Below are 50113 nucleotides of genomic sequence, written 5' to 3'. Positions count from 1 at the left end.
GGTCTCGATGCGGCCGACGGCGGGGGAGGCGTCGGCCTGCACCTGCTTCCACGCCTGGTCGTCGAGGCCGAGCGCGTCGCGCAGGAAGGCCCAGGCCGCGCGGCGGGCCAGCGCGACCCGCTCCGGGCTCTCGTCGGTCGTGTCGGTGGCGTTGTAGCCGTGGATCCCGCCGAGCGAGTGCTCGCCGCCGGCCAGCGTGAGCAGGCCGCGCGCGCCGGGCGCGTGGTGGTAGACGTCGGTGAACCAGTCGGGGCCGCGGGTGCTGAGCATCGACTGGTCCGCGTCACCCGCGACGGCGAGGAACGGCGTGTTCAGCTGCGCGAAGTCCGGCGACATGAACGCGCCGAAGTTCTCCTTGGCGAACGGGGTCAGGTCGTCGCCGCCGAACCCGGTCGTCGCGAACAGCACACCGGCCTTCACCCGCGGGTCGGTCAGGTCGGGGCCGGGCTCGCCGTCCGCGTCGAGCACGCGGGCGCCGAGCAGCAGGCTTGCGGTCTGCCCGCCCCACGAGTGCCCGGCGACGGCGAGGCGGTCGCGGTCGACGCGGTCGGAGAGCCCCGGGACCGCCGCGAGCACGACGTCGAGGTCATCGATGACGCGCTGGACGTCCTCCACGCGGAACCGGGCGATCTCCGGGTGGCGCGGGTCGTCGGGCGTGAGGCCCAGGGTCACCGAGTCGAGGAACGTGGGCTGGACGACGACGAAGCCGTTGCCCGCCCAGAAGTCCACCAGCGGGTCGTACGACGACATCGACTGGCTGAAGCCGTGCGCGAACACGATGATCGGCAGCCCGGTGCCGGAGGCGGGTGCCGACACGCGCACCTGGAGGTCGTCACCGCGGTCCGGTGCGGGCAGCACGACCGGCTTGACGCTGAGGATCGACGAGGGGAACGCGGGCACGGCAGTGCTGGTCACAGGCATGAGAGGGTCCTTCTCCACGAGCGGTGGAACGTTGTAGACTCCGAACCGGAGCGTGGTTCCGAATATACGGAGCACTGTTCCGTTTGGCAAGCGCGGGCGTGGGAGAGGTGTGCCGGTGGCCGGGTCGGGAAAGCGCGCGGACGCGCGCCGCAACGAGAAAGCGCTGCTCGACGCGGCGGCGGCGGTGTTCGTGGCCGACGGCGTGGACGCGCCGGTGCGCAAGATCGCCGCCGAGGCGGGCGTCGGCATGGGGACGATCTACCGCCACTTCCCGACGCGCGCGGACCTCGTGGTCGCCGTCTACCGGCACCAGATCGAGGCGCTCGGCGAGGCGGGCCCCGCGCTGCTCGCGTCGGCGGGCTCGCCGTTCGCGGCGCTGCGGGACTGGGTGGAGGGGTTCGTGAACTTCCTCGTCACCAAGCACGGCCTGGCCGCCGCGATGCGCGACGACCCGGAGGGCTTCGCCGCCCTGCACGCACTGCTCGGTGGACTCGTGCCGGTGCTCGCCGACATCCTCACCGCGGCGCGCGCGGCGGGCGAGATCACCCGCGACATCGCGCCGTACCAGCTGCTCCGCGCGATCGGCGACGTCTGCGCGGGCGCCGGGCGGGCCGACCCGGACTACGACGCGCGCGTGACGATCGGGCTACTGCTCGACGGGTGCCGCAGCCAGCCGCAGGAAGGCTGACCACGCCTGAGCGCTGACCGGAACGTGAGCGGTCGGCGCCTTGCTGTCCCGGATGCCGACGCCGCGGCCGACCTCGACGCAGTTGTCGCCGTCGCCGCTGTAACTGCTCTTGCGCCATGCGGTCATCAGAAGCCCTCCAGGATGCTGTTGATCACCGCCCTCGATTGTTCCTCATCGAGGGCGGAGCGAGCGAGGTCCTTCAGGATGTTCTCGTAGACCTTGACCGTGTCCTTGTCGTCGAAGAACAGGCAGCACTGGACGCTCTCGACGTAGACGACCGGCGGGTACTTCGGAAACCTCATCAGCCGGAAATCGCCGGACACGCCTGCGTGCATGCCGATCGACCTCGGGACGATCCGGATGCTGATGTAGTTCCGCACCGACAGCCGCAACAGGTGGGCGAGCTGTTCCCGCCAGACCTCCTCACCGCCGACCGGAAGCAGCAGTGCCTGCTCGTGCACGTAGAAGACGAATGTGCGCGTGTACTCGAGGATCGCCGCGCGGGCTGCCCTCGCCGCTACCGCGGCGGCACGTTTCTCCGGCTTGATCGTCTGGGCTTTGGCGGTGACCGCCTCGATGTACTCGGGGATCTGGAGCAAGCCCGGCACCAAGATCATGGACCAGCAGACGATCTCGTCGGCGTCCTTCTCCTGGTTGATCAGCGTGCGGACCTGGTCGGGCACGCCGTCGTCCGGCACCTGGAGGTAGACGTTGCCCGACTCGCGGAACAGGTCGAGGAGCTCCTCGCGTTCCCGCAGCGGCGTGCGGCAGTAGGCCAGGAGCTCGCGGACCTCGGCCTCGTTCACCCCGCCCTTGCCGGCGAGCATGTCGCAGACCTTGGCCTCCTGCCAGCCGAGCACCTCGGCGAGCCTGCGCTGGGTGAGGCCGGTGCGTTCCACGGCGGTGCGGACGCCGTTGCCGAACTCCCGGCCCACCACGCTGGACGATCTCTTGGGCATGCGGGAACGCTAGGAGGCCGACCCCGCCGACTCCATCGTTCGCGGCCGAATGTGCCCGAAGGTGGGAGCCTTGGAACGGCTCTAAGCAGGCCTAAGGCGCCGAAAGCGTGCCGTAGGGTGGAGGCCGTGCTTTCCGAAGAAGACATCGAGCTGCGGGCCCGCCTGCTGTCCGCGGCCGACCGGCACGGTCACACCAACATCGTCGTGAACCCGGACGGCGAGGGCGCGGGGTACGTGTTCTCGGTGGGGGCGTGGCGGCGGTTCGGCGTCGCCGAGGCGGTCGTGATCGGGCTGCCCCAGGGCATGGGCGAGAACCTGGTCAACGCCTACGTGAAGCGGGCCAGCGGCGGTGAGCGGTTCCAGCCGGGCAAGCTCTACCACGACTTCTTCGAGGGCGTGCCGGTCACGTTCGAACGCGTCTACAAGGGGTTCTACCCGGAGTTCTTCGGCAGCGCCTACCTGCTCTACGACGGCTCGGACTTCGCGGCCGTGCAGATCATCGTGCCGACGCCGCAGGGGCAGTGGCCGTGGCAGCCCGACGCGCCGGAGGGGTTCCACGACCACCAGCTGATCCTCACCGAGAGCGGCATCCCGGAGAGCTGGACGCCGGGGGTCACCGGTCCGTGAACGTCCACATCGGACCGATCACCCCGGAGCACGCGGGCGAGGTCCTGACGATCCAGCGCGCCGCGTACCTCCAGGAAGCCCGCCGCTACGGCGCGTGGGACCTGCCGCCGCTCGTCGAGACGCTGAAGCAGGTCCGCGCCCACCTCGGTGACGGCACGCCCTCGCTCGGCGCGTTCGACGGCACCCGGCTCGTCGGGTCGGTGCGCAGCCGCGTCGACGGCGAGCGGATGGAGGTCGCGCGCCTGTGCGTCGCGCCGGACGTGCAGGGCGGCGGCGTCGGCCGCAAGCTGCTGCACATGATCAGCGCGAAGGCCCCGGCGGGCGTGCGCGTGGTCTGGCTGTTCACCGGGGCCGAGAGCGAGGACAACCTGCGGTTCTACGAGAGCGCCGGGTTCGTCCGCGTCTCCGAGCACCTCGACGCCGTCGGCATCCGGTGCGTCACCCTGGAGCAGGAGGTCGTCTGACGGAGACCGGATCGTTGTCCGCTGGACGTTGTCCGGTGACACCGCTCCGACACCGGACAACGATCTTCCGGTACACAGGGGGAGCGGTCGTCGGTCCGGGGGGATCCGGGGGCCGCGATGGGGGAGGAGCGCCCCGCCCCGCAGGAGGCGAGGGGGATGCGGAGCGGGGCGCTTTCCGAGCTTCGGGAGGCTACGGCTTGCGTCCCAACAGCCCTATCAGCCGCGTCTGGTCGTCCGCGTCCTCCGCCACTGGAACCGGTGAGTCGAACATCGACGACCCGCTCCAGTCGTCGACGTTGCGCTCCACGTACCGCAGGACCATCGACGCGAGGTCCGGGTCCAACCGCTCGTCGGCGCCGATCGAGCGCGCCAGGTCCCACGCGTGGACGGCGAGGTCCGCGGTCATCTGCCAGCAGTACTCCTCCGCGGACATCTCGCCGGAGGACACGCTCACCGTCTTCGTCAGCGCGGACGGCTCGAGCCACGCCTCACGCGCCGCCGCGGCCGCCACGACCCAGGACACGAGCGGGTCGTCGCCGAGGTTGTCGTGGTCGAACCGGTCACCCACCTGCCGGGTGGTGCAGCCGGCCAGCAGTTCCGGTGCCCAGAGCTGCTCGTACACGAGGTGGCCGACGAGGTCTCTGACCGACCACTCCCGGCAGGGGGTGCCGAGCGACCACTGGTCGGGCGCGATCTCCCGCACCCGCCGGTCGAACTCCGTCATCGCCACTCCGTGCGCCTGGATCAACTCCATCCCAGCAGTGCATCAAATCCCGCCCAGATGCGCACCCTGACATGAGAGTTGGGCCACTGGGGCGCAACCTCGATTTGCTAGCAGTACGAACGTTCGGCGTAATCTGCACCGATCCGCCGTGACATCGTTGACACGAGAGGACGATGAGCGTGAGCGCCCCTAGCGCCAGCATCTCCGGTCAGGACAAGGGTTTCTTCGGCCACCCCCGAGGCCTGTCCACGCTGTTCTTCACCGAACTCTGGGAACGTTTCTCGTTCTACGGGATGAAGGCCATCCTCGGCCTCTACCTGTGGACAGCCGTGTCCGAGGGCGGCCTCGGCGTCGACAAGGCGCTCGCCCTGTCGGTCGTCGCCATCTACGGCACAGCGGTCTACATGTCCGGCGTCGCGGGCGGCTGGCTCGCCGACCGCGTGTGGGGCGGCCAGCGCTCGACGTTCTACGGCGGCGTGCTGATCATGTGCGGCCACATCGCGCTGGCCATCCCGATCGGCATCACCGGCGTGTACCTGGGCCTGATCTTCATCGTCATCGGCACCGGCCTGCTCAAGCCGAACATCTCGACGGTCGTCGGCGGCCTGTACGACAAGGACGACACCCGCCGCGACGCCGGCTTCACGGTGTTCTACATGGCCATCAACATCGGCGGCTTCGTCTCCCCGCTGATCACCGGCGCCCTGGCCGACGGCATCGGCTTCCACGCGGGCTTCGCCGTCGCCGCGGTGGGCATGGCCGCCGGCCTCGTCCAGTACCGGATGGGCCGCAAGTACCTGCGCGGATCGGCCGCCGTGCCGCCCAACCCGTTGCCGCACAGCGAGAAGGGCCGCATCTACGGCCTGATCTTCGGAGTCGCCGTGGCGATCGCCGCGCTGGGCGTCGTGGCGTACCTGCTCGGTGACGTCGAGGGCGTCATCCTGATGATCAGCATCATGTCGATCGTGCTGCCCATCGGCTACTTCACCGTGATGCTGCGCAGCAAGAAGACGCTGCCGGAGGAGAAGCCGCGCGTCATCGCCTACATCCCGCTGTTCATCGCGGCGGCGATGTTCTGGCTGATCTTCGAGCAGAGCGCGTCGGTCATCGCGGAGTTCGCCGACTCGAACGTCGACAACCACGTGTTCGGCTGGGAGTTCCCCGTCGCCTGGTTCCAGTCGATCAACCCGATCATGATCATCGCCCTGGCCCCGGTCTTCGCCTGGCTGTGGCTGAAGCTCGGCAACCGGGCCCCGTCGACCCCGCGCAAGTTCGCCGGTGCCCTGGTCCTGGTGGGCCTGTCGTTCGTGCTCATGTACTTCGCGAGCAACTCGGCGGCCGACGGCAAGGTGACGCCGCTGTGGCTCGTGCTGATGTTCCTGATCATGACCTGCGGCGAGCTCATGCTGTCGCCGGTCGGCCTGTCGGCCACCACGAAGCTGGCGCCGCGCGCGTTCGCCTCGCAGACGATGAGCCTGTGGTTTCTCGCGGTGTCGGCCGGTACCGGTGTGGCGGCGCAGCTCGTGAAGTTCTACACGACCAGCCCTTCGGCCTACTTCTTCACGCTGGGTGGTGCGGCTGTGGTGCTCGGTGGGGCGCTGGCAGTGGCGGCTCCGGCCATTCGGAAGTTGATGGCCGGGGTGGAATAGGGCTGGGCTGGGCTGGGGTCTGGCCGGGCTGGGCTGGGCTGGGCTGGGGTCTGGCCGGGCTGGGGCCGGGCTGGGGTCGGGCAGGGCTGGACTCGGCTTGAGGTTGGCTGCGGCGCGGCTCGGGTGCGGCGCAGCGAGGGGGAACCTCTGAGCGAGGGAAACCTCGGTACGAGGGGTCCCTCGGCTCGTGGGGGTCCCTCGGCTCGTGGGGGAACATCGGCGTGAAGGGTCGCCACGCCGCGAGGGGGACCTCGGAACGAGGGGATCCTCCGTGTGAGGGCCCCCTCGGCGTGAGCAGACCCAGCGCAAGCCGGTGTCCAGCTCGATCAGGCCTTGGTGCGAGCCGGGCCCACACGAGCAGGGCTCCGCGCTACCTGTCCCGGCGCCACCGCCCCGGTACGCCTGCCCCCAAAGCACGCCCGCCCCCAGGATGCCCGCTCCCGGCGCCACCATCCCCCAGGACGCCCGCTCCCGGCGCCACCATCCCCCAGGATGCCCGCTCCCGGCGCCACCATCCCCCAGGACGCCCGCTCCCGGCGCCACCATCCCCCAGGACGCCCGCTCCCGGCGCCACCATCCCCCAGGACGCCCGCTCCCGGCGCCACCATCCCCCAGGATGCCCGTCCCCGGCGCCACCGCACCCGGCACGCCCGCCTCCAAGCACGCCCGCCCCCAAGCGCCACCGCCTCCAGCACGCCTGTCCCCGGCGCACCCCAGCCCAGCACACCCCACCCCCGGCGCCCCCACCCCGGACAAGGCGAGAGGGAGGCCCGTCGCGGCGGCGGTGCGGCGGGTCTCCCTCTCGCCTCTAAGAATGCACTACGCAGATGTGTCATTGGGGCACGAACATTGCTCCACGCGGGTGAAGTCGCGCACGTGCCGCAACAAATTTCGCTTCAGGTCAGCTCGGCTTCACAGCGAGTGACCGTTCGGTGTCGTTCGCGCGCACCGGAAGTCGCAAGGCGCCGCGGATCAGTTTCGACTTCCGGCGCGCCACCGGGCCGTCGGGCACGAGGTCCGGGAAGCGCTTGAACAGTTCGTGCAGTGCGATCGCCCCCTCGATGCGGCTCAGGCCCGCGCCGATGCAGTAGTGGATTCCGGCGCTGAACGCGAGGTGCTCACGGGCGTTGGACCTCGTCGGGTCGAACTTCGCCGGGTCCTTGAAGACGCGCGGGTCCCGGTTCGCCGCCGCCAGCATCAGCATGACCGGCATTCCCTTGGCGAGCGTGACGCCCGCCAGGTCCAGGCGTTCCCTCGGCCAGCGGATCGTGTACTGCACGGGCGGGTCGAGTCGCAGCACCTCCTCGACGAAACCCTCGGCGTACTCGGGGCTTTGCGCCAGGGGTGCGACGGTGTGCCTGTTCTCGAACGCCTTCAGGACGCCGTTGCTGATGAGGTTGACCGTCGTCTCGAATCCGGCGAAGAGCAGCAAACCGGTCGTGGCGACCAGGTCTTCGCGGCTGAGGTCGGCGTGGTGCGTGACGAGGTGGCTGACGATGTCGTCCTGCGGGTTGCGGCGCCGTTCGTCCATCAGCGTGTCGATGAAGTCGTTGTACTCGACGATCGTGGCGTGCAGGTTGGTCAGCTGCTTCTGCGACCACACGCCGTCGAGCGTCTCGGCCAGGGCGCTGCCCCAGCGCGCGAACGTGTCCTGGTGGCCGTCCGGCACGCCCAGCAGGTCCGCGATGACCTGGATGGGCACCTGCGAGGCGAAGTCCGTGACGACGTCGAACCTCGGGCCGAGGCGGTCGAGGTGGTCGGTGACGATCTTCTGGATCGACCGCGTGCGGTCCTTGAGCGCCCGTGGCGTGAAGAACGGCTGTACGAGCTTGCGCAGGCGCGTGTGGTCCGGCGGGTTCTTCATCAGGAACGAGTCCTGCACCGGGTTGACGACCTTCTCGCCGTCCCGGACCAGCGTGATCGGCACCATCGACGCCTCGTCGAACGTGGCGGTGACGAACCTGGCGTCCCGCAGCACCGAGTCGCAGATCGCGCGGGACGGCGTGACGTAGGCGCCCATGCGGCTGCGGACCATGTCGCCCTTGGCGCGCACCTTCTCGTACATCGCGTACGGGTCGCGGCCGGGCGGGGAGGCCATGACACCCGCGTACGGGTCGCCGAGCAGCGCGTAGCCGCGGACGAGCGTGCGCAGCGCGAAGAACTGGACCGCGGTCTTCATGGCCTCACCTTGCGGGGTGCGCCGCCGCGGTTCAAGAGCTCCTGCGGTGCCGGCGCACGGTTTCCTCGACCAGGTCGAGCACCGGTTCCATGTCGTCGGCCGGCAGGCCCATCGCGAGGTGCGACACCAGGCCTTCGAGCACCAGTTCGAGGAAGCTCGTCAGGACCGTCACGTCGACGTCGTCACGGAGGTTGCCGGCCTCGCGCTGCCGGATGAGCCGCTGCCGCGTGGCCGCCGTCAGCTGTTCGCTGCGCTCGGCCCAGCGCGCCCGGAAGTCGGGGTCTGTGCGCAGCCGGCGGGAGACCTCGAGGCGGGTGCCCAGCCAGTCCGCCGCGTGCTCCTCGGTGCGCTTCCCCGGCTCGTCGAGCAGGTCGCGCATGACCTGGACGAGACCCTGCTCCGCCACCACGTCCGCCATCCGCAGCGCGTCGTCCTCGGCCAGCGCGAGGAAGAGCGACTCCTTGTCGCGGAAGTGGTGGAAGATCGCACCGCGGGACAGTCCCGTCGCCTCTTCGAGACGGCGTACTGTGGCGCCTTCGTAGCCGTGTCGCGCGAAACAGGCACGCGCGCCGTCGAGGATCTGACGGCGGCGGGCGTCGAGGTGGTCCTGGCTCACCCTGGGCACCGGTAGATGGTGGCAGGGCAGGGGCGGGAAATCCAATCCGTACGTACGGATTGGACACCGCCGTTGGTGTGATCTTCCCGGGTCGCCCCGGCCCGGCGTGCCCGTTCGAGTGGATCATCGCGCCTGCCTGCGTGAAGCGGCCCGAATCCGGCAATACCCTCTCCGCCATGGAGTCGCAGGAGATCATCACACCGTCGGCGCGCGCGGAGCGCCTGGGGTGGCGGCTGCCTGCGTCCGCCGGCGCGCACCTGATCGACCTGCTCGTGACCCGGACCGTTGTCGACCTCATCGCCGTCCTCGCCGAGAACCGGGACACCGCCCGGTTCCGATAAGTCCGAAAACTGCGCGAACGTTCACGGAACGGCCGGGAACCGGTGCCTGTGCGCACGTGTGCGCTCCAGCGCAACACCACTTTCGTAAGGATTTGAAGGCTGCGGGCGAAGGAACCCGCGTGTAGCGTCGACTGGGCCAGACGATCACGGGAGTGTGGCCAGGTGACTGCGTTGCGTGACCAACCGGCGCCGGTGAGATTCGCCGACCGCGCCGAGGCCGAGGCGTACGTCGCCTCGGTCTGCTTCAAGCACGGACCTCCGCGGCTCTTCGGCGTGGAGGTCGAGTGGACCGTCCACCACGCCGAAGACCCGGCAGCGGTCCTCGACCGACATCGGCTCGCCGCCGCGCTCGGCGACCACGCTCCACCGACCCTCGTTCCAGACAGCCCCCAGAGGCCGCTCCCGAGCGGCACCCCGCTGACCGTCGAACCGGGCGGGCAGGTCGAGATCTCCACTCCTCCCTGCACGAACCTCCCGGACCTCTTCCGCACGGTCGCCCAGGACGTCTCCCACCTCACCGCCCTGCTCGCGGACCACGGTCTCGTGCTCGGCGACAAGGGCGCCGACCAGCACCGCAACCCCACGCGCATGCTGCGGGTGCCGCGCTACGCCGCGATGGAGCACGCTTTCGGCGAGTTCGGCGCCGACGGCATCTCGATGATGTGCAACACCGCCGGGCTGCAGGTCTGCCTCGACTTCGGCGAGCGGAAGCACCTCCAGGACCGCTGGGCCGCCGTGCACCGGCTCGGGCCCGTGCTCACCGCGTTGTTCGCGAACTCGCCGAGCACCGGTGGCATGCACTCCGGCTGGGCGTCGGCGCGCATGCGCTCCCTCTACGGCACCGATCCCGTGCGCACCAGGCCGAGTGCCGTGTGCGCCGATCCCGCGGCCGCCTACGCGCGCCGGGTCGTGGACACACCGGTCATCGTCGTCCGCGGACCGGGGCCGAACTGGATCCCGCCGCGCCGGCTCACGTTCGCCGAGTGGATCGACGGGGCGCTCGACCGCAGCCCCACGAGCGACGACCTCGACTACCACCTGACGCTCATGTTCCCGCCGGTGCGCCCGCGCGGGTACATGGAGATCCGCTACCTGGACACCCCCGCCGCCGGCGGGTGGATCGCGCCGAGTGCGCTGCTCGTCGCGCTGTTCAGCGACCCGTCCGTCGTGGACGGCGTGCTGGCGGCGACGGAACGGGCCGCCGGGCGGTGGCTCGTCGCCGCCCGGTACGGGATGGCGGACGAACGCATCGCCAGAGCGGCGAAGGACGTCGTCGCTCTCGGCATCGAGGCGTTGCACCGCACCGGTCTCTCCGAGGACCAGATCAGCACCATCAGCCGGGAGCTTGAGGGGAAGCTGTGACCGAAGAACTCCGCGAGCAGGTGGCGGGGGAGCTGTTGCGCTCGCGCGCGCGTTCCACCGCCCTGACCGACGCCGTCGACGAGCACGACCTCGTCCGGCAGCATTCGAAGCTGATGTCGCCCCTGGTCTGGGACCTGGCGCACATCGGCAACCAGGAAGAGCTGTGGCTCGTCCGCGACGTCGGCGGTCGCGAACCGGTCCGCAGCGACATCGACGAGTACTACGACGCGTTCAAGTTCAGCCGGTCCGTCCGGCCGGAGCTGCCGCTGCTCAACCCCCGCGAGGCCCGCCAGTACGTGAGCGACGTGCGCGGCAAGGTCTTCGACGTGCTGGAGAAGGTGCCGCTGGAGGGCCGCCGGCTCGTCGAGAACGGCTTCGCGTTCGGCATGATCGTGCAGCACGAGCAGCAGCACGACGAGACGATGCTCGCCACGCACCAGCTGCGCCAGGGCGACCCGGTGCTGCACGCGCCGGCGCCGCCGCCGGGGAACCTCGTGCCCACCACGGAGGTCTTCGTCCCCGGCGGGCCGTTCGAGATGGGCACCTCGGACGAACCGTGGGCGCTCGACAACGAACGACCCGCGCACGCCGTGCACGTCGACTCGTTCTTCATCGACACCACCCCGGTGACGAACGGCGAGTATGCGCAGTTCATCCTCGCCGGCGGGTACGACGACCGTCGCCTGTGGACGGACGAAGGCTGGGAACACCGCACCACCGCGAAGCTCGTCGCGCCCAGGTTCTGGCAGCGCGAGGAGAACTCGTTCGTGCGCACGGCCTTCGGCGTCACCGAACCGGTCGTGGCCGACGAACCCGTGGTGCACGTGTGCTTCCACGAGGCCCAGGCCTACGCGACGTGGGCGGGCAAGCGCCTGCCCACCGAGGCCGAGTGGGAGAAGGCCGCCCGGTTCGACACGGCGACCGGCCGGACCCGCCGCTACCCGTGGGGCGACGCGGAACCGGTGGAGCGGCACGCGAACCTGGGGCAGCGCCACCTGCGCCCGGCCCCGGTCGGCGCGTACCCGGACGGGGCGACGCCGAGCGGCGTGCACCAGCTGATCGGCGACGTGTGGGAGTGGACCTCCAGCGACTTCGGTCCCTACCCGGGCTTCGAGGTGTTCCCGTACAGGGAGTACTCCGAGGTCTTCTTCGGGCCGGACTACAAGGTGCTGCGCGGCGGCTCGTTCGGCACCGACTCCTCGGCGGTCCGCGCGACGTTCCGCAACTGGGACTACCCGATCAGAAGGCAGATCTTCGCCGGCTTCCGCTGCGCCAGGGACGCCTGAGCGGTGTGCCGCCACCTGGCGTACGCCGGCCCCGCCGTGCCCTTGGACGACCTGCTCTTCGACGCGCCGCACTCGTTGGAGCGGCAGGCTTACGCACCCGGGCAGATGCACGGCGGGGGCACGGTCAACGTCGACGGGTACGGCGTGGGCTGGTTCCCCGGCCCGGTGAGGTACCGCCGCGCGGGACCGATCTGGTCGGACGCCAACCTGCGCCAGCTGGCGCGGACCACGGAGTCCACGGCCTTCCTGGCCGCGGTGCGGTCGGCGACGACCGGCATGCCGGTCGTCGACCCGGCGTGCGCGCCGTTCACCGACGGCACGTGGTTGTTCAGCCACAACGGCCTGGTCTCCGGCTGGCCGGAGTCGGTGGCGGGCCTCGCGGGCACCGTGCCGGTGACCGACCTGCTCACCATGGACGCGCCGACCGACTCCGCGCTGCTGTGGACGTTCGTGCGGCGCAGGCTCGAAGCCGGCGGCGCCCCGGCCGACGTCCTCGCGGGCCTGGTCCGCGAGGTCGCGGACGCCGCCCCGGCGTCGCGGCTCAACTTCCTGCTGACCGACGGTGCGGTCATCGCCGGCACGACCTGGACGCACTCGCTGTGGGTCCTGCACGACGGGGAGAGCGTCACGCTCGCCTCCGAACCGCTCGACGGCGACGACGCGTGGCGGGAGATCCCCGACCGGCACGTCGTGCTCGCTGATCCATCCACTGTGGAGGTTCGACCGATATGACCGAGCCGGTGCTGGACGTTCACCTGACACCCGAGGACGCCGCGCACGCGTTGCGCGCCGACGTGCGGGCCGGGCTGACCGCGAGCCCGAAGTGGGTCTCGCCCAAGTGGTTCTACGACGCGGTGGGCAGCGCGTTGTTCGAGGACATCACCCGCCTGCCGGAGTACTACCCGACGCGCGCCGAACGCGAGGTGCTCGCCGACCGGGCGGCGGAGATCGCCGCGACGACCGGCGCGCATTCGCTGGTGGAGCTGGGTTCCGGCTCGTCGGAGAAGACGCGGCTGCTGCTGAGCGCGTTGCGCGAGCACGGCACGTTGCAGGAGTTCGTGCCGCAGGACGTCTCGGTGTCGGCGCTGACCGAGGCCGCGCACGCGATCATGGCGGACTACCCGGGACTGCGGGTGCACGGCGTGGTCGGCGACTTCACCCAGCACCTGTCGCTGCTGCCGGGGGAGTCGCCGCGGGTGGTGGCGTTCCTGGGCGGCACGATCGGCAACCTCATCCCGCAGGAGCGGGAGAAGTTCTTCCGCACGGTCCGCGACGTGCTGGAGCCGGGGGAGTGGCTGCTGCTGGGCACCGACCTGGTGAAGGACGAGGCCACGCTGGTGCGCGCGTACGACGACGCGCAGGGCGTGACGGCGCAGTTCAACCGCAACGTGCTGAACGTGCTCAACCGCGAGGTCGGCGGTGACTTCGACGTCGAGGCGTTCGAGCACGTGGCGCTGTGGAACGCCGAGCAGGAGTGGATCGAGATGCGCCTGCGCGCGAAGCGGGCCGTGCGGGTGCGGATCGCCGGGCTCGGGCTGACCGTCGACTTCCGCGAGGGCGAGGAGCTGCGCACCGAGGTGTCGGCCAAGTTCCGGGAGGAGGGCGTGCGCCGCGAGCTCGAGGAGGGCGGTTTCGCGTTGCACCGCTGGTGGACCGACACCGAGGGCCGGTTCGCCGTCTCGTTGGCCCGAGCGGTGTAACCGGGCGAACACCCTCCGATAGGCGGGTACTGGCAGCCCGCCGTCAGTGGTGGGCTGCTGCGATGACTCCTGCAACCTCGCGTGCCGTGCGCGTGGCGCTCGTCAGTGCGCTCGCGCTCGGCACGATCGCCTCCGGGCTGGGCACCGCCTCCGCCCAGCCCGAAGCCTCCGCTGCCGTCAGACCCGCCGCCTGGGGCGCGTGCGCGGAGGACGTGCTCGCCGAGATCCCCGCCGCCGAGCGCACCCGCGTGAGCTGCGCCGTGCAGGCCGTGCCCGTCGACCACTCGCGCCCGCGCGGGGACAAGACCGGCATCGTCATGATGAAGCGCCCGGCCACCGACCCGGCCAAGAAGATCGGCTCGCTGTTCATCAACCCCGGCGGTCCCGGCGGCGCCGGACTGATCTACGGCGCCTACGGTTCCAGCTTCTTCACCCCGGAGGTCCTGGAGAAGTTCGACCTCATCGGCTTCGACCCGCGCGGCGTCGGCCGCAGCGCACCGCTGCGCTGCTTCCGCACCGAGGAGGAGGCCGCGGCGGTCAACGACGGCTGGTTCGCGCTGCCGATCACCAAGGAGGAAATCGCGAGCTCCCTGCGGCAGTCCAAGGCCTACACGGACTACTGCGGCATCAACGCGGGCCCGCTGCTGAACCACATGTCGACCGAGGCCGTCGCGCGCGACCTCGACGTCATGCGCGAGGCCGTCGGTGACCGCCAGCTCACCTACGTCGGCTTCTCCTACGGCACGCTGCTCGGCGCGACCTACGCGAACATCTTCCCGGCGAAGTCGCGTGCCCTGGTGCTGGACGGCAACGTCGACCCGCAGCTGCGCCTGACCAACGGCGCGCAGTACGACCGCGAGCGCGCCCGCGGCTTCGAGATCGCGCTCGACGCGATGCTCAAGCGCTGCGACAGCGCCGGTGCGGAGAAGTGCGCGTTCGCCGGTGGCGCGCGCAAGAAGTTCGACACCATCCGGGAAAACCTGCGCAAGGCACCGACGACGTTGCCCGACGGCAGCCAGGTGACGCTGACCGACGTCGTCGGCCGCACGTCGAGCAACCTCTACAGCCCGTCGACGTTCAAGGCCCTGACGGCGTGGCTGCAGCAGATCCACGTCGCGCAGAACCCGTCGGCCGCGTCGCTCGGCGTTCAGTCCGTTGTGGACGTTCCGGTGATCGGCAACCTCGGCGGCCGCGCGGATGTGCGCGCGCTGCCCGAGACGCCTTACACGGCTGATGACTCCTACTACGCCGTGAACTGCACCGACAAGCCGTTCGCGCGCACGAACAAGAACTGGGCGGCGACTGCGGCGAAGTGGGAGAAGGAGTCGCCGACGTTCGGCCGCTACCAGGCCGCCTCGGACCTGCTGACCTGCCCGACGTGGCCGGCGCGCAACCCGGACCGCTGGATCGGCCCGTGGAACCGCAAGACCAAGAACCCGGTCGTCGTGGTGGGCAACTACTACGACCCGGCGACGCAGTACCTGTTCGCGCAGCGCATGGCGAAGCAGCTCGGCAACGCGCGGCTGATCAGCGTGGACGCGTTCGGGCACTGCATCCTCGGTGACTCGGCGGGTGCGGACGCGGCGGTGACGAGGTACCTCGTCGACCTCACCGCTCCCGTGAACGGCTCGGTCTACCAGCCGAACGCGCAACCGTTCTAGTCCGGTGATCCCGGGGGTGGCGTGCTGCCACCCCCGGGAAACCTCCGAAAGACGGGTACAAACGATGCACCGGCGGTGATGAGGTGCACGCGTGACGTCATCACCTGCAACTGTGCGTGTCGTGCTCGCGGGGGTTCTCGCGCTCGGCACCGTCGTCTCCGGCCAGGGCACCGCGTCCGCCCAGGCCCCCGCCGCCGGACCCGCTGCCTGGGGGCAGTGCGCGGAGGACGTTCTCGCCTCGCTTCCCGCCACCGTGACGCCCGAGGAACGCGCCCGGCTCGGCTGCGCGGTCCAGGAGGTGCCCGTCGACCACTCCCGCCCGCGCGGCGAGAAGACCGGCATCGCCATGATGAGGCGGCCGGCGAACGACCCGTCCCGCAAGATCGGCACGATCTTCCTCAACCCCGGCGGCCCCGGCGGTTCCGGCCTGATCCGCGGCGCCATCGCGAAGAACTACTTCCCCGCCTCGGTCCTCGACCGGTTCGACGTCGTCGGCTTCGACCCGCGCGGTGTGGCGCGCAGCGCGCCGTTGCGCTGCTTCCGCACGCAGGAGGAGGCCGACGCGGTCAACGAGGGCTGGTCCGCGCTGCCGATCACGCGGGAGGAGATCGGCACCACCATCCGGACCGCCAAGGCCTACACCGACTACTGCCGGATCAACGCCGGACCGCTGCTGAACACCATGTCGACCGAGGCCGTCGCCCGCGACCTCGACGTGATGCGCGAAGCCGTGGGGGACGAGCAGCTCAACTTCGTCGGCTTCTCCTACGGCACGCTGATCGGCTCCACCTACGCGAACATCTTCCCGGCCAAGTCGCGCGCGATCGTGATCGACGGCAACGTCGACCCGCAGCTGCGCCTGACCAACGGCGCCGAGTACGACCGGCAACGCGCGCAGGGCTTCGAGATCGCCCTCGACGCGATGCTCAAGCGCTGTGACAGCGCGGGCGTCGAGAAGTGCGCGTTCGCCGGTGGCGCTCGCCAGAAGTTCGAGGACATGAAGAAGGCGTTGGCAAGCGGACCCGTCACGCTGCCCGGCGGCGCCCCGGTGACGCTGGCCGACGTGGTCAGCCGGGTGGCCGGGGACCTGTACTCCGTGCCGCGCTTCGCCGCGCTGGTGGCGTGGCTGCAGTCGATCCACAACGCGCTGAACCCGGCGCCGATGACGTCCGCCGTGCAGACCGTCGACCTCCCGGCACTGCTCGGCAACGGCGGTGGCCGCGTCGACGTCGACCCGTTGCCGGACACCCCGTACACGGCCGACGACTCGTACTACGCGGTCAACTGCACCGACAAGCCGTTCGCCCGCACGAACAAGAACTGGGCGACGACCGCGGCGAAGTGGGAGGAGCAGTCGCCCACGTTCGGCCGCTACCAGGCCGCGTCCGACCTGCTGGCGTGCTCGACCTGGCCGACGCGCAACCCCGACCGGTGGATCGGCCCGTGGAACCGCAGGACGCCGAACCCCGTCCTGGTCGTGGGCAACTACTACGACCCGGCGACGCGGTACGTGTTCGCGCAGCGCATGGCCAAGCAGCTCGGCAACGCGCGGCTGGTCAGCGTCGACTCGTTCGGCCACTGCATCCTGGGCCGCTCGGCCGCGGCCGACGCCGTCGTGGCGAAGTACCTGGTCGACCTCGTGGCACCCGCCGACGGCCAGGTGTTCCAGCCGAACGTGCAGCCGTTCGCGTGACTAGAGGAGCGCGCTCCGCACGATGAGCACCACTGCGCTGGCGCCCGCGACGACCAGCATGGGCGTCCTGATGCCCTTGGCGTCGAAGCGCCGGCGCAGTGGCGTGGAGAGCAGGAACCCGGCCACCAGGAACGGGATCAGCAGCACCCCGCTCCACAGCTTCGCCGCGGTGACGGTGCCCGCGATCGTGAGCCCGATGATCGACGTGACGGACCCGAGCGTGAAGAACGCCGCCAGGGTCGCGCGGACCTGCGGGCCCTCCTCGTTCTGGTAGACCAGCGCGATCATCGGCCCGCCGATCGACGTGGCCGTGCCGAACGAGCCGCTCGCGACGCCGGCCGTCACCAGCGACCCCGGTGTGGGCCGCGGCTGCCACGACACCAGCGACAGCAGCACGCAGGCGAGGACCGCGACGCCGACGACGACGCTGAAGCTCTTCTGGTCGAGCGAGTCGACGATCCAGATCCCGACGGCGGTGCCCGGCAGGCGGCCGAGCATCGCCCAGCCGACCCCGCGCCAGTCGACGTGCCCGAACTCCCTCGCGAGCGACATCACCGCGTGCGCGCTCGCGACCACCAGCACGGGCACCGGGACGAGCGCCGGGTCGAGCAGCGCGAGCAGCGGCACGGCGACCAGGGCCAGGCCGAAGCCGATCAGGCCCTGCAGCAGGCCCCCGCACGCGACGACGATCCCCGCGACCGCCAGCAACCCCCAGGACATGCTTAGCAAGGCTACAGATCTGTGGCACTAGTGCGGTGGCCACGAACCCTTGCCGGGTTGTGCACGGTCCAGGGCGATGCATCGTGGTGCCTCCCCCCGCATCCTCGTACTGGTGGTACGGGGGGCGGGGGAGGTGCCGCGAGGCGTCCACCCGGGCCGCGCAGAACCCGGTGAGGATTGTGGTCACCGCACCAGGGTGCGGTGTCGTGCGGCACACGCGGCTCGACCTCACCCGGATCCGGTCGGCCCGCGGGCTGATCGACCCGGTCTTCCTCGACACCCCGCTGTACCGGTGCGAGGCGCTCGACCCCGTCCTCGGGTGCGCGGTGAGCATCAAGCTCGAGACGGCGAACCCGGTGCGCAGCTTCAAGGGCCGGGGCGCCGAGCTGGTCGCGAGCGGCCTCGCCGCGGCGGGGGAGCGGGCGCTGGTGTGCGCGAGCGCCGGCAACCTCGGGCAGGCCGCCGCCTGGTCCGGGCGGCGCCGCGGGCTCGACGTCACCGTCGTCGCCTCCCGGCGGGCGACGCCCGCGAAGCTCGACCGCGTCCGCGCCCTGGGCGCCCGGCTGGAGCTGGTCGACGGCGACCACGAGCGGGCACGCGACCGCGCGGCCGCCATCGCGGCGCGGGACGGCATCCGGTTGCTGGAGGACAGCCTGGACATCGAGACCTGCGAGGGCGCGGCAACCATCGGCCTGGAACCGGCGGAGGCCGGGCCGTTCGACGCCGTCCTCGTCGCGCTCGGCGGCGGGGCGATGGCCACCGGTGTCGGGCACGTGCTGAAGGCCCTCGCCGCCGGCGTCGAGGTGATCTGCGTCCAGCCGTCGGGCGCCCCGGCGATGACGCTGTCCTGGCGCGCACGGCGGGTCGTCACCACCGGCACCGCCGTCACGATCGCCGACGGCGTCGCGGGGCGGCGGCCGATCCCGGAGGTGCTGGCCGACCTGCTGCTCGTCGCCGACGACGCCGTGCTCGTCGAGGAGGCGTCGATCGTCGCCGGGATGAGGGCGCTGCTCGACCACGCGGGTCTCGTCGCCGAACCGTCGGCGGCGCTCGGGATCGCCGCCGTGCTCGAGGATCCGGACCGGTTCGCCGGACGGCACGTCGTCACCGTCCTGTGCGGCAGCAACGTCGACGTGGACGCCTACCGCGGCTGGGCCGGGTCAGGCCGTTGAGGGCAGCCCGAACTTCTCGAACAGCGTGAGGTCGAAGAACGACGAGACGCGCGTGATCCGGTCCTTCCCGATCTCCAGCACCTGGAGGTTGAACGGCCGGAACACGCCGTCCTCCTCCCGCAGGTACAGGCCGTAGGCGGGCCGGCCACCGGCCTCGACGGCGATCATGCGGGCGCCGTGCGGCACCGCGGGGCACTGGTTCGCGAGGTGCCACGCGACCATGTCCGGGCCCCGGTACCACTGCGGGAACGGCGGCATCTCCCAGACGACGTCCTCGGCGAACATGCCGATGATCGCCGGGATGTCCTTGGCCTCGAACGCCTTCACCCACCGGTCGAGCAGCGGCTTGGCGTCCGCCGGTTCGACGACCTCGTCCTCGGACAGGTCCGCCAGCTGCGCGTGCGCCCGTTGCAGCGCGCTGTTGACGGCCGCGACCGTCATCTCCAGCTCGTCCGCGGTCTCGGCGGCGCTGAGCCGCAGCACGTCGCGCAGGAGCAGCACCGCGCGCTGCCGCGGCGGGAGGTGCTGCAGCGCCGCGACGAACGCGAGCCGGGTCGACTCGCGTTCGGTGACGATGGCCGCCGGGTCGGTCGGGAACGGCTCCAGCCACGGGATCTCGTGGTCCTGGGTGAGGACGTCGTGCTCCGTCGCGCCCGGCGAGAGGTCGAACGGCAGCGGCCGCCTGGCGCGGCTGTCGAGCGCGGTGAGGCAGGCGTTCGTCGCGATCCTGTAGAGCCAGGTGCGCACGGAAGAACGGCCCTCGAACGCGCCGTAGGACTTCCAGGCGCGCAGGTACGTCTCCTGCACCAGGTCCTCGGCGTCGTGCAGCGAGCCGAGCATCCGGTAGCAGTGCGCGAGCAGCTCCCGGCGGAACGGGTGCGCCGCGGTCTCGAAGTCCACCGTCACCCTTGCGCTCCAATCGAGTTCCGGAGCCGGTCCACGAGCGTCGCCACGCGCGTGCGGAGCTCCGGCGGTTCGTGCACCTCGAAGTCGAGGTCCAGGTACAGCAGGTAGAACACGATCCGGTCGAGCGCCTCGGCACCCGTGCGCACGAGGCACGAGTGGTCGTCGACCGGTTCCAGCGACACCGACATCGGCGACGTGCGCTCCGCGACGGTCCGCAGCGGCGCCCGGACCGTGAGCACGGCCTGGTAGGTGTAGACGCTCGACGCCACCTGCCGCGACACGAACTCGCCGAGGCTCTCCGCCGGCGGTTCGCGGGGCGGGAAGCGCGCGGCGGGCACCGGTTCGGTGGTGACGCGGTCGACGCGGAACGTGCGCCAGTCCTCTTTGGACACGTCCCAGGCGACGAGGTACCACCGCCTGCCGGTGTGCACGAGCCCCTGGGGTTCGACGAGGCGCTTCGCCGGCTCGCCGCGCGTCGAGGCGTAGGTGAACCGCAGCTGCTGGTGGTCGCGGCAGGCGGCGGCGATGACCGTGAGCGTCTCGGGGTCGACCGTCGGACCGGCCGCGGTCAGGGCGGTGGTGTGCGTCTGGAGCGCCTGCACCCGCCTGCGCAACCGGGCGGGCAGCACCTGTTCCAGCTTGGTGAGCGCGCGGACCGACGTCTCCTCGATGCCCGCGACCGTCCCGTTCGCCGCCGTCCTGAGCCCGACCGCGACGGCCACCGCCTCGTCGTCGTCGAGCAGCAGCGGCGGGAGCTCCGCGCCGGCGCCGAGCTGGTAGCCGCCGGTCGCACCGGGCAGCGACGTGACGGGGTAGCCGAGGCTGCGCAGCTTGTCGACGTCGCGGCGGATCGTGCGCACGTCGACGCTGAGCCGGCCCGCGAGCTCCGGGCCCGTCCAGTCGCGCCGCACCTGCAACAGGGACAGCAGCTTCAGCAGCCGTGCGGACGTCTCCAGCATGGGGGAAGTCTAGATTCCATTGCGGACGACGGCCGGTGGTGGCTAAGGTTCACGGCATGACTGCCGGGTCGGCCTCGTGCCGTGAGCGGAACGGTTGCCCGGCCCTGACTTGATCAGGGCCCCTCCAGCCCGCGCGCTGTGCCTCTCAGGGACAACGCGCACGGGAGAGGAGGTGATGCGCAATGCTTCCCAACGTTGGTGATGTCTTCTCGGGAAAGGTCGTCTCGACCGTTCCCTTCGGTTCCTTCGTCGAGCACCCCGCCGGTGCACACGGGCTCCTGCACGGCCGGCAGGCCGAGGTGGGTTCCTCGGTGCAGGTCAAGGTGCTCGCGGTGGACGCTGAGCAGCAGCGGTTCAGCCTCGAGCTGGCGTAGGTGAGTGCTCGGGCAGAGGCGCCCTGCCCGAGTTCGCTCACGCCCTGCGGTGCTCCGCGCACTCGGCCGCGAGACGGTCGTGCAGGGTCTTGCGGTGCCCCTCCTCGAGGGGTGCCGGGCCCAACGCGTCCGCGGGGCTGTTCACGTTGTGCAGCAAGCGGTACAGCACCACGTCCGTCGCCGTGTAGAGCCAGTCGTCCGCCCTGCCGGGCGGTGCGGCCGGCCCGAGCGCGTTCTCGAACCACGCCGGGAACAGGAGGTCCCGGGCGACCGCGTCCTCGATGCGGGTGCGGATGTGCTGCCGCACTTCGGCTATCGCCGTGTTGCCCGCCGACTTGGCAGCGGTGTCCCTGGCGTGCGTGTCGTCGTCCGGGAGCTCCGGTCTCGTCTGCGTGGTCAGGCGGTGCCACTGCTTGTAGTTCTTGCGCCACAACGCTTCCGCGTTCGCCGGCAGGTGCGTGAGCGCCTCGGCCGCGTCGATGGCCTCGCGTGCGTTCTCGTCGTACTCGGCGACGGCCTTGCGGGCCTGCTTGGCTTCCTGCGGCGTGAAGGTCTTGCGCGCGTAGGCTTCCTGGCCCGCGCTGATCCGGGACAGCTGCTGGTCGCCGATCTCCGGCCAGGTCTCGAAGTCGGCCCTCTCCGTGCTGCCGGCCCTGACCTTGCGGTTGACGGCCACCAGCAGCCGTTCGAGGCGGTGGACGCTCTCGGCCAGCTCGCTGACCCGGTCGTCGGTCCTGGACAGCTTCCTGGTGGTGTCCCTGATCTGGTTCGCCGCGCTCAGTTGTCGTTGCGCCGCTTCGGTTTGACTGTCGTCGACGCGCGCGGCGAGCGACTGCACGTCCTTCTTGAGACGGTCGAGCCGGTCTTCCAGCGCCTTGAGCGGGTCGATGTTCACGTGCGCGTCCTCCAAGCCCACCAGGCGATCCCGGCGGCGGTGACCACCGACGCCCAGCCGTGCGCGATCGGGGTGAGCAGGGTGGCCGCGAGTGCCGCCGTGATCGCCGCGGTCCGCGCTCGTGGCTCCCACGGTTTCGCGCCCACCGGGTCGACGAGGACCGCCGCGGCCGTGGCCACCGCCAGGAGCAGCGAGAGCAGGGACCAGCCGTCGAACCAGCCCACCGCGACGATCAGCGCCGCCGCGGTGGTCGCCGCCGCCGTCACGCGGTTCGGGGTGGCCAGCCTGGCCGCCTCGGCGTCCCTCCTGGCCTGGACGACGGCGTGGACCTCCTGGTCCGTCGCGGCCAGCAGGGAGGGGAAGTCCGGGCTGCCCGGGCCCGCGGCGTGGAGGGCTCGCAGGGCTGTTCGCAGAGACTGCTGGCGGTCGGCCAGGCGGGCGAACGGATCGGCTGCCATGCCCAGAAATCGTGATCAACGGGGGTGGAGCGAGCTAGACCGGTGGGCGGAGTTGGTCCGGTTGCCGACGAACTTCGCTCGCTCGGCCTAGTTGCCCGGGTTCCTGCCGCGTGCTCCACGGGTGGTGCGGTTCGGGTGGGGTCCTCGTGACGGGGACCCCACCCGAACCTTCGTTTCACGCTCGGGGCTCGCCGGTGCTCGCCCTCGTCACGACTTCCGCTTCGCCTCCGGGGGCCAGACGACCTCGATCGGCACGCCGCTCGCCCTCGCCTGCTCCACCACGTCCGCCGTGCCGCCCTTGCCCTGTGCCGGTACGCCGTCCCACACCGCCACCAGCAGCTCCACCGAGGCGAGCATGCGTTCGTTCGCCGCCACGTACGCCAGGCGCCCGCTCGACATGTGCGGGAGGACGCTGACCACCGTGGCGGCGGCGCGGAGTTCGTCGTAGTCCGCCAGCTGGTGCGGCTTCAGGCGTTCCCGGTAGTCCAGGGCCGGGAGGACCACCTCCACCTCGCCGCCCAGGGACAGGACCGCCCGTGCGAAGACCTGGTCGGCGCCCGGTGCCAGGCACGTCACGCCCACCAGGGGGCGGTCCAGGTGGTCCAGGAGCTCCGTGAGGGCTGCCTGGACCGCCGGGACGCATTCGGGGACCAGGTTGCTGTGCCCGGTGATGCCCACTCGCATCAGGCCGTCCTGATTGCTCTGATCGCGTCGCGGGTGTCCTGCACGGCGGGGATGTGGCGGTGTCGCGCCGCCTCCTTCGCGAAGTCCTCCAGCTTGCGCAGGACCCGGCCCGAGGAGAGCTTCGCCGCCGTCGGCAGGACCTCGTTGATCAAGCCGCACGCCGCCTCCGGGTCTCCCGCGACCATCTTGGTGCGCGCCAGTCCGATCACGTCGAAGGCGCGGTTGCGCAGCTTCGACGGGTCTCGCAGTTGCAGTGCCCGCCGGATGTGTTGTTCGGCGTGCACGGCCTGGGTGGGGTCGTGCATGGCGAGGTCGCGGCAGCGGGCGCCGATCACGCCCTCCAGCTCGGCCTCGTCGAAGCTGTGCAGGTAGCGGGGCTCGTTGCCGGCCTCGCGCTGGGCGAAGCTGTCCTGGGCCATGCCCACCGCCTGGTGGAACTCGCGGGTCTTGCCCATCTGGGCGTAGGCCCAGGCCTCGCGGGTCAGCAGGAGCGCCTTCAGCGTCGGCGTGCCCGTGCGGCGGGTGCCGTACTGGCCCAGCTGGACCAGTTCCAGGCCGTCCTCCGGGCGGCCCAGGTCGAACATCTGCCTCGCCATGGCCGCGAGGCACAGGGCCGCGAAGCCGTCGTTGTGGCCGGCCTTGGCCATGCGGATGGCCAGCACGTAGTAGCGCTGGGCCGCGTTGTGCAGGCCCGCGTCGAACGACATGCTCGCCGCGACCTTCGACAGTTCGGCGCCGATGAAGAACGCCTTCTCCGTCGTGGGGCCCGCGGGCGCGCGCTGGAGCCGCTCGGCCAGCTCGTCCAGCTGGCCCAGCACCGCCTTGCGCGCGAGTCCGTACCCTCCCCGGCCGCCCCAGCCCCGCAGGCCGTCGGCCACGTGTTGCAGCGCCTCGAGCTCCTCCGCGCTGATCGCCGAGTGCGACGACCACCTGGACAGGTTCTGCAGGGGGTGCAACCACCGCTGCAAGGGCTCGACCAGTGCGGATCCCACCGTCACCGCGGCGGCTCCTGTGAGCGCCGCTCGTCTGCTGATCGCCAAGTCGCTCCTCGCCGTCTCCTCGACCGAACGGGCAATGCTCGTCGCCTCCCAGGGGGCGGCGAGCACGTCTGGCGGGCCCGTGTCGGGGGAGCCCACCTGAGCTGGGATGACGACCCGGTCGAACCACAGTCGCTCGCCCGGCACGCCCAGCACTTGCGCGAAGTGGCGCAGCCGGTCGAGGCGGTCGATCTGGTTCTCGCCCGACTCGTAACGCGAGAGCTGCGCCTGGCTGATGCCGAGCCACGCCGCCATGCGGTCCTGGGTGACGCGGCTCAGGTGCTGGGGGTGGTGCCGGTACGCGGAGATCAGGGCGCCCATGTCGCGGTCGGTGCACGCGGCCGCGATCGCGGGGTGGTCCCAGAAGTCGTTCGGGACCTCGGGAGGGCCGTGCACGCCGGAGCGGGCGTTGCGGCGGCAGCGGTGGCACAGCCGATCGGTGTTGTCGGCGGCGATGAACGCTCCACACGGGCAAGCGCGTCTGGATCTGGGTCTCGCGGTATCCATCGGCCTCGCCCCCGTCACTGAGCGTCTTCCAAGTGTACGGAGCCGTGATCGACAGTCCATCCATCTCATGCATAAGACGTAATGGATTCGCGTGTCGCAGTGCCTGGTGCACCGTGCGGCGGATGGGCTTCATACGCCGGTTGCATGACGCTCATGCAGCACCCGAGTGGTGTTGGCGTGATCTGCGACGCACCCTGCACATCGTCAGGGGCGGGACGACCCCCGTGGCCTGACCAGTGCCTGACCCACCAACGGGGAGGACCACCGCCGATGAGCCTCACGACCGCGGAAACCGGCACGGGGAGTGCCGGGATCCCACAGAACAGGGGACACGGACGGGCGATCGGGGAGGCCGTCGCCGGCTACCGGTTGCTCGGCTGGCAGGTGTCGGTGACCGAGCAGGGGGTGTTCCTGCCGCTCGGGCCCGCGACCACGGCGCTGGCCATGCCGGCGCGCATCGGGTCGCGCGTCCTGGCCGACCTCAAGTCGCGCATGCTCGCCGGACCCGTCACCGTGATCCCCGGACCCCGCGAACACTGGATCTTCCTGGCGGAGCTGGTGGCGTTGCTGCCGACGCACCTGAAGGCGCCACCGGAGGTCCAGTTCGTGCGCTCACCCCACCGGATCGCCCTTCCGCCCACGATGACCAGGTACGGATCGCTGCGGTGGGCGAACCCGCCGTCGCACTCGCGGCACTGGTTCCCGCCGTTCACGGCGGTGCTCGCGCTGGCCCGGACGGCCGCCGCGGAGGACCAGCGCCGATAATCGGTGCTCGTGAACCGACGTTCGGTGTTGATGTGCGGACTCGTCGCTGCTGCCTTGAGCGCCTGCGGCGAGCCCGCGCCCCGCAAGACGGGCGGTGCCGGCACCGCCCGCGCCGGGGACCGCGTGACCTCCGCCGCCTCCGTGCCGGTGGGCAGCGGCGTGCTGGTGGACATGCCCGGCAACGCCCAGCTGCTCGTCGTGCAGCCCCGGTCGGGTGAATTCCGGGCGTTCAACCCCGCGTGTCCGCACGTTGGCTCGTTCGTGAACCCGCCAGCCGGTGGGGTGATCACCTGCCCGCTGCACGGCAGCACGTTCGACCCCGCCTCGGGAGCCGTCCGCAAAGGACCTGCGACTTCCGGACTGACCGAGGTCGCGATCTCACTTTCGGGTGAGGATCTGGTCCTCTCCTGAGACCTGTGCGTTTGCTGTGCATCCTGTTCCGCGCTGAACTTTCGCCGTTCTCGTCGCGTAATGCTGTGGTGTGACCCCGAACACCCACCACCACGGAGGAACGGTCGTGAACACCGAAAGCCCGGTCGGCAGGCGGACGGCGCTGTGCGGAATCGTGGTCGCCCTCGCGGTGCCCAGCGGCCTCGTGACGGCGTGCAGCTCCGGTTCGTCGACGGGCACCAGCCCCACCACGCCGGCCCAGGGCGGCTCCACGCCCACGTCGGGATCCTCCGGCTCCGCCGGCGGCGCGCTCGTCGCGCTGGCCGACGTCCCCGAGGGCGGCGGTGCCGTGGTCGACGGCCCCGGTGGCAAGAAGATCGTCGTGGCCCGCGTGTCCGCCACCGAGGTCAAGGCCTACGACGCGACGTGCCCGCACCAGGGCTCGATCGTCGCGGAACCGACCGGCGGCACCATCACCTGCCCCTCGCACGGCAGCCAGTTCTCCCCGGCCGACGGCTCGGTCAAGAAGGGCCCCGCGACGACCGGCCTGAAGTCGGTCGCGGTGAAGGTCGACGGCGACCAGGTGGTCCTGACCTGACCCTTTCCGGTTTTGTCAGACCCCGTCGATAGTCTTGACGGCGTGGCTGATCCCTCGACGTACCGCCCCGCGGTGGGCACGATCCCCGAGGCCCCCGGCGTCTACAAGTTCCGCGACGCCGGCGGCCGGGTCGTCTACGTCGGCAAGGCGAAGAGCCTGCGCAGCAGGCTGAACTCCTACTTCGCCGACATCTCCGGGTTGCACCCGCGCACGCGCCAGATGGTGACGACGGCGGCCTCCGTCGAGTGGACCGTCGTGACCACCGAGGTCGAGGCGCTGCAGCTCGAGTACAACTGGATCAAGGAGTTCGACCCGCGCTTCAACGTCCGGTACCGCGACGACAAGTCGTACCCGGTGCTGGCGGTGACGCTGCACGAGGAGTACCCGCGGCTGCACGTGTACCGCGGCCCGCGCAAGAAGGGCGTGCGGTACTTCGGCCCGTTCGCGCACGCGTGGGCGATCCGCGAGACGCTCGACCTGCTGCTGCGGGTGTTCCCGTCGCGCACGTGCACGGCGGGGGTCTTCAAGCGCCACAACCAGATCGGGCGCCCGTGCCTGCTCGGCTACATCGACAAGTGCTCGGCGCCGTGCGTCGGCAAGGTCTCCGCCGACGAGCACCGCGACATCGTGCTCGACTTCTGCGACTTCCTGGCCGGCAAGACCGACCACATGGTCCGCCGGCTGGAACGCGAGATGTCCGCCGCCTCGGAGGCCCTCGAGTTCGAACGGGCCGCCCGGCTGCGCGACGACCTGGGCGCGCTGCGCCGCGCGATGGAGAAGCAGGCCGTCGTGCTCGGCGACGGCACGGACGCGGACGTGATGGCGTTCGCGCAGGACGAGCTGGAGGTCTCGGTCCAGGTCTTCCACGTGCGCGGCGGCCGGGTGCGCGGCCAGCGCGGCTGGGTGCTCGACAAGGTGGAGGCCGTCGACGACGCGGCGATCGTCGACCAGTTCATCATGCAGTTCTACGGCGACGAGACCGAGAGCACCCCGCGCGAGGTGCTGGTGCCCGTCCTGCCCGACGACGCGCCGGCGTTGGAGGACCTGCTCTCCGAGCAACGCGGCTCCCGCGTCGTCCTGCGCGTCCCCCAGCGCGGCGACAAGCGCGCGCTGATGGACACGGTGGCGCGCAACGCCTCCGAGGCCTTCGCCCAGCACAAGATGCGCCGCGCGGGCGACCTGACGGCCCGCTCCGCCGCCCTGCAGGAGCTGCAGGACGCGCTGGCGCTGGACACGGCCCCGCTGCGCATCGAGTGCATCGACATCAGCCACGTCCAGGGCACGGACGTGGTGGCCTCGCTGGTCGTCTTCGAGGACGGTCTGGCCCGCAAGTCGGAGTACCGCCGCTTCGCCCTGCGCGAGGCGGCGACCGAGGGCGACGTCGCCTCGATCGCCGAGGTGGTCCGGCGCCGCTTCCAGGCGATGCTCCGCGAGACGGCCTCCGGCGGCCCCAACCCGGGCATCGACCCGGACACCGGCAAGCCCCGCAAGTTCGCCTACCCGCCCAACCTGCTGGTGGTCGACGGCGCGGGCCCCCAAGCGGCGGCGGCGGCCGACGTCCTCGCCGAACTGGGCGTCACCGACGTGGCGGTGGTGGGCCTGGCCAAGCGGCTGGAGGAGGTCTGGGTCCCCGGTGAACCGGACCCGGTGATCCTGCCCCGCAGCAGCGACGGCCTGTACCTGCTGCAACGGGTCCGCGACGAGGCCCACCGCTTCGCCATCGCCTACCACCGCCAGAAGCGGTCGAAGCGCATGATCGCCTCGGAGCTGGACGACGTGCCGGGCCTCGGCGAGACCCGCAAGGCCGCGCTGCTCAAGCACTTCGGCTCGGTCCGCAAGCTGAAGCAGGCCACCGTGGACGAGATCAGCGGCGTGCCCGGCGTGGGCCGGCGCACGGCCGAGGCCGTGGTGGCGAGCCTGGCGTCGGCGGAGGGCAAGGCCTGACGGCCGCGCGGGTGCCGGGGTTGGTGCGGGCGCGGGCGCAGGTGTTGTTGGCGCGGGTGCTGGTGCGGGTGCGGGTGCTGGTTCGGGCGCAGGTGCGGGTGCAGGTGCAGGTGCGGGGGTGTTGAGTGCTGGCGCGGGGGAGGACCGGGGTGCCGGAGCCGTGGGAGCGGCTCGGTGGTCACACCTCCCTCGGCAGTCCCGCCGGGCGCGGTCGGGCCGCCAGTTGCGGTCGGCCCGCCAGTTGCGGTCGGCCCGCCAGTTGCGGTCGGCCCGCCAGTTGCGGGCGGCCCGCCAGTTGCGGGCGGACAGCCAGTTGCGGCCGGGCCACCAGTTGCGGTTGGCCCGCTGGTCTCGCCGGCGGCAGCCGGCCCGCCGGTTGCGGTCGGCTCGTCGGGGCGCCGGTGGCAGCCGGTCCGCCGGCCTCATCGGTCGCGACCGATCGCTCGGCCCCATCGTTCTCGGCCGGTTCGCCGGCCCCACCGGCCACGGCCGACCCTCCACCCCCACTCACCCCGGCCGGCCCGCCGCCCCCACCACCCCCGGTCGCAACGCCAACCCCACCCGGCCCACCGCCCCGGCCCACCGCCTTGCCCACCCGCCTCGGCCCACCCGCCCCGGCCCACTCGCCCCAGCCAACTCGCCGCCCCCACCACTCCCACCCCCCGGCCGCAACGCCAACCCCACCGCCCCCACCTGCCCCGCACGCCACCCCCGAAGGTCCCCGGAGCGTGATCGCGGCCACGGCACGCCTGCCCCGAATGCCGAACCTGCCGCGCGGGAGGGCGGTCGCAGTGGAGACTCACACCGGGCGCGCCCCGTCGCGTCCCCACGCCGAAGCTGACCCACACGAGAGCGTCCACGCGCTCATGAACAGGTAACGGAGTCGTAGTTGTGAACGCGGAGAAGTCCGGCATCGAAGTCGCCGTGGTGACCGGGCTGTCCGGTGCGGGCCGCAGCACCGCGGCCAAGTGCCTGGAGGACCTCGGCTGGTTCGTCGTCGACAACCTGCCCCCGGAACTCATCGCCACCATGGTCGAGCTCGGCGCCCAGGCGCGCGGGGCCATCACCAGGGTCGCCGTCGTCATGGACGTGCGCAGCCGCGCGTTCACGGAGGACCTGTCCGCCATCATCAAGGACCTCGACGCCCGCGGGTACAAGCCGCGCGTGCTGTTCCTCGAGGCCACCGACGCCGTGCTGATCCGGCGGTTCGAGGCCGTGCGCCGCGGTCACCCGATGCAGGGGGACGGGCGGCTGCAGGACGGCATCGAGGCCGAGCGGATCCTGCTCACGCCGCTCAAGCAGGAAGCCGACCTGGTGCTCGACACGAGCGCCCTCAGCGTGCACCAGCTGCGGGCCAAGATCGAGGACACCTTCGGCACCGAGGCCGCGTCGCGGACCAGGGTCACCGTGCTGAGCTTCGGGTACAAGTACGGGCTGCCGATGGACGCCGACCTCGTCATGGACGTGCGGTTCCTGCCCAACCCGTTCTGGATCCCGGAACTGCGCGAGCAGACCGGTCTCGACGGTGAGGTGCGCAACTACGTGCTGTCCCAGGAAGGCGCCGACGAGTTCCTTGACCGGTACCACGAGCTGCTCAGGCTGATCGGCGCCGGGTACCGGCGTGAGGGCAAGCGCTACCTCACGCTCGCGATCGGCTGCACGGGTGGCAAGCACCGCAGTGTGGCCCTGAGCGAGGAGCTGGCCGCGAGGCTCGCCAGCGAGGACGGCATGGCCGTGAAGGTCGTGCACAGGGATCTGGGACGTGAGTGACGAAGTTGAAAGCTGTTGCTTTGGGTGGCGGGCACGGGCTGCACGCGACGCTGACCGCGCTGCGGAAGGTCACCGGCGACGTGACGGCCGTGGTGACCGTCGCGGACGACGGGGGGTCCTCCGGGCGGCTCCGGCGTGAGCTCGCCGACCTGCTGCCGCCGGGCGACCTGCGCAAGGCCATGGCGGCGCTGGCGGGGGAGGACGAGTCGAGCAGGCTCTGGACGTCGCTGTTCAAGCACCGCTTCGGCGGCACGGGTGCCCTCGCCGGTCACGCGGTCGGCAACCTGGTGATCGCCGGGCTGCTCGAGCAGCTCGGCGACCCGGTCGCGGTGCTCGACCTCACGAGCAGGCTCCTCGGCGTCACGGGCAGGGTGCTGCCCATGTCGAACGACCCGCTCGACATCGAGGCTGACGTGACCGGCCTCGACGAGGACGAGACCGACGTCCGGCGCATCCGCGGGCAGGTCGCCATCGCGACCACGCCTGGGCTCGTGCAGCGCATTCGCCTCACCGCCCCGAACGGGCGACCTGTGGGCTGTCCGGAAGCGGTACAGGCTGTACTTGACGCCGATCTCGTGCTACTCGGCCCCGGATCGTGGTTCACCAGCGTGTTGCCGCATCTGCTGGTGCCCGAACTGCACGACGCGCTGGTGCGCACGGAGGCCACGAAGGTCCTCGTGCTCAATCTCGTCCCCCAACCGGGGGAAACCGCCGGTTTCTCTCCGGAGCGCCATTTGGACGTAGTCTGCGAACACGCACCCGAGCTGAAGGTGGACGCGGTGATCGCGGACGTCGACTCGGTCCCCACCCCGGACCGGTTGACGCGAGCCGCCTCGGCACTGGGTGCGCGCACACATCTGGCGAAGATCGCCGCACCGGACGCCGCGGAACGGCATGATCCGGAGGCGCTTGCCGGTTGCCTGAGGCAGGTGGTCGAGGAGACCGGAGCAGGAGGGACAGGCCCGTGGCGATGACGTCGGCGGTCAAGGACGAGCTGAGCAGGCTCGCGGTATCCAAGACCTGTTGCCGCCGCGCGGAGGTGTCCTCGCTGCTCAGGTTCGCCGGTGGCCTGCACATCGTGTCCGGCCGGGTCGTCGTCGAGGCCGAGCTCGACCTCGGGTCGGCGGCCCGCAGGCTGCTCAAGGAGATCCAGGCGCTCTACGGCCACCACGCCGAGGTGTTCACGATCCAGTCGAACGGCCTGCGCAAGGGCACCCGCTACGTCGTCCGCGTGGTGAAGGACGGCGAGGGGCTCGCCCGCCAGACGGGTCTGCTCGACCCGCGCGGGCGCCCGGTGCGCGGGCTGCCCGCCCCGGTCGTGTCCGGTGGCGTGTGCGACGCCGAGGCGGCGTGGCGCGGGGCGTTCCTCGCGCACGGCTCGCTCACCGAACCGGGGCGCAGCTCGTCGCTCGAGATCACCTGCCCCGGTCCCGAGGCCGCGCTGGCCCTGGTCGGCGCCGCCCGCCGGATGGGCATCGCCTCCAAGTCGCGCGAGGTCCGCGGGGCCGAGCGCGTGGTGATACGGGACGGCGACGCGATCGGCGCCATGCTCACCCGGCTCGGCGCGCACGACAGCGTGCTGGCCTGGGAGGAGCGGCGGATGCGGCGCGAGGTCCGCGCCACCGCGAACCGGCTCGCGAACTTCGACGACGCCAACCTGCGCCGGTCCGCGCGGGCCGCGGTCGCCGCGGCGGCCAGGGTCGCGCGGGCGCTCGAGATCCTCGGCCCGGAGGCGCCGGACCACCTCGCCGCGGCGGGGCAGCTCCGGCTCGCGCACCGGCAGGCCTCGCTCGAGGAGCTCGGCCAGCTGTCCGACCCGCAGATGACCAAGGACGCGGTGGCCGGCCGGATAAGGCGTCTGCTGGCCATGGCGGACAAGCGGGCCAAGGACCTGGGACTGCCGGACACCGAGTCCGCGGTCACGGCGGAGATGCTCGAAGCCGAGGTGTAGCCGCGGGCCGCGGCGCGTGGCGGCCCGCCCAGACGGCGAGCTGGGCCCGCGACCGCAGTCCCAGCTTCGAGCGGGCGTGCGTCACGTGACGGGCGACGGTGTGGGGCGAGATCCCCAGCCGTTGCCCGATCTGGCGGTTCGTGAGGCCCTCGGCCACCAGCGTCGCGACGTGCAGCTCGCGCGCCGAGATCACGCCGTCCTCGTCGCCCGCGTCCAGCTGGGCGGTCAGCGCGTAGGACACGGCCTGCGCGAGCGACATCCGCTCACCGGTCGACTCGGCGGCGCGCAGCCGGCCCGCCGCGATGCGGTCGCGGCACACGGCACGGGCCTCGTCGAGCAGCGCCTGCCAGTAGGGCTCCGGGCGGAAGTCGAACCGGGCCCGCACCACGGAGGCGGCGGTCAGCAGCGACACCGCGCGTTCGTCGTCGGCGCCCACCCCGACCAGGCCCAGCGCGAGGCCCTCCAGGTCGTAGAACTGGTCCATGGGGTGCTCCGAGCCCACCTCCAGGCTCTCCCGGAACAACGCCACCGCCTCGGCGTGGTCCTTGCGCGCCAACGCGATCGCGCCGGACGTGTGCAGCGTCGAGTTGAGCATGTGCGGCAGCCCGGCCAGGCGCATCAGCGTCAGCGACTCGCGGACGAGCGGCGCGGCCAGCTCCGGTTCGCCGTTCTGCAGCAGCGTCCAGCCGTAGGAGTTGAGCAGCACCCCGCGCGCGAGCTTGTCGCCGGCGCCGCGCATGAGCTCCACGGCCTCGTCGAAGAGCCGCCACGCCACCTCCGGGTTGCCGGTGTGCGCCTCGGCCGAGGCGAGGACCTCCAGCGCGCGGGCCAGCGTGCCGGGACGGCCGGCGTCGGCCCGTTCGATCGCGAGCGACTCCCGCGCGAACCGCCGGGTCACCTCCCAGCCGCCGCGGATGCGGTGGTGCATGGCCGCGAGCGCGGTCAGGACGCTGCGGTAGGCCGGGGGCACCGGCCGGGTCAACGCGCTGTGGAGCAGCTCGGTGGGAGCACCGCGCGGGCCGCGCGGCGTCGACGTGTACGCCGTGGCGACGATGGCCAGCGCGTGCCGGGGCCAGTCGCTCACCTCGGCGGTCCGCGCCACGGCCAGCTCGATCAGGCCGACGTTGCGCTCCAGGCGCAGCACCACCGGCGGCGAGGGGAAGAAGCGGGAGATCTCGGGCTCCACGACCGAACACACCCACTCGACCACGCGGTCGGCCACGAGAGAGACGTCGCCCGACTCCACGGCTCGTTCGTGGCAGTAGAGACGCACGGACTCGAGCTGGCGGAACGAGACGTGCCCGCCGACGCGGTCGGCCACCAGCAGCGACTTCTGCTCCAGGCTCGTCAGCAGGTCCAGGGCGTCGTCCACGGCGCAGACCGTGCTCGCCACCCCCAGGTCGAACGGCACCCCCAGCACGGCGAGCCGGCGGCACGCGGCCTGCTCGGCGGGCGTGAGCAGGTCGTAGCTCCAGCCGATCGCGGCGCGCAGCGTGCGGTGGCGGTCGTCGGCCGCGCGCGGGCCGCCGGTCAGCAGCGCGAGCCGGTCGCCCAGCCGGGCGAGGACGTCGGCGGGGGACAGGACGGTGATGCGCCGCGCGGCCAGCTCGATCGCGAGCGGCATGCCGTCGAGCGACCGGCAGACCGCGACGACGTCCGCGACGGTGGCCTGATCGACCTCGAACGAGCGGTCCACGGCCACCGCGCGGTCGCGGAACAGCACCACCGCGTCGTGCCGCAGCGCCTCGGCCACGTCGGCGTCCGCGGGCGGCAGGGCCAGCTCGCCGACCGCGAACACCTGCTCGCCCGCCAGCCGCAACGGCTCGCGGGACGTCACCAGCACGCGCAGCTGCGGGCAGCGGTCGAGCAGCTCGGACACCACGCCGGCGACGTCGGCCAGCACGTGCTCGCAGTTGTCGAGCACCAGCAACGGCCGCCGGTGCCGCTCGACCTCCGCGACCACCGCGTCGCGCACCGAGCGGCTGGGCAGCGGCCGCGCGCCCACGGCCTGGTGGACCGCCTGCGCCACGTCGGACACCGGCGCCAGCGCGACCCACCACACCTGGTCGGCACGTCGGGCCACGTGCTGCCCGGCCAGCCGGGTCTTGCCCGCTCCCGCGGGACCCACCAGCGAGACGAGGCGGTCCGCGCCCAGCCGCGCCAGTGCCGCGAGCTCCTCGCGGCGCCCGACGAACGTGTCGAGCGGCCGCGGCACGGACGAGTCGTGCGGCGTCTCGTCGCGCGTCGAGGTGCGTTCGCGGTAGGCGCGCTGGCGGCACGCGTTGGAGCAGTAACGCCGGCCCGCGGCGGCTTCGGTGAGGGGGTTCCCACATGTCACGCAGGCGGCAATGGCCGTCATGGGGTGTGACCGTACCGCTGTGTAACGACCTGTAACACCCGCTGTTTCCGGGTATTGAACCGCTGTCGGGGGCGTGGACACGATTCCGCCATGACGGGGCAGGACAACCAGGGGAACAGTTCGCCGCTCGTGCCGCCGAGGGACCGCGAGGTCGTCGACGAGTGGCTCGCGCGGATCACGGCGGTCGTCGGCAGCGGCGCGACCGAGGACAGTCCGGAGGCGTGCCGCACCGCCGCGGAGGCCGCGGAGGAGCTGAGCGCCTACCTCTGGATGCTCCGCGCCTCGCGCCGCCGAACGGCCTAATCAGGACCTGTTTTTCTGGCTCGATCCAGAGATACTCACTATCCCTGTGACCAGCGACGCAGTTCTCCAGATAGGGTGGGGTCGTTACTGCCAGACTGAACGCAAGGAGTCCGTCGTGACGGTTCGTGTAGGTGTCAACGGTTTCGGCCGCATCGGGCGCAACTTCTTCCGCGCCGTGAGGGCTGGCGGCCACGACATCGAGATCGTCGCGTTCAACGACCTCGGTGACGTCGCCACGATGGCGCACCTGCTGAAGTACGACAGCATCCTCGGTCGTCTGGACGCCGACGTGCAGGTCACCGATGAGGGCATCTCCGTGGACGGCAAGGTCATCAAGGCCCTCGCCGAGCGCGACCCGGGCAAGCTGCCCTGGAAGGACCTCGGCGTCGACGTCGTCGTCGAGTCGACCGGCTTCTTCACCGACGCCACCAAGGCCCGCGCGCACGTGGACGAGGGCGGCGCCAAGAAGGTCATCGTCTCCGCGCCCGCCAAGAACGAGGACCTCACCGTCGTCATCGGCGCGAACGAGGAGAAGCTCGACGGGTCGCAGACGATCATCTCGAACGCGTCCTGCACCACCAACTGCCTCGCGCCGCTGGCCAAGGTCCTCAACGACAGCTTCGGCATCGAACAGGGCCTCATGACCACGATCCACGCGTACACGCAGGACCAGAACCTGCAGGACGCGCCGCACAGCGACCTCCGCCGTGCCCGCGCCGCCGCGCTGAACATCGTCCCGACCTCCACGGGCGCCGCGAAGGCCATCGGCCTGGTGCTGCCGGAGCTCAAGGGCAAGCTCGACGGCTACGCGCTGCGCGTGCCGATCCCCACGGGCTCGGCCACCGACCTGACCGTCACGCTCAAGCGCGAGGTCACCGTCGACGAGGTCAACGCCGCCTACAAGGCCGCCGCCGAGGGCCCGCTGGCCGGCATCCTCAAGTACTCGGCCGACCCGATCGTGTCGGCCGACATCGTCACCGACCCGCACTCGTGCATCTACGACGCGCCGCTGACCAAGGTCATCGGCAACCAGGTCAAGGTCGTCGGCTGGTACGACAACGAGTGGGGCTACTCCAACCGCCTCGCGGACCTGGTCAAGCTCGTCGCCTCGAAGATCTGAGCCGGGAGCGGTTGAGTTGAAGACTCTCAGCGACCTGCTCGCCGAGGGTGTCGCAGGTCGGCGCGTCCTGGTGCGCGCCGACCTGAACGTCCCCCTGGATGGCGACAAGATCACCGACGACGGCCGCGTGCGCGCGTCGGTGCCGACGATCAAGGCCCTCGCCGGCGCGGGCGCCCGCGTGATCGTCACCGCGCACCTCGGCCGCCCCAAGGGCGAGCCGGACCCCAAGTTCTCCCTCGCTCCTGCCGCCGCTCGCCTCGGTGAGCTGCTCGGCACCGAGGTCGTGCTCGCGGAGGACCTCGTCGGCCCGTCCGCCACCTCCGTGGTCGGCTCGCTCGCCGACGGCGGCGTCGTGATGCTGGAGAACGTCCGCTTCGACGCCCGCGAGACCTCCAAGTCCGACGCGGAGCGCGCGGAGCTGGCCGACGAGCTGGCCTCGTTCGCCGACGCGTTCGTCTCCGACGGCTTCGGCGTCGTGCACCGCAAGCAGGCCTCCGTCTACGACGTGGCGCAGAAGCTGCCCGCCTACGTCGGTGGTCTCGTCGAGGCCGAGCTGGGCGTGCTGCGCAAGCTCACCGACGACCTCGAGCGCCCGTACGTCGTGGTGCTCGGCGGCGCGAAGGTCTCCGACAAGCTCGGCGTCATCGCGAACCTGCTCTCCAAGGTCGACAAGCTGCTCATCGGCGGCGGCATGGCCTACACGTTCCTCAAGGCCCAGGGCCACGAGGTCGGCACGTCGCTGCTGCAGTCCGACCAGCTCGACCAGGTGAAGGGCTTCCTCGCCGAGGCCGAGCAGCGCGGCGTCGAGCTAGTGCTGCCGGTCGACGTGCTCGTCACGGCCGAGTTCGGCGACATCGAGCACGAGGTCGTCGCGACCTCCGAGATCCCCGCGGACAAGATGGGCCTCGACATCGGCCCGACGTCCCGCGAGCTCTTCGCGTCGAAGCTCGCCGACGCCAAGACCGTGTTCTGGAACGGCCCGATGGGCGTCTTCGAGATCGAGACCTACTCCGGCGGCACCCGTGCCGTCGCCGAGGCCCTCGTGAAGTCCGACGCGTTCACCGTCGTCGGCGGCGGCGACTCGGCCGCGGCCGTGCGCGCGCTCGGCCTGCCCGAGGACGGTTTCTCGCACATCTCCACCGGCGGCGGCGCCTCCCTCGAGTTCCTCGAGGGCAAGGAGCTTCCCGGCATCAGCGTTCTGGAGTCGTAGATGGCAGCCCGGCTCCCGCTCATCGCGGGCAACTGGAAGATGAACCTCAACCACCTCGAGGCGATCGGCCTCGTGCAGAAGATCGCCTTCTCCCTGCCGGAGAAGTACTTCGCCAAGGTCGAGGTGGCCGTCCTCCCGCCGTTCGTCGACATCCGCAGCATCCAGACGCTGGTCGACGGCGACAAGCTGCTGATCAAGTACGGCGCGCAGGACATCTCGCAGCACGACTCCGGTGCCTACACCGGTGAGGTGTCGGGCCCGATGCTGAAGAAGCTCGCCTGCCACTACGTCGTGGTCGGCCACTCCGAGCGCCGCGAGTACCACGGCGAGACGGACGCGGTCGTCAACGCGAAGGTCAAGGCGGCGCTCAAGCACGAGGTCACGCCGATCTTCTGCTTCGGCGAGAAGCTCGACGTGCGCGAGGCCAAGGGGCACCTGGACCTGGTGCGCCGGCAGCTCGAGGACGGCCTGAAGGGCTTCTCCGCCGAGCAGGTCGCGAAGATCGTGTTCGCGTACGAGCCGGTGTGGGCGATCGGCACGGGCAAGACCGCGTCGTCCGCGGACGCGCAGGAGGTCTGCTCCGCGGTCCGCTCGTTCGTCGCCGAGAAGTACGGCGAGGAGACCGCGGCGGTCGTGCGCGTGCTCTACGGCGGTTCGGTGAAGTCGTCGAACATCGGCGAACTGATCCAGCAGAAGGACATCGACGGCGCGCTCGTCGGCGGTGCCAGCCTGCAGGCCGACGAATTCACCAAGCTGTGCGCCCTGGCCGCCGGCGGGCCTCTACCCTAAGTTGATCTGGATAAACGTCTAACCCCACTGGTTGCACACGTTCGGCAGTCGAACAGGTACTCTGTGGCGTCGGCTGCCTGACAGCGAGGAAGAAATGATCCTGTTCCTGCAGATCCTGTTGATCGTCACCAGCGTCCTGCTGGTGCTGCTCGTGCTCTTGCACCGCGGCCGTGGTGGCGGCCTTTCCTCGCTGTTCGGCGGCGGTATGCAGTCGAGTCTGTCCGGTTCCTCCGTTGTCGAGAAGAACCTCGACCGCCTGACGCTGTTCGTCGGCGCGGTCTGGATCATCGCCATCGTGGGCATCGGACTGCTGATCAAGCTCCCCGGAGCCTGATCAGCCGTTCAGCGGCAGAAGCCCTCCGGGGCTTGGGGTAACCACTTGGTGGGGGTGTAACGGTCGATGTCCGGTGGTAACGCGATTCGCGGTACCCGCGTCGGCGCAGGCCCGATGGGTGAGTCGGAGCGCGGCGAGTCCGCGCCCCGCCGTCGGGTGTCGTACTGGTGCGCGAACGGTCACGAGTCCCGGCCTTCCTTCGCGGTCGACGCGGAGGTTCCGGAGAACTGGGACTGCCCGCGCTGCGGCCTGCCGGCAGGTCGTGACGAGCAGACGCCACCCGCGCCTCCGCGCAACGAGCCGTACAAGACGCACCTTGCTTACGTGAAGGAGCGTCGGTCCGATGCCGACGGGGAGGCGATCCTCGAGGAGGCTCTCGCGAAGCTCCGGCGGCAGCGCGAGGAGCCGTAGGCTGTAGGCGGCTCCGGCAGAGCAACGGCAGAACAACGCGAAGGCCCCCTCCGGTCGCAGGAGGGGGCCTTTCGCGTTGTTCTCCGCCAGGCGCTACCGCCGAAGTCCTGCGAACTGCCTGCGCAGCATCGCCGCACCGATCAGCAGGAAGAAGAGCAGCACCACCAAGGTGCTCGTCGAGCCGCCCGACGAGCTCGACAGCGTCACGTCGATGTTGCCCACCAACGTGATTCCGCAGTCCGCCCGCACCTTGTGCCTGCCCGGTTCGATGTCCGTGAACTTCACCGGTGAGCGGAAGTTGCCGTTGTCGTCGGCCGTCGTCCGACCCACGTCCTGGCCCAGCGACTTGAGGGTGACGGTGGCGTTCTGCGGGCAGCCGGTGCCCATCGCCGTCAGGTCCTCGCCCGGCTGGATGTTCTCCTTGTCCAGCACCAAGACGCCCTCGGGGCCCGTCGGAACGCCCAGGGCGTCGGTGGACGACGGCGGCGCGGACGACGGGGTTTCCGTTGTCGTGGTGGTCGTCGGGGGAGTCGTGGTGGTCGTCGTGACCACCGGCGGGCGCGTGGTCACGGGCGGGTTGGTGACCGGTGGGTTCGTCACCGGTGGGGTGATGACCGCAGGGGTGGTCGTGGTGGTCACCGGGGGCCTCGGTGTCACGCGGAACGTGTTGCGGGCCAAGTGCTGGCACTCGTCGCTCGCCGTGTAGACGTACGAGCCTTCCCTGGTGCCCTGCGGGATGGTCGCGGTGACCGAACCGTTAGCCGACCAGGGGGCCGTGGCCAGTACGCTTCCAGCCCAGCCGATGCGGACGGTCCCCTTGCACCTGTAGAACGCTGACCAGGTGAAAGTCACGCTCGTGCCGGCCGGTCCGCTGGCCGGGGAGGCCGTCACCGCGGGCGGCTGCTGCGCGGCCGCCGGTGCGGCGGCCAGCACCGTAACACCGGCCACGATGGCCGCGAGTAAGCCTGAAGACCGCATTTCCACTCCCCGGATCGAACCTAAGGTGCGCGCTAGTGAGACGTCGCTTGGCCGGTGCAGGTTTACTGCTGTGCTGCGGAATTATGCTGGCACCGCCAACGGCGGCCGCACAGGGTGGTTCCGTTCTGCTCGAGGCCGATGTGGACGGCAGACCGGTCGGGGTGGGCAACCTGGTGCTCAGGCCCGCGGACACCGCCAAGGTCTCCATCACGGTTCGCAACGGCACCGACACCGTGCAGCGCGTCAAGACCGTGCGGATCAGCGGGTCCGCGTTGGCGTTGACCTTCTTCGCCTACGACACAACGGTTCCGTTCGACGTTCCGCCGCGGTCGGCCGAGACGCGGTCGTTCCCGCTCGACCCGTCCGACCTCGGGTCGCAGGCCACCGGGTTGCTGCCGACCACCATCGAGGTCATCGACGTGCAGCGGGAGACCATCGCCTCCGTCGAGACGACCGGGGACGTCAAGGGGTCGCTGTGGTCGGTCTACGGGGCGTTCGGGCTGGGGGTGCTCGTGCTGACGGCGTTGTCGTGGGCCGGGGCGCTCATCGCGCTGGCGCGGCGGCGGTTGCCCGCCAACCGGTGGCAGCGGGCCATGCGGTTCCTGCCCGCCGGGATCGGGACCGGGCTCGTCGCGGTCATCTCGTTGTCGGTGCTGCGGCTGGTGGCGCCGTCGCCGGCGGCCGAGATCCCGTTCATCGCCGGGGCGGCGGCCGCCGCGTTCGCCCTCGGGTACCTCACACCGCACCAGGAGGAGCGCCGGCGGTCCTCAGTGGACGCGGACACGGTGAGGTTCGCGCGGTGAACCAGTCCAGCGTGGTCGCCGCCCTGCCCCAGTACGCCGTCGGCGAGCAGATCGGCGAGGGCGGGATGGGGGTCGTCTACGGCGGTGTGCACCGGCAGCTCGGGCGGCCCGTGGCGATCAAGCGGCTGCCGCACGCCGTGGCCGAGGACCCGCGGATGAGCGAGCGGTTCGAGCACGAGGCGCGGCTGCTCGCGCGGCTCGACCACCCGCACATCGTGCCCGTCTACGACTACGTGCGGCAGCAGGGCGAGCACCTGCTGGTGATGGAACGGCTCGACGGCGGCACGGTCTGGTCGCGGTTCGCGGGCGACGGGCTCACCGCGCAGCAGTCGTGCGCGATCGTGCTGGCGGCGCTGTCCGGGCTGCACGCGGCGCACGAGGCGGGCGTGCTGCACCTCGACGTGAAGCCGAAGAACCTGCTCTTCACCTCCCAGGGCGTGGTGAAGGTGGCGGACTTCGGCATCTCCCAGGTCGTGTCGGAGGGCGCGACGCTCGTGACGCACGGCGGCGCGGTGCTCGGCACGCCCGCCTACATCGCGCCGGAACAGGCGATGGGCAACGCGTTGACGCCCGCCGCCGACGTCTACGCGACCGGCACGATGCTCTACGAGCTGCTGTGCGGCGACCTGCCGTTCGAACGCGGAGGCGGGCCGCTCGCGATGATCCAGAAGCGCGTCCACCAGGACCCGCGGCCGCTGCGCAACGTGCCGGAACCGCTGGCGGGAGTGGTGATGCGCAGCATCGCGCGCGACCCGCTGGCGCGCTACCGCAACGCCGAGACGTTCGCGATCGACCTCGCGGGCGCCGCGGGCCACCTGTTCGGCCCGGACTGGCTGGTGCGCCTCGCGATGCCGGTGCACCTCGCGCCGCAGGTGTCCTCGTCGTCCACCCGCCGGTCGTTGCGGCCGGTCGAGCGCGACACGGTGTCCCTGGCGCAGCAACCGATCCGCGCCACGCTGGTCGACCCGGTGCCGGCCGCGCGGCTGAGCGGCAGCAGCACGCTGGTGCCCGCCGCGCAGGTGCTCAGGCCGCCGTCGTCGCCGTGGCTGCTGTGGCTCGTGGCGGCGGTCGCGCTGGTTGCGGTGGTCGTCGTGCCGTTCCTGGCCACCGGCCGCGGGCTGCCCGTGGTGATCCAGAGCCTCGCCGACCCGGTGCGGGAGCAGGGGAACCAGCTCGTGGTGAGCCTCGCCGGCGTCGAGCTCGCGGACGTGCCGCGCGGGGACGGCGGGTTCGTGCTGCCGGGCGCCACGCGGTGGATCGTGGGCGGCGCGGTCACGGCGTCGGCCGACGGGCGGGAGTTCCTGCTCGTGTCGAACCAGACGCCGTGGCTGAGCCTCATGGGCACCGGGTCGGCGTTGCTGCTGCTGTTCACGCTGGCGTACCTGGAGTCGAACCTGCGGGCGTTGCGGCGCCGGCAGACCGGGATGGCCGCGGTGATCGCGTCGGTGCCGCTCGGCCTCGGCCTGGGGCTCTCGGTGTGGCTGCTCGTGTCCGTGCTGCTGGAGCACGAGCCGACGACTCCGGTCGCCCTCACCTGCGCGGTGCTCGGCGCGGCGGCGGCCCTCAGCGCGTCGCTGGCTTCCAAGCCCGCCTGACCGCGGGTGCGGTCAGCCGCCGACCACGCGCTCCTTCGGGAACGACGCCGTGACCAGGAAGCCGCCGTCCTCGGTCGGTCCCGCCGAGAACTCGCCGCCGAGCAGCGTGGCGCGCTCGCGCAGGCCGACCAGGCCGTGACCGCCGCTGGGCAGGGCCGGCGACGGGCTGGACGGCGCGGTGTTGCGCACCTCGACCAGCACGTTGTCGTCGTACTGCGCGTCGATGAGCACGGTCGCGCTCGCGCCCACGGCGTGCTTGCGGATGTTGGTCAGCGCCTCCTGCACGGTCCGGTAGACCGCGCCGGACACCGGTGACGTGAGGTCCTCCACCGGGCCCTTGAGCTGGATCTTCACCTCGAAGCCCGCGTCGGCGGCCAGGTCGGGCAGCTCGTCGACGCCGGGCTGGTTGTCGTCGGTGGTGCGCAGGACCGACACGAGGTGGCGGAGCTCGTCGAGCGTGCGCGTCGACAACGTGCGGATGGTGCCCGCGACCTGCTTGTGCTCGGCGTCCGCGACGGCCATGCGCAGCGCGCCGGCCTGCATCGCGATGAGGCTCACCTGGTGCGAGACGACGTCGTGCATCTCGCGGGCGAGTTTGGCCCGCTCGTCGGCGCGGATGGCGTGCGCGTGGAGCACGCGTTCTCGCTCCCGCGACTCCGCGAGCTCGGCTATCCGGGCGGAGAGCTCCTGGCGCGCGTGGGCGAGCAGGCCGATCGCGATCGGCAGCCCCGCCACCAGGAAGCCGTAGATGGCCGAGTGGAAGTGACCCGACGCCGGCCTCTCGATCAGCTCCTGCGGGGGCCACGCCACGAACCGGCACAGCCACACGAGGGCGGCCGCGAGACCCGTCTGCCAGCCACCGACGTAGCGGCGGGCGACCGAGTACAGGGCGATCATCGCCGCGAGCTGCGACCAGCCGACGAAGAAGCCGGGGATCGTCAGCACGAGCGTGACGAACGGGAACCGGCGGCGCAGCACCAGCGCTGCGACCGCGACCCAGTTGAGCCAGACCTGGTAGGTCTCGACCGGCGGGAGGTCCGTGCTGGGATCGGCCTCCATCCACAGGCCGAGCAGCCAGACGTCCAGCACGGCGAGGAAGATCAACGCGAGGTCCACGAGCAGCTCGCGGTAGTCGATCTGCCACCGGCTGGTTCCGGCCGGGGTCTCCTCCGACCGTCTGGCCGGGAGCAGCGTAGTGGTCAGGTTCCGACCTCCCCTGTGCGCCTTCCGGCCCTCACCGTACTGCGCATATGCAGCGGTTGGCATTGGCTGCCCCTTTACCCCGACCTGCCCCGTCAGGGGGTAAGACGCCCGCACACGCGAATCGGTACGCGGCTCCTCTCACATATGTGCTACCGCACACGTCCGTGCGGACGCGTGCGGTAGTCACAGCGCTACCCGCGGGGTGTCACGAGCAGGTCTTCCAGCTGAACTGGTAGGTCGTGTCGATGGCGCCGTCGGTCGAGTCCATCGAGACGAAACTGGTCGTCGTGGCCGTGTTGGACGTGCCGGGGTAGACCCGGAGCTCGGTGTTGATGTTGAAGTTCCGCTTCTCGCCACAGGGGCTGTAGACGATCGCGGCGACCTCGGTGGTGTCGGTGGCCTGCCAGTCGTCGCTGTGCGGGCCGTTGTAGCGGTGCTGCGCGGAGTCGTTCTGCGACATGCCCTGGAAGTAGTAGTTGGCCTTCTGGATCGCGTAGGCGCCGCGCTCCAGGTGCGCGAAGCCGCGGTAGTCGGCCTGGGCGATGCCGTAGGTGAAGCCCTGCGGCACGTTGACTCTCAGGTTGAGCTGGCAGTTCTTCCGGAAGGCCGTGGCCGGGGCGCCGACACCGACCTGGGCGAGGTAGTCGCTGTAGGTGACGGTGAACGCCTTGTTGTCCTCGGACACCGCGACGGCGGCCGTGCCCGCCGGGCAGCCGGAGCCGTTGACGGTGACGATGTCGATGGTGATGTGGTCGGGCGGCGGCGTCTCGTTGGGAGCGCCGCCGGGCGGGACGATGATGGCCGAGGTGAGCAGGGCAGCGGCAACCGCGTTGAGCATGGTGGACCTTTCCGACGCGACTCGCAGGGTGGGGCGGCGGCGGAGGAAATCAGGCGGCGGCCTGGCGGGAAAATCAGCAGCGCTTCCAGGAGAAGTGATACAGCGTGCGCACTTCCCCGCGCGTGTAGTCCATCGTCAGGAAACTATTCGTATTCGCATCCGAGGTGCCCTTGTTCACCAGCAGCGAGCTGTTGACGTTGAGATTCTTCTTCTCGCCGCAAGGTGCGTAGACGATGTCCGCGAACTCCGTTCGATGCGTGATCGACCAGTTGTCGTCGAACGGGCCGGTGAAGTTGTGCTTCCAGGTGTTGGTCTCCGATTGGCCCTGGAAGTAGTAATTCACCGCCTGGTACCCGGTGGCGCCCCGCTGGAGGTGCCCGTACCCGGCGTAGGTGGCCTCGGCGATGCCGTAGGTGAAGCCCTGCGGGATGTTGATCTGCAGGTTGAGCTGGCAGTTCTTCCGAACGTCCGCCGCAGGCGCGCCTTTGCCGGTCTGGGCGAGGTAATCGCTGTAGATCACCCAGAACGAGGTGTTGTCCGACGAGACGACCACCTCGGCGGTGCCCTGCTTGCACCCGGAACCGTTCACCGTCACCACGTCGACCGTCACCCGCTCCGTGGGTACCACCTCGGCGTGCGCGGGCGTGGACGACAATGTGAACAGCACGGCCAGAGCGGCTGCTGCCGTCGCTTTGCGCATGAAGTTGGCCTTTCCTGGTGCCTTTCTCAGCGTGGAGCGGCAGCGGTGCCGCGAAGGTTAGCGCAGACCCTCGACCAATGGTGTGATCCAAATGGACCATGTCATCCTGATGGAGCAGTTCGTGGAGAATTTCCAAAAATGTCGGGTGACCTGGTGCTGAGGACACGAATAGTTTCCGGCATACTTGCCCGCATGTCGCAAGCTGGGCTGGTGCTCGTGGTCGAGGACGAGGACCCCGTGCGGAGGTACACCGTGAGCCTGCTCGAGGAGCTGGGGTTCGCAGTCGTGCAGGCCAGCGACGGCGTCGAGGCGATCGGGATCCTGCGCGAACGCCACGCGGAGATCCGCGCGATGCTGCTCGACCACAGCATGCCGGGCCTGTCCGGCGAGGAGGTGCTGGCCCAGCTGGAGCGCGAGGACCTGATGGTGCCGGTCGTGCTGACCAGCGGCTACGACCGCACGTCGCTCGAACGCCGGTTCGCGGGCCACGAGGTGGCGGGCTACCTGCAGAAGCCGTTCCGCATCGAGACGCTGGACGAGACGGTCCGCGCCGCGATGGGCCGCCGTGCTCAGGCCTCCTGAGTCAGCACCTGCTTCACGCGTTCCAGCAGGTCCGTCTCCGCGTACGGCTTGGTGATCAGCACCTCGTCGTCGAGGACCTCGTCGGTCGTGTAGCCGGACATGTAGATCACCGCGGGCGCCACGCCGGTCGAGCGCAGCAGCCGGACCAGCTCCGGCCCGCCCATCTTCGGCATCACCACGTCGGTGAGCACCAGGTCGATCGTGCTGCGGTGCGCGGTGGCGAGCTGCAGCGCCTGCTGGCCGTCGCCCGCCTCGACCACCGCGTAGCCCGCCGTCTCGAGCGAGCGGCGGGTCATGGCCCGCACCTGGGCGTCGTCCTCGACGAGCAGCACGGTGCCGGCGCCGCGGTGCGCCACCGGGCGGCGGGTGTACGGGGCCTCCGGCGTGCCGCCCCGCTCGACCGGCACCGGCAGGTAGACCTCGACGGTCGTGCCCAGCCCCGGCGCGCTGATCAGCTCGATCTGGCCGCCCGACTGCTGCACGATGCCGAACACCGTCGACAGGCCGAGGCCCGTGCCCTTGCCGATCGGCTTGGTGGTGAAGAACGGCTCGAAGACCTGCGCCTGCACGTCCGCCGCCATGCCCGCACCGGTGTCCTGGACCCGCAGCACGACGTACTCGCCCGGCCGCACGCCCACGATCCGGCCCGTGTCGCCCGCGCCGATCGCGGCGTCCTCCACGGACACGCGGAGCACGCCGCCGTCGGGCATCGCGTCGCGCGAGTTCACGGCCAGGTTGAACAGGATCTGCTCCACCTGGCCCGCATCCGCCCACACCCGTGCCACGGTCTCCGGCAGGTCGACCTCCAGCTCGATGTGGTCGCCGACGAGCGTGCGCAACATCGAGTGGACCTTCGTCAGGTTCTCCCTCAGGTCCAGCGACTCGGGGTGCAGGACCTGCTGGCGGGTGAACGCGAGCAGCTGCCGGGTGAGGTTCGCGGCCCGCTCACCCGCGTGCCGGATGTCCTCGATCGCCGTGCGGCGCGGGTCGTCCGGGAGGGTGCGCCGCAGCAGCATCTCGCTGTTGCCGTTCACGACCGTGAGGATGTTGTTGAAGTCGTGCGCGATGCCCCCGGTCAACCGGCCGATGGCCTCCATCTTCTGCGCGTGGCGCAGTTGGGCCTCGGTCTCGCCGACGCGTTCCTCGAGCCGGGCGCGCGCGTCCTTCAGCTCCTGCATCAGCCGGATGCCGCGCAACGCGCTGCTCAGCTGCTGCTGCACGGCCTCGTACATCCAGCCGAGCTCCGGGCCCTCCTCGAAGAGGACGTACCCGAGGTGCTCCTCGTCGGTGAAGAGCGGGGCGACCAGGGCGCTGAACGGCTTGTCGCGCCGGAACGGGTACGGCGTGAGGTTGATGGCCGGGAACGGGGTGTCCGGCACGTCCTTGAGCTCACCGTTCTCGTAACGGACGAGCGCGCGTGCCGTGCCCGCCGTGTCGTACTCCATGACGTGGCAGCCGGGGATGCCCAGGCGCGGCAGTTCGTGCGTGAGGGCCTTGGTCAGCTCGTCGACGTCCCGTGACGCGATGAGCCGTTGCCCTGCTTGGCGGATCGTCTGGTCGTGACGCTCGTTCGAGAGATAGGTGAACCGTGCGTCCGTGGCGAACGCGTCGCCGACGAGGAGCTGCACGCGCAACCACAGGTCGTTGATGATCGCCACGTCGCTGATGCGCGTCGTCACGAACCGGTGCAGGTCGAACAGCGGCGGCCACCACCGCGCCGCCTCGCACCCGGCGCGCGCGCTCGCACGGATGTACTCGGCCAGCAGCTTGAGGAACTCCGCCCCCTCGACCTCACCGCGGCCCGCGGCCATCAGCTCGACGATCAGCTGCTCCGCCCACCCGTCCGGCAGTGCGGCGGACGACTGCCCGAGCGACTCGCGCAGGTGGTCGGCCACCGTCGCCGCGGTCGCGGACTCGGACAGCGTCAGCCGGCCGTGCGCGGGGGCGTGGTCGCCCAGTCCCGACGGCAGGCAGCCGCACGAGCGCCGCACGATCAGCTCGGTCGCCATCGTCTGCAGCCGCGGCGTCGGCTCACCGCGCACCAGCGCCCGCGCCAGCCCGGCCGCCCGGAAGCCCATCTCGTGGAACGGCGCCCTGACCGTGGTGAACGCGGGCGTCGCCGCGTCGATGTTCACGTTGCGCAGCATCCACGACACCGGGCTGCCGGTGACGAAACCGAGGTCGTGCGTGCGGACGTTCGTGTGGTTGTCGTACCCGACCACCGCGACGTCCTCGGGGATGCGGAAACCCAGTTCCTCCAGCGCCGACACCACGCCGCTGGCGTAGTCGTCGTTGGCGGCGGCGATCGCGTCCGGTGGCTCGTCCACGCTCGCGATCAACCGGCGCACGGCATCGGCAGCCGTGCGCGGGTCCCAGACGAACGATCCGTGCGTCGTCACGAGAGAGGGGTCGACCGAGATGCCGTGCTTGCGCAACGAGTCCATGTAGCCCCGGAACCGCTCGTGCGCACCAGCGTGCGACTGCGGCCCTCGGACGAACGCGATCCGCCGTTTGCCGTGCACCTCGATGAGATGGTCGACGGCTTGTTCCATGCCGTGGCGGTTGTTCATGACGATGGACGGCCACTGCCCGAGGGTGGTCTCGACGCTGACCATGGGCATCGGCGCGTACCGCGTCATGTACTCCGGCAGGTCGTCGCCGACGAGCTGCCCGACGCGGGTGGACCACACGACGAGCGCATCGATGCGGTTCGTCGAGATGAGGTCGAAGACCCTGTTGGCCCGGCGCTGGTGCGGATCGGGGTGGTTCATCTCGGTGCCCACGAAGCACACGAGGTCGCAGCCGAAGTGCCGCGCGCCATCGCTCACACCGCGCCACTGCTCGCCCGCGAGCTCGATGAGCGGGCCAGCGGTGATCATCCCGATGGTGGGCCGTCGCCTCGCACTGCCGTTCGCCACAAAACCCCCGCTACTCAACGCGTTTCGGGATGATACGCGTTGTCGGGAGGAATGTTCGCCGCGTGAGCGGGTGCCATGCCGGCGAAACCGGCGCGTGACCCGTTGCCGACGCCGCCCGCCGGTGGCGCCCGGGAACCGGTGTCCGGCAGATCCGCGAGGAGCGGCCCCGTCACCTGATCGCCGGTGTCAGGCAAGCGCTTTCCGCTACCGAACGTGCTGGGAGCACTGGAGATTCGCCCAAGTCCACCAACCGGAACCGGTGGCCGTTGGGCGGGTCGAGCGACTCGGCTGGACACAAACGTCCGGGTGCTGGAACTCTCGGACGCATCGCGAGGTGGTGACGAATGCGCGCAACCCGACGCCGTTTCGACCTGTCCGCCGTGTCCGAGCTGCTGCTCGCCGTACCGACGGTGCTGAGCAGCCTGCTGATCGTGACGGTGCTGGGCAAGCCCGTCACACCGCAGTCGCCCTGGGTGTTCCCCGTGCTGTGGCTGGTGTCCGGTGTCGTGGTGTTCCTGCCGGTCACGGACGGGGTGCTGGCGTTGCTGGTGCACCGGTTGCGCCGGCCCACGCGGTCGGAGAGCCGGGTTCTGGTGCCGCTGCTGGAATCCGTGTGCGACGCGGCCGCGCTCGACCCCCGGCGCTACCGGTTGCTGATCCAGAACTCCCGCGAGATCAACGCGATGGCCGTCGGCGGTCGCGTCGTCGGGGTGTCCACGGCGGCGCTCGCGCTGCCGCCCCGCCAGCTCGAGGCGGTGCTGGCGCACGAGGTCGGGCACCACCTCGCCGGGCACACCAGGGTGTCGTTGCTGCGGTGGTGGTACGAGCTGCCGGCCCGGCTCGCGGTGTCGCTCGTGTTCCTCGTCGGCTGGGGTGTGCTCGCCGCCGGGGCGGCGGTGAAGACCCGGTTCGCGATGGTGGTGTCGCTGCTGCTGGTGGCCGCGCTGGCCGTCGTGGCGGTCGCCGCCAGCCCGTGGGTGCTGCTGGTGCCGGTGATCGCACCGCTGCTCGCGCTGACGAGCAGGCGCGCGGAGCTGCACGCCGACCGGGTCGCGGCCGAGCTGGGCTACGGGCCGCTGCTGCTGGAGGTGTTGCAGCGCTGGCGCAACGAGGGCCACGACGTGCTGCGCGCCCGTGCCGGGTTCAAGGCGCGGATGCTCGCCTCGCACCCGTCGTGCACGTCGCGGATCAGCAAGCTCGTGCAGACGAGAACGGCCCCCGCGCCGAAGCACGGGGGCCGTCACCGGCTCAAGCCGACGGGGGTGTGAACGCGTCCGGCACCGCCGCGGCGGCCGCCGAGTCGAGCAGCCACAACGTCCGCCGGCGCCCCAGGGCGCCCGCGGCCGGCAGCTGCACCTCATTCGCGCCGTCCAGCGCCGACGCCACCGCGCCGGCCTTGGCGGCACCGGTCGTCATCAGCCAGACCTCCTGCGCGCACCGCACCGACGCGAGTGTCAGCGAGACGCGCGTGGGCGGGGGCTTCGGGCAGTCGCGCACCGCGACGACGGTCCGCACCTTCTCGTGCACCGCGGGGGAGTCGGGGAACACCGACGCCACGTGGCCCTCTTCGCCGACGCCCAGCATGCACACGTCGAACGTCGGCACGTCACCGTGGTCCTCCGGCCGCGCGAGCGAGGCGAGCACCGCGGCGTAGGCCTCGGCCGCCGCCTCCGGGTCGTCGCCGAACTCGCCGTCGGACGGCGCCATCACGTGCACGCGCGACGGGTCGAGCGGCACGTGGTCGAGCAGCGCCGCCCTGGCCTGGGTCTCGTTGCGCTCCGGGTGCCCGGAGGGCAGGAAGCGCTCGTCGCCCCAGAACAGGTCGACGCGGGACCAGTCGACGGCGTCGCGCGCGCCGGTCTGGTTCAGGTGCTCCAGGACGGCGGTGCCGGTGCGCCCGCCGGTCAGCACGACCGACGCGACACCGCGGGCGGTCTGCGCGTCGACGATGGCGGTGACCAGGCGGGCCG

General features: G+C 71.1%; 50 protein-coding genes. 30 read left to right on the top strand and 20 right to left on the bottom strand.

All coding sequences use genetic code 11. The features are described 5' to 3' along the window. Positions 1-921: alpha/beta hydrolase family protein (locus ACFWGZ_RS09840; protein ID WP_382451090.1), on the bottom strand; the 921-nt coding region annotated here is incomplete at its 3' end. A 115-nt stretch (positions 922-1036) separates the two neighbouring features. Here ACFWGZ_RS09840 and ACFWGZ_RS09835 point away from each other — a divergent pair. Beyond that, positions 1037-1609 carry a TetR/AcrR family transcriptional regulator gene (locus ACFWGZ_RS09835; protein WP_382451089.1) on the top strand — a complete coding sequence of 191 codons (573 nt, stop codon included), beginning with the start codon at positions 1037-1039 and terminating at the stop codon, positions 1607-1609. Here the strand turns inward: ACFWGZ_RS09835 and ACFWGZ_RS09830 are convergent. Next, positions 1568-1735 (bottom strand): DUF397 domain-containing protein, encoded by a 168-nt coding sequence (locus tag ACFWGZ_RS09830; RefSeq protein WP_382451088.1) that lies wholly within the window; start codon positions 1733-1735, stop codon positions 1568-1570. The genes ACFWGZ_RS09835 and ACFWGZ_RS09830 overlap by 42 nt on opposite strands. Next, positions 1735-2568, bottom strand: coding sequence for a helix-turn-helix domain-containing protein (locus ACFWGZ_RS09825; RefSeq protein ID WP_382451087.1), 834 nt, complete (start codon positions 2566-2568; stop codon positions 1735-1737). Before ACFWGZ_RS09825 ends, ACFWGZ_RS09830 begins: the two co-directional genes overlap by 1 nt. A gap of 126 nt (positions 2569-2694) precedes the next feature. Here ACFWGZ_RS09825 and ACFWGZ_RS09820 point away from each other — a divergent pair, with 126 nt between their 5' ends. Together ACFWGZ_RS09820 and ACFWGZ_RS09815 are read left to right on the top strand one after the other, a co-directional pair. Next, positions 2695-3195 carry a DUF4262 domain-containing protein gene (locus ACFWGZ_RS09820; RefSeq protein ID WP_382451086.1) on the top strand — a complete coding sequence of 167 codons (501 nt, stop codon included), beginning with the start codon at positions 2695-2697 and terminating at the stop codon, positions 3193-3195. Continuing rightward, entirely contained in the window at positions 3192-3659 is a 468-nt protein-coding gene (locus ACFWGZ_RS09815) for a GNAT family N-acetyltransferase (RefSeq protein ID WP_382451085.1), read from the top strand. The genes ACFWGZ_RS09820 and ACFWGZ_RS09815 overlap by 4 nt, the downstream gene beginning before the upstream one ends. A gap of 190 nt (positions 3660-3849) precedes the next feature. Here the strand turns inward: ACFWGZ_RS09815 and ACFWGZ_RS09810 are convergent, their stop codons facing one another. After that, positions 3850-4413 carry a TIGR03086 family metal-binding protein gene (locus tag ACFWGZ_RS09810; protein ID WP_382451084.1) on the bottom strand — a complete coding sequence of 188 codons (564 nt, stop codon included), beginning with the start codon at positions 4411-4413 and terminating at the stop codon, positions 3850-3852. Between the two features lie 143 nt (positions 4414-4556). On the opposite strand from ACFWGZ_RS09810, the gene ACFWGZ_RS09805 reads away from it, so the two are divergent. Next, on the top strand, positions 4557-6032 hold the full coding sequence (locus tag ACFWGZ_RS09805; RefSeq protein ID WP_382451083.1) for a peptide MFS transporter: 1476 nt from the start codon (positions 4557-4559) through the stop codon (positions 6030-6032). A 901-nt stretch (positions 6033-6933) separates the two neighbouring features. Here ACFWGZ_RS09805 and ACFWGZ_RS09800 read toward each other — a convergent pair. After that, on the bottom strand, positions 6934-8211 hold the full coding sequence (locus ACFWGZ_RS09800; RefSeq protein WP_382451082.1) for a cytochrome P450: 1278 nt from the start codon (positions 8209-8211) through the stop codon (positions 6934-6936). 31 nt (positions 8212-8242) lie between these two features. Beyond that, a complete protein-coding gene (locus tag ACFWGZ_RS09795) occupies positions 8243-8836 on the bottom strand; it encodes a TetR/AcrR family transcriptional regulator (protein ID WP_382451081.1) in 594 nt (197 codons plus the stop codon). A gap of 167 nt (positions 8837-9003) precedes the next feature. On the opposite strand from ACFWGZ_RS09795, the gene ACFWGZ_RS09790 reads away from it, so the two are divergent. The 7 genes from ACFWGZ_RS09790 (at position 9004) to ACFWGZ_RS09760 (ending at position 16870) form a co-directional block, all read left to right on the top strand. Then, positions 9004-9168, top strand: a complete 165-nt coding sequence (locus ACFWGZ_RS09790; protein ID WP_382451080.1) for a hypothetical protein — start codon at positions 9004-9006, stop codon at positions 9166-9168. A 162-nt stretch (positions 9169-9330) separates the two neighbouring features. Then, on the top strand, positions 9331-10530 hold the full coding sequence (locus ACFWGZ_RS09785; protein ID WP_382451079.1) for a glutamate-cysteine ligase family protein: 1200 nt from the start codon (positions 9331-9333) through the stop codon (positions 10528-10530). Continuing rightward, positions 10527-11816 carry an ergothioneine biosynthesis protein EgtB gene (egtB, locus tag ACFWGZ_RS09780; RefSeq protein WP_382451078.1) on the top strand — a complete coding sequence of 430 codons (1290 nt, stop codon included), beginning with the start codon at positions 10527-10529 and terminating at the stop codon, positions 11814-11816. Before ACFWGZ_RS09785 ends, egtB begins: the two co-directional genes overlap by 4 nt. Before the next feature lie 3 nt (positions 11817-11819). After that, positions 11820-12548, top strand: a complete 729-nt coding sequence (egtC, locus tag ACFWGZ_RS09775; protein WP_382451077.1) for an ergothioneine biosynthesis protein EgtC — start codon at positions 11820-11822, stop codon at positions 12546-12548. Continuing rightward, positions 12545-13516: an L-histidine N(alpha)-methyltransferase gene (gene egtD / locus ACFWGZ_RS09770; RefSeq protein ID WP_382451076.1), complete on the top strand. Its 972-nt coding sequence runs from the start codon at positions 12545-12547 to the stop codon at positions 13514-13516. The genes egtC and egtD overlap by 4 nt, the downstream gene beginning before the upstream one ends. A 62-nt stretch (positions 13517-13578) precedes the next feature. Continuing rightward, the gene (locus tag ACFWGZ_RS09765) at positions 13579-15177 is read left to right on the top strand and encodes an alpha/beta hydrolase (RefSeq protein WP_382451075.1); all 1599 of its coding nucleotides are present in this window, start codon (positions 13579-13581) and stop codon (positions 15175-15177) included. 121 nt (positions 15178-15298) lie between these two features. Next, on the top strand, positions 15299-16870 hold the full coding sequence (locus ACFWGZ_RS09760; protein WP_382451074.1) for an alpha/beta hydrolase: 1572 nt from the start codon (positions 15299-15301) through the stop codon (positions 16868-16870). Here the strand turns inward: ACFWGZ_RS09760 and ACFWGZ_RS09755 are convergent, their stop codons facing one another. After that, positions 16871-17590, bottom strand: a complete 720-nt coding sequence (locus tag ACFWGZ_RS09755; protein ID WP_382451073.1) for a TSUP family transporter — start codon at positions 17588-17590, stop codon at positions 16871-16873. Positions 17591-17796: 206 nt separating this feature from the next. On the opposite strand from ACFWGZ_RS09755, the gene ACFWGZ_RS09750 reads away from it, so the two are divergent. Then, on the top strand, positions 17797-18762 hold the full coding sequence (locus tag ACFWGZ_RS09750; protein WP_382451072.1) for a threonine/serine dehydratase: 966 nt from the start codon (positions 17797-17799) through the stop codon (positions 18760-18762). Here the strand turns inward: ACFWGZ_RS09750 and ACFWGZ_RS09745 are convergent. Together ACFWGZ_RS09745 and ACFWGZ_RS09740 are read right to left on the bottom strand one after the other, a co-directional pair. Continuing rightward, positions 18751-19668, bottom strand: coding sequence for a sigma-70 family RNA polymerase sigma factor (locus ACFWGZ_RS09745; RefSeq protein WP_382451071.1), 918 nt, complete (start codon positions 19666-19668; stop codon positions 18751-18753). The genes ACFWGZ_RS09750 and ACFWGZ_RS09745 overlap by 12 nt on opposite strands. Then, positions 19665-20627: a helix-turn-helix transcriptional regulator gene (locus tag ACFWGZ_RS09740; RefSeq protein WP_382451070.1), complete on the bottom strand. Its 963-nt coding sequence runs from the start codon at positions 20625-20627 to the stop codon at positions 19665-19667. Before ACFWGZ_RS09740 ends, ACFWGZ_RS09745 begins: the two co-directional genes overlap by 4 nt. A gap of 182 nt (positions 20628-20809) precedes the next feature. Here ACFWGZ_RS09740 and ACFWGZ_RS09735 point away from each other — a divergent pair, with 182 nt between their 5' ends. Then, entirely contained in the window at positions 20810-21001 is a 192-nt protein-coding gene (locus ACFWGZ_RS09735) for a S1 RNA-binding domain-containing protein (RefSeq protein ID WP_330853076.1), read from the top strand. Positions 21002-21038: 37 nt separating this feature from the next. On the opposite strand, the gene ACFWGZ_RS09730 is transcribed toward ACFWGZ_RS09735, so the two are convergent. The 4 genes from ACFWGZ_RS09730 to ACFWGZ_RS09715 form a co-directional block, all read right to left on the bottom strand. Further along, the gene (locus ACFWGZ_RS09730) at positions 21039-21896 is read right to left on the bottom strand and encodes a hypothetical protein (protein WP_382451069.1); all 858 of its coding nucleotides are present in this window, start codon (positions 21894-21896) and stop codon (positions 21039-21041) included. Next, the gene (locus ACFWGZ_RS09725) at positions 21893-22354 is read right to left on the bottom strand and encodes a hypothetical protein (RefSeq protein ID WP_382451068.1); all 462 of its coding nucleotides are present in this window, start codon (positions 22352-22354) and stop codon (positions 21893-21895) included. Before ACFWGZ_RS09725 ends, ACFWGZ_RS09730 begins: the two co-directional genes overlap by 4 nt. 207 nt (positions 22355-22561) lie before the next feature. Then, complete coding sequence (locus tag ACFWGZ_RS09720) at positions 22562-23038, bottom strand: hypothetical protein (protein ID WP_382451067.1); 477 nt, start codon at positions 23036-23038, stop codon at positions 22562-22564. Continuing rightward, positions 23038-24471: a helix-turn-helix domain-containing protein gene (locus ACFWGZ_RS09715; RefSeq protein WP_382451066.1), complete on the bottom strand. Its 1434-nt coding sequence runs from the start codon at positions 24469-24471 to the stop codon at positions 23038-23040. Before ACFWGZ_RS09715 ends, ACFWGZ_RS09720 begins: the two co-directional genes overlap by 1 nt. A 381-nt stretch (positions 24472-24852) precedes the next feature. Between ACFWGZ_RS09715 and ACFWGZ_RS09710 the strand changes: the two genes are divergently transcribed. From ACFWGZ_RS09710 to whiA, 7 genes are all read left to right on the top strand, one after another. Then, entirely contained in the window at positions 24853-25347 is a 495-nt protein-coding gene (locus ACFWGZ_RS09710) for a hypothetical protein (protein ID WP_382451065.1), read from the top strand. A gap of 9 nt (positions 25348-25356) precedes the next feature. Further along, complete coding sequence (locus tag ACFWGZ_RS09705; RefSeq protein ID WP_382451064.1) at positions 25357-25758, top strand: Rieske (2Fe-2S) protein; 402 nt, start codon at positions 25357-25359, stop codon at positions 25756-25758. A 106-nt stretch (positions 25759-25864) separates the two neighbouring features. Continuing rightward, the gene (locus ACFWGZ_RS09700; RefSeq protein WP_382451063.1) at positions 25865-26335 is read left to right on the top strand and encodes a Rieske (2Fe-2S) protein; all 471 of its coding nucleotides are present in this window, start codon (positions 25865-25867) and stop codon (positions 26333-26335) included. Between the two features lie 42 nt (positions 26336-26377). Continuing rightward, positions 26378-28279, top strand: coding sequence for an excinuclease ABC subunit UvrC (gene uvrC, locus ACFWGZ_RS09695; protein ID WP_382451062.1), 1902 nt, complete (start codon positions 26378-26380; stop codon positions 28277-28279). Positions 28280-29191: 912 nt separating this feature from the next. Continuing rightward, the gene (gene rapZ, locus ACFWGZ_RS09690) at positions 29192-30049 is read left to right on the top strand and encodes an RNase adapter RapZ (RefSeq protein ID WP_382451092.1); all 858 of its coding nucleotides are present in this window, start codon (positions 29192-29194) and stop codon (positions 30047-30049) included. A 5-nt stretch (positions 30050-30054) separates the two neighbouring features. Continuing rightward, positions 30055-31023, top strand: a complete 969-nt coding sequence (gene yvcK / locus ACFWGZ_RS09685) for a uridine diphosphate-N-acetylglucosamine-binding protein YvcK (RefSeq protein ID WP_382451091.1) — start codon at positions 30055-30057, stop codon at positions 31021-31023. Further along, a complete protein-coding gene (gene whiA / locus ACFWGZ_RS09680) occupies positions 31014-32000 on the top strand; it encodes a DNA-binding protein WhiA (RefSeq protein WP_330853086.1) in 987 nt (328 codons plus the stop codon). The genes yvcK and whiA overlap by 10 nt, the downstream gene beginning before the upstream one ends. On the opposite strand, the gene ACFWGZ_RS09675 is transcribed toward whiA, so the two are convergent. Next, entirely contained in the window at positions 31969-34359 is a 2391-nt protein-coding gene (locus ACFWGZ_RS09675) for an ATP-binding protein (RefSeq protein ID WP_382451061.1), read from the bottom strand. The two genes, whiA and ACFWGZ_RS09675, sit on opposite strands and share 32 nt — an antisense overlap. Positions 34360-34449: 90 nt before the next feature. Here ACFWGZ_RS09675 and ACFWGZ_RS09670 point away from each other — a divergent pair, with 90 nt between their 5' ends. The 6 genes from ACFWGZ_RS09670 (at position 34450) to ACFWGZ_RS09645 (ending at position 38526) form a co-directional block, all read left to right on the top strand. Then, a complete protein-coding gene (locus tag ACFWGZ_RS09670; RefSeq protein WP_382451060.1) occupies positions 34450-34662 on the top strand; it encodes a hypothetical protein in 213 nt (70 codons plus the stop codon). 115 nt (positions 34663-34777) lie between these two features. After that, on the top strand, positions 34778-35782 hold the full coding sequence (gene gap, locus ACFWGZ_RS09665; RefSeq protein ID WP_382451059.1) for a type I glyceraldehyde-3-phosphate dehydrogenase: 1005 nt from the start codon (positions 34778-34780) through the stop codon (positions 35780-35782). A gap of 16 nt (positions 35783-35798) precedes the next feature. Beyond that, entirely contained in the window at positions 35799-36992 is a 1194-nt protein-coding gene (locus tag ACFWGZ_RS09660; RefSeq protein WP_382451058.1) for a phosphoglycerate kinase, read from the top strand. Next, positions 36993-37781 carry a triose-phosphate isomerase gene (tpiA, locus tag ACFWGZ_RS09655; RefSeq protein ID WP_382451057.1) on the top strand — a complete coding sequence of 263 codons (789 nt, stop codon included), beginning with the start codon at positions 36993-36995 and terminating at the stop codon, positions 37779-37781. A gap of 94 nt (positions 37782-37875) precedes the next feature. Beyond that, positions 37876-38115 (top strand): preprotein translocase subunit SecG, encoded by a 240-nt coding sequence (secG, locus tag ACFWGZ_RS09650; protein ID WP_382451056.1) that lies wholly within the window; start codon positions 37876-37878, stop codon positions 38113-38115. A 66-nt stretch (positions 38116-38181) separates the two neighbouring features. After that, on the top strand, positions 38182-38526 hold the full coding sequence (locus tag ACFWGZ_RS09645) for an RNA polymerase-binding protein RbpA (RefSeq protein ID WP_030470277.1): 345 nt from the start codon (positions 38182-38184) through the stop codon (positions 38524-38526). A 93-nt stretch (positions 38527-38619) separates the two neighbouring features. Here the strand turns inward: ACFWGZ_RS09645 and ACFWGZ_RS09640 are convergent, their stop codons facing one another. Then, positions 38620-39504 (bottom strand): hypothetical protein, encoded by an 885-nt coding sequence (locus ACFWGZ_RS09640; RefSeq protein WP_382451055.1) that lies wholly within the window; start codon positions 39502-39504, stop codon positions 38620-38622. A gap of 83 nt (positions 39505-39587) precedes the next feature. Here ACFWGZ_RS09640 and ACFWGZ_RS09635 point away from each other — a divergent pair, with 83 nt between their 5' ends. Together ACFWGZ_RS09635 and ACFWGZ_RS09630 are read left to right on the top strand one after the other, a co-directional pair. Further along, positions 39588-40307 (top strand): hypothetical protein, encoded by a 720-nt coding sequence (locus ACFWGZ_RS09635; RefSeq protein ID WP_382451054.1) that lies wholly within the window; start codon positions 39588-39590, stop codon positions 40305-40307. Continuing rightward, a complete protein-coding gene (locus ACFWGZ_RS09630) occupies positions 40304-41902 on the top strand; it encodes a serine/threonine-protein kinase (RefSeq protein WP_382451053.1) in 1599 nt (532 codons plus the stop codon). The genes ACFWGZ_RS09635 and ACFWGZ_RS09630 overlap by 4 nt, the downstream gene beginning before the upstream one ends. Before the next feature lie 12 nt (positions 41903-41914). Here the strand turns inward: ACFWGZ_RS09630 and ACFWGZ_RS09625 are convergent, their stop codons facing one another. From ACFWGZ_RS09625 to ACFWGZ_RS09615, 3 genes are all read right to left on the bottom strand, one after another. After that, positions 41915-43168, bottom strand: a complete 1254-nt coding sequence (locus ACFWGZ_RS09625; protein WP_382451052.1) for a sensor histidine kinase — start codon at positions 43166-43168, stop codon at positions 41915-41917. Between the two features lie 142 nt (positions 43169-43310). Further along, on the bottom strand, positions 43311-43943 hold the full coding sequence (locus ACFWGZ_RS09620; protein ID WP_382451051.1) for a DUF4360 domain-containing protein: 633 nt from the start codon (positions 43941-43943) through the stop codon (positions 43311-43313). Between the two features lie 73 nt (positions 43944-44016). Next, on the bottom strand, positions 44017-44553 hold the full coding sequence (locus ACFWGZ_RS09615) for a DUF4360 domain-containing protein (protein WP_382451050.1): 537 nt from the start codon (positions 44551-44553) through the stop codon (positions 44017-44019). Between the two features lie 282 nt (positions 44554-44835). Between ACFWGZ_RS09615 and ACFWGZ_RS09610 the strand changes: the two genes are divergently transcribed. Further along, complete coding sequence (locus ACFWGZ_RS09610) at positions 44836-45225, top strand: response regulator (RefSeq protein ID WP_382451049.1); 390 nt, start codon at positions 44836-44838, stop codon at positions 45223-45225. Here ACFWGZ_RS09610 and ACFWGZ_RS09605 read toward each other — a convergent pair. Next, on the bottom strand, positions 45213-48104 hold the full coding sequence (locus ACFWGZ_RS09605) for a substrate-binding domain-containing protein (RefSeq protein ID WP_382451048.1): 2892 nt from the start codon (positions 48102-48104) through the stop codon (positions 45213-45215). The genes ACFWGZ_RS09610 and ACFWGZ_RS09605 overlap by 13 nt on opposite strands. Positions 48105-48487: 383 nt before the next feature. Here ACFWGZ_RS09605 and ACFWGZ_RS09600 point away from each other — a divergent pair, with 383 nt between their 5' ends. Continuing rightward, positions 48488-49411, top strand: a complete 924-nt coding sequence (locus tag ACFWGZ_RS09600) for a M48 family metalloprotease (protein WP_382451047.1) — start codon at positions 48488-48490, stop codon at positions 49409-49411. On the opposite strand, the gene pgl is transcribed toward ACFWGZ_RS09600, so the two are convergent. Then, positions 49392-50113: 6-phosphogluconolactonase (pgl, locus tag ACFWGZ_RS09595; RefSeq protein WP_382451046.1), on the bottom strand; the 722-nt coding region annotated here is incomplete at its 5' end. The genes ACFWGZ_RS09600 and pgl overlap by 20 nt on opposite strands.

Source organism: Lentzea sp. NPDC060358 (assembly GCF_042725365.1).
In the GTDB taxonomy this organism is placed as follows: domain Bacteria; phylum Actinomycetota; class Actinomycetes; order Mycobacteriales; family Pseudonocardiaceae; genus Lentzea.
This window is presented reverse-complemented; position numbering and strand designations above follow the sequence as displayed.

Coding starts and splice junctions, on each gene's coding strand:
- ACFWGZ_RS09830 (WP_382451088.1), bottom strand. CDS start 1,735: ATGACCGCATGGCGCAAGAGCAGTTACAGCGGCGACGGCGACAACTGC.
- ACFWGZ_RS09825 (WP_382451087.1), bottom strand. CDS start 2,568: ATGCCCAAGAGATCGTCCAGCGTGGTGGGCCGGGAGTTCGGCAACGGC.
- ACFWGZ_RS09810 (WP_382451084.1), bottom strand. CDS start 4,413: ATGGAGTTGATCCAGGCGCACGGAGTGGCGATGACGGAGTTCGACCGG.
- ACFWGZ_RS09805 (WP_382451083.1), top strand. CDS start 4,557: ATGAGCGTGAGCGCCCCTAGCGCCAGCATCTCCGGTCAGGACAAGGGT.
- ACFWGZ_RS09800 (WP_382451082.1), bottom strand. CDS start 8,211: ATGAAGACCGCGGTCCAGTTCTTCGCGCTGCGCACGCTCGTCCGCGGC.
- ACFWGZ_RS09790 (WP_382451080.1), top strand. CDS start 9,004: ATGGAGTCGCAGGAGATCATCACACCGTCGGCGCGCGCGGAGCGCCTG.
- egtD (WP_382451076.1), top strand. CDS start 12,545: ATGACCGAGCCGGTGCTGGACGTTCACCTGACACCCGAGGACGCCGCG.
- ACFWGZ_RS09765 (WP_382451075.1), top strand. CDS start 13,579: ATGACTCCTGCAACCTCGCGTGCCGTGCGCGTGGCGCTCGTCAGTGCG.
- ACFWGZ_RS09755 (WP_382451073.1), bottom strand. CDS start 17,590: ATGTCCTGGGGGTTGCTGGCGGTCGCGGGGATCGTCGTCGCGTGCGGG.
- ACFWGZ_RS09740 (WP_382451070.1), bottom strand. CDS start 20,627: ATGCTGGAGACGTCCGCACGGCTGCTGAAGCTGCTGTCCCTGTTGCAG.
- ACFWGZ_RS09735 (WP_330853076.1), top strand. CDS start 20,810: ATGCTTCCCAACGTTGGTGATGTCTTCTCGGGAAAGGTCGTCTCGACC.
- ACFWGZ_RS09725 (WP_382451068.1), bottom strand. CDS start 22,354: ATGGCAGCCGATCCGTTCGCCCGCCTGGCCGACCGCCAGCAGTCTCTG.
- ACFWGZ_RS09720 (WP_382451067.1), bottom strand. CDS start 23,038: ATGCGAGTGGGCATCACCGGGCACAGCAACCTGGTCCCCGAATGCGTC.
- ACFWGZ_RS09710 (WP_382451065.1), top strand. CDS start 24,853: ATGAGCCTCACGACCGCGGAAACCGGCACGGGGAGTGCCGGGATCCCA.
- ACFWGZ_RS09675 (WP_382451061.1), bottom strand. CDS start 34,359: ATGACGGCCATTGCCGCCTGCGTGACATGTGGGAACCCCCTCACCGAA.
- ACFWGZ_RS09670 (WP_382451060.1), top strand. CDS start 34,450: ATGACGGGGCAGGACAACCAGGGGAACAGTTCGCCGCTCGTGCCGCCG.
- tpiA (WP_382451057.1), top strand. CDS start 36,993: ATGGCAGCCCGGCTCCCGCTCATCGCGGGCAACTGGAAGATGAACCTC.
- secG (WP_382451056.1), top strand. CDS start 37,876: ATGATCCTGTTCCTGCAGATCCTGTTGATCGTCACCAGCGTCCTGCTG.
- ACFWGZ_RS09645 (WP_030470277.1), top strand. CDS start 38,182: ATGTCCGGTGGTAACGCGATTCGCGGTACCCGCGTCGGCGCAGGCCCG.
- ACFWGZ_RS09640 (WP_382451055.1), bottom strand. CDS start 39,504: ATGCGGTCTTCAGGCTTACTCGCGGCCATCGTGGCCGGTGTTACGGTG.
- ACFWGZ_RS09635 (WP_382451054.1), top strand. CDS start 39,588: ATGCTGGCACCGCCAACGGCGGCCGCACAGGGTGGTTCCGTTCTGCTC.
- ACFWGZ_RS09625 (WP_382451052.1), bottom strand. CDS start 43,168: ATGCCAACCGCTGCATATGCGCAGTACGGTGAGGGCCGGAAGGCGCAC.
- ACFWGZ_RS09620 (WP_382451051.1), bottom strand. CDS start 43,943: ATGCTCAACGCGGTTGCCGCTGCCCTGCTCACCTCGGCCATCATCGTC.
- ACFWGZ_RS09610 (WP_382451049.1), top strand. CDS start 44,836: ATGTCGCAAGCTGGGCTGGTGCTCGTGGTCGAGGACGAGGACCCCGTG.
- ACFWGZ_RS09605 (WP_382451048.1), bottom strand. CDS start 48,104: ATGATCACCGCTGGCCCGCTCATCGAGCTCGCGGGCGAGCAGTGGCGC.
- ACFWGZ_RS09600 (WP_382451047.1), top strand. CDS start 48,488: ATGCGCGCAACCCGACGCCGTTTCGACCTGTCCGCCGTGTCCGAGCTG.